This is a genomic window from Motilibacter rhizosphaerae (assembly GCF_004216915.1).
In the GTDB taxonomy this organism is placed as follows: domain Bacteria; phylum Actinomycetota; class Actinomycetes; order Motilibacterales; family Motilibacteraceae; genus Motilibacter; species Motilibacter rhizosphaerae.
The window spans coordinates 738,409-793,620 of record NZ_SGXD01000002.1 but is presented as its reverse complement, the minus strand read 5'-3'; the positions used below and the strand labels follow the sequence as shown (position 1 = coordinate 793,620).

Annotated in this window: 57 protein-coding genes and 1 other RNA gene (2 of these 58 cut by a window edge); 34 read left to right on the top strand and 24 right to left on the bottom strand. The window is 74.0% G+C overall.

What is annotated here, in order from left to right; all coding sequences use genetic code 11:
• Positions 1–147, bottom strand: partial view of an AraC family transcriptional regulator gene (locus tag EV189_RS09200; protein WP_130492593.1) — the beginning only. 786 nt of this gene lie to the left of the window's left edge; only the first 147 of its 933 coding nucleotides appear in the window; the start codon lies at positions 145–147; its stop codon lies off the left edge, out of view.
• An 80-nt stretch (positions 148–227) separates the two neighbouring features.
• On the opposite strand from EV189_RS09200, the gene EV189_RS09195 reads away from it, so the two are divergent.
• Both EV189_RS09195 and EV189_RS09190 read left to right on the top strand, forming a co-directional pair.
• Positions 228–1,055 carry a Rossmann-fold NAD(P)-binding domain-containing protein gene (locus EV189_RS09195; RefSeq protein WP_130492592.1) on the top strand — a complete coding sequence of 276 codons (828 nt, stop codon included), beginning with the start codon at positions 228–230 and terminating at the stop codon, positions 1,053–1,055.
• The gene (locus tag EV189_RS09190; protein WP_231116217.1) at positions 1,052–1,564 is read left to right on the top strand and encodes an anthrone oxygenase family protein; all 513 of its coding nucleotides are present in this window, start codon (positions 1,052–1,054) and stop codon (positions 1,562–1,564) included. Before EV189_RS09195 ends, EV189_RS09190 begins: the two co-directional genes overlap by 4 nt.
• On the opposite strand, the gene EV189_RS09185 is transcribed toward EV189_RS09190, so the two are convergent.
• From EV189_RS09185 to EV189_RS09175, 3 genes are read right to left on the bottom strand one after another with little or no spacing between them, the layout of a single operon-like run.
• Positions 1,533–2,276 carry an AIM24 family protein gene (locus EV189_RS09185; protein WP_130492591.1) on the bottom strand — a complete coding sequence of 248 codons (744 nt, stop codon included), beginning with the start codon at positions 2,274–2,276 and terminating at the stop codon, positions 1,533–1,535. The two genes, EV189_RS09190 and EV189_RS09185, sit on opposite strands and share 32 nt — an antisense overlap.
• A 10-nt stretch (positions 2,277–2,286) precedes the next feature.
• On the bottom strand, positions 2,287–2,982 hold the full coding sequence (locus EV189_RS09180) for an AIM24 family protein (RefSeq protein ID WP_130492590.1): 696 nt from the start codon (positions 2,980–2,982) through the stop codon (positions 2,287–2,289).
• A gap of 3 nt (positions 2,983–2,985) precedes the next feature.
• The gene (locus EV189_RS09175) at positions 2,986–3,591 is read right to left on the bottom strand and encodes an AIM24 family protein (RefSeq protein ID WP_130492971.1); all 606 of its coding nucleotides are present in this window, start codon (positions 3,589–3,591) and stop codon (positions 2,986–2,988) included.
• Between the two features lie 191 nt (positions 3,592–3,782).
• Between EV189_RS09175 and EV189_RS09170 the strand changes: the two genes are divergently transcribed.
• Genes EV189_RS09170 through EV189_RS09160 form a run of 3 tightly spaced genes read left to right on the top strand, consistent with a single transcriptional unit; the run spans position 3,783 to position 7,204 of the window.
• Positions 3,783–4,043: a ubiquitin carboxyl-terminal hydrolase 14 gene (locus EV189_RS09170; protein ID WP_130492589.1), complete on the top strand. Its 261-nt coding sequence runs from the start codon at positions 3,783–3,785 to the stop codon at positions 4,041–4,043.
• Positions 4,044–5,726, top strand: coding sequence for an FAD-dependent oxidoreductase (locus EV189_RS09165; RefSeq protein ID WP_231116215.1), 1,683 nt, complete (start codon positions 4,044–4,046; stop codon positions 5,724–5,726). It begins immediately after the preceding gene.
• A gap of 8 nt (positions 5,727–5,734) precedes the next feature.
• Entirely contained in the window at positions 5,735–7,204 is a 1,470-nt protein-coding gene (locus EV189_RS09160) for an ATP-binding protein (RefSeq protein WP_130492588.1), read from the top strand.
• A gap of 18 nt (positions 7,205–7,222) precedes the next feature.
• Here EV189_RS09160 and EV189_RS09155 read toward each other — a convergent pair whose 3' ends face one another.
• A complete protein-coding gene (locus EV189_RS09155; RefSeq protein ID WP_130492587.1) occupies positions 7,223–8,053 on the bottom strand; it encodes a sulfurtransferase in 831 nt (276 codons plus the stop codon).
• 62 nt (positions 8,054–8,115) lie between these two features.
• Here EV189_RS09155 and EV189_RS09150 point away from each other — a divergent pair, with 62 nt between their 5' ends.
• On the top strand, positions 8,116–8,841 hold the full coding sequence (locus EV189_RS09150; RefSeq protein ID WP_130492586.1) for a YqjF family protein: 726 nt from the start codon (positions 8,116–8,118) through the stop codon (positions 8,839–8,841).
• A 616-nt stretch (positions 8,842–9,457) separates the two neighbouring features.
• The gene (locus tag EV189_RS09145; RefSeq protein ID WP_165400215.1) at positions 9,458–10,822 is read left to right on the top strand and encodes a DUF222 domain-containing protein; all 1,365 of its coding nucleotides are present in this window, start codon (positions 9,458–9,460) and stop codon (positions 10,820–10,822) included.
• Between the two features lie 76 nt (positions 10,823–10,898).
• On the opposite strand, the gene EV189_RS09140 is transcribed toward EV189_RS09145, so the two are convergent.
• The 3 genes from EV189_RS09140 to EV189_RS09130 form a co-directional block, all read right to left on the bottom strand.
• Positions 10,899–11,600, bottom strand: coding sequence for an HNH endonuclease family protein (locus EV189_RS09140; RefSeq protein WP_231116214.1), 702 nt, complete (start codon positions 11,598–11,600; stop codon positions 10,899–10,901).
• A gap of 48 nt (positions 11,601–11,648) precedes the next feature.
• Complete coding sequence (locus EV189_RS09135; RefSeq protein ID WP_130492584.1) at positions 11,649–13,730, bottom strand: CARDB domain-containing protein; 2,082 nt, start codon at positions 13,728–13,730, stop codon at positions 11,649–11,651.
• Positions 13,731–13,831: 101 nt separating this feature from the next.
• A complete protein-coding gene (locus EV189_RS09130; protein WP_231116213.1) occupies positions 13,832–14,455 on the bottom strand; it encodes an HAD-IA family hydrolase in 624 nt (207 codons plus the stop codon).
• A gap of 155 nt (positions 14,456–14,610) precedes the next feature.
• On the opposite strand from EV189_RS09130, the gene EV189_RS09125 reads away from it, so the two are divergent.
• The 8 genes from EV189_RS09125 to EV189_RS09095 are packed head-to-tail and all read left to right on the top strand — an operon-like array spanning position 14,611 to position 20,229.
• Complete coding sequence (locus EV189_RS09125; protein WP_130492583.1) at positions 14,611–15,834, top strand: CpaF family protein; 1,224 nt, start codon at positions 14,611–14,613, stop codon at positions 15,832–15,834.
• A 2-nt stretch (positions 15,835–15,836) separates the two neighbouring features.
• Positions 15,837–16,697: a type II secretion system F family protein gene (locus EV189_RS09120; RefSeq protein ID WP_130492582.1), complete on the top strand. Its 861-nt coding sequence runs from the start codon at positions 15,837–15,839 to the stop codon at positions 16,695–16,697.
• On the top strand, positions 16,694–17,629 hold the full coding sequence (locus tag EV189_RS09115) for a type II secretion system F family protein (protein ID WP_231116212.1): 936 nt from the start codon (positions 16,694–16,696) through the stop codon (positions 17,627–17,629). Before EV189_RS09120 ends, EV189_RS09115 begins: the two co-directional genes overlap by 4 nt.
• 36 nt (positions 17,630–17,665) lie before the next feature.
• The gene (locus EV189_RS20170) at positions 17,666–17,878 is read left to right on the top strand and encodes a hypothetical protein (protein WP_165400151.1); all 213 of its coding nucleotides are present in this window, start codon (positions 17,666–17,668) and stop codon (positions 17,876–17,878) included.
• Between the two features lie 2 nt (positions 17,879–17,880).
• Positions 17,881–18,264 (top strand): TadE/TadG family type IV pilus assembly protein, encoded by a 384-nt coding sequence (locus EV189_RS09110; protein ID WP_165400214.1) that lies wholly within the window; start codon positions 17,881–17,883, stop codon positions 18,262–18,264.
• Positions 18,261–18,665, top strand: a complete 405-nt coding sequence (locus EV189_RS09105; protein ID WP_130492580.1) for a hypothetical protein — start codon at positions 18,261–18,263, stop codon at positions 18,663–18,665. The genes EV189_RS09110 and EV189_RS09105 overlap by 4 nt, the downstream gene beginning before the upstream one ends.
• On the top strand, positions 18,662–19,102 hold the full coding sequence (locus EV189_RS09100) for a pilus assembly protein TadG-related protein (protein WP_130492579.1): 441 nt from the start codon (positions 18,662–18,664) through the stop codon (positions 19,100–19,102). Before EV189_RS09105 ends, EV189_RS09100 begins: the two co-directional genes overlap by 4 nt.
• Positions 19,103–19,140: 38 nt before the next feature.
• Positions 19,141–20,229: a GGDEF domain-containing protein gene (locus EV189_RS09095; RefSeq protein WP_165400213.1), complete on the top strand. Its 1,089-nt coding sequence runs from the start codon at positions 19,141–19,143 to the stop codon at positions 20,227–20,229.
• Here the strand turns inward: EV189_RS09095 and EV189_RS09090 are convergent.
• Positions 20,140–20,949, bottom strand: a complete 810-nt coding sequence (locus EV189_RS09090) for a class I SAM-dependent methyltransferase (RefSeq protein ID WP_130492577.1) — start codon at positions 20,947–20,949, stop codon at positions 20,140–20,142. The genes EV189_RS09095 and EV189_RS09090 overlap by 90 nt on opposite strands.
• 204 nt (positions 20,950–21,153) lie before the next feature.
• Between EV189_RS09090 and chvE the strand changes: the two genes are divergently transcribed.
• The 5 genes from chvE to prfB all read left to right on the top strand — a co-directional run bounded on the left by chvE (position 21,154) and on the right by prfB (position 26,423).
• Positions 21,154–22,218: a multiple monosaccharide ABC transporter substrate-binding protein gene (gene chvE / locus EV189_RS09085; protein WP_407938126.1), complete on the top strand. Its 1,065-nt coding sequence runs from the start codon at positions 21,154–21,156 to the stop codon at positions 22,216–22,218.
• A 19-nt stretch (positions 22,219–22,237) separates the two neighbouring features.
• Entirely contained in the window at positions 22,238–23,851 is a 1,614-nt protein-coding gene (locus EV189_RS09080) for a methyl-accepting chemotaxis protein (RefSeq protein ID WP_130492575.1), read from the top strand.
• A gap of 78 nt (positions 23,852–23,929) precedes the next feature.
• Positions 23,930–24,739 (top strand): SDR family oxidoreductase, encoded by an 810-nt coding sequence (locus tag EV189_RS09075; protein ID WP_130492574.1) that lies wholly within the window; start codon positions 23,930–23,932, stop codon positions 24,737–24,739.
• Positions 24,740–24,756: 17 nt separating this feature from the next.
• Positions 24,757–25,278 carry a flavin reductase family protein gene (locus EV189_RS09070; RefSeq protein ID WP_130492573.1) on the top strand — a complete coding sequence of 174 codons (522 nt, stop codon included), beginning with the start codon at positions 24,757–24,759 and terminating at the stop codon, positions 25,276–25,278.
• A 41-nt stretch (positions 25,279–25,319) separates the two neighbouring features.
• Positions 25,320–26,423 carry a peptide chain release factor 2 gene (prfB, locus tag EV189_RS09065; protein WP_130492572.1) on the top strand — a complete coding sequence of 368 codons (1,104 nt, stop codon included), beginning with the start codon at positions 25,320–25,322 and terminating at the stop codon, positions 26,421–26,423.
• Here the strand turns inward: prfB and EV189_RS09060 are convergent.
• Entirely contained in the window at positions 26,383–28,155 is a 1,773-nt protein-coding gene (locus EV189_RS09060) for a 2-isopropylmalate synthase (RefSeq protein WP_231116210.1), read from the bottom strand. The two genes, prfB and EV189_RS09060, sit on opposite strands and share 41 nt — an antisense overlap.
• A 78-nt stretch (positions 28,156–28,233) precedes the next feature.
• On the opposite strand from EV189_RS09060, the gene EV189_RS09055 reads away from it, so the two are divergent.
• Positions 28,234–28,914 carry a FadR/GntR family transcriptional regulator gene (locus EV189_RS09055; protein ID WP_130492571.1) on the top strand — a complete coding sequence of 227 codons (681 nt, stop codon included), beginning with the start codon at positions 28,234–28,236 and terminating at the stop codon, positions 28,912–28,914.
• 26 nt (positions 28,915–28,940) lie between these two features.
• Here EV189_RS09055 and EV189_RS09050 read toward each other — a convergent pair whose 3' ends face one another.
• On the bottom strand, positions 28,941–29,132 hold the full coding sequence (locus EV189_RS09050) for a hypothetical protein (protein ID WP_130492570.1): 192 nt from the start codon (positions 29,130–29,132) through the stop codon (positions 28,941–28,943).
• A gap of 206 nt (positions 29,133–29,338) precedes the next feature.
• Here EV189_RS09050 and ftsE point away from each other — a divergent pair, with 206 nt between their 5' ends.
• The 5 genes from ftsE to EV189_RS09025 all read left to right on the top strand — a co-directional run bounded on the left by ftsE (position 29,339) and on the right by EV189_RS09025 (position 34,514).
• Positions 29,339–30,022, top strand: coding sequence for a cell division ATP-binding protein FtsE (gene ftsE, locus EV189_RS09045; RefSeq protein ID WP_130492569.1), 684 nt, complete (start codon positions 29,339–29,341; stop codon positions 30,020–30,022).
• 22 nt (positions 30,023–30,044) lie between these two features.
• The gene (ftsX, locus tag EV189_RS09040) at positions 30,045–30,950 is read left to right on the top strand and encodes a permease-like cell division protein FtsX (protein WP_130492568.1); all 906 of its coding nucleotides are present in this window, start codon (positions 30,045–30,047) and stop codon (positions 30,948–30,950) included.
• A 126-nt stretch (positions 30,951–31,076) separates the two neighbouring features.
• Entirely contained in the window at positions 31,077–32,441 is a 1,365-nt protein-coding gene (locus EV189_RS09035; protein ID WP_130492567.1) for a M23 family metallopeptidase, read from the top strand.
• A gap of 58 nt (positions 32,442–32,499) precedes the next feature.
• A complete protein-coding gene (locus tag EV189_RS09030; RefSeq protein WP_130492566.1) occupies positions 32,500–33,636 on the top strand; it encodes a S41 family peptidase in 1,137 nt (378 codons plus the stop codon).
• Complete coding sequence (locus tag EV189_RS09025) at positions 33,633–34,514, top strand: DUF72 domain-containing protein (protein WP_231116209.1); 882 nt, start codon at positions 33,633–33,635, stop codon at positions 34,512–34,514. Before EV189_RS09030 ends, EV189_RS09025 begins: the two co-directional genes overlap by 4 nt.
• Here the strand turns inward: EV189_RS09025 and EV189_RS09020 are convergent.
• Positions 34,503–34,847, bottom strand: a complete 345-nt coding sequence (locus EV189_RS09020) for a nuclear transport factor 2 family protein (protein ID WP_130492565.1) — start codon at positions 34,845–34,847, stop codon at positions 34,503–34,505. The two genes, EV189_RS09025 and EV189_RS09020, sit on opposite strands and share 12 nt — an antisense overlap.
• A gap of 71 nt (positions 34,848–34,918) precedes the next feature.
• Here EV189_RS09020 and EV189_RS09015 point away from each other — a divergent pair, with 71 nt between their 5' ends.
• The 3 genes from EV189_RS09015 (at position 34,919) to EV189_RS09005 (ending at position 37,510) form a co-directional block, all read left to right on the top strand.
• Positions 34,919–35,839, top strand: coding sequence for a LysR family transcriptional regulator (locus tag EV189_RS09015; protein ID WP_130492564.1), 921 nt, complete (start codon positions 34,919–34,921; stop codon positions 35,837–35,839).
• A gap of 14 nt (positions 35,840–35,853) precedes the next feature.
• Complete coding sequence (gene smpB, locus EV189_RS09010) at positions 35,854–36,342, top strand: SsrA-binding protein SmpB (RefSeq protein ID WP_130492563.1); 489 nt, start codon at positions 35,854–35,856, stop codon at positions 36,340–36,342.
• A 61-nt stretch (positions 36,343–36,403) separates the two neighbouring features.
• A complete protein-coding gene (locus tag EV189_RS09005) occupies positions 36,404–37,510 on the top strand; it encodes a spore photoproduct lyase family protein (RefSeq protein WP_231116208.1) in 1,107 nt (368 codons plus the stop codon).
• A 3-nt stretch (positions 37,511–37,513) separates the two neighbouring features.
• Here the strand turns inward: EV189_RS09005 and EV189_RS09000 are convergent, their stop codons facing one another.
• Positions 37,514–39,382 (bottom strand): hypothetical protein, encoded by a 1,869-nt coding sequence (locus tag EV189_RS09000; RefSeq protein WP_130492561.1) that lies wholly within the window; start codon positions 39,380–39,382, stop codon positions 37,514–37,516.
• Positions 39,383–39,627: 245 nt separating this feature from the next.
• Between EV189_RS09000 and ssrA the strand changes: the two genes are divergently transcribed.
• Positions 39,628–40,005: a transfer-messenger RNA gene (gene ssrA / locus EV189_RS08995) on the top strand.
• A gap of 74 nt (positions 40,006–40,079) precedes the next feature.
• Here the strand turns inward: ssrA and EV189_RS08990 are convergent.
• The 4 genes from EV189_RS08990 to EV189_RS08975 are packed head-to-tail and all read right to left on the bottom strand — an operon-like array spanning position 40,080 to position 43,967.
• Positions 40,080–40,838 (bottom strand): GntR family transcriptional regulator, encoded by a 759-nt coding sequence (locus EV189_RS08990; RefSeq protein ID WP_130492560.1) that lies wholly within the window; start codon positions 40,836–40,838, stop codon positions 40,080–40,082.
• Positions 40,835–41,623 (bottom strand): 3-oxoacyl-ACP reductase FabG, encoded by a 789-nt coding sequence (gene fabG / locus EV189_RS08985; RefSeq protein WP_130492559.1) that lies wholly within the window; start codon positions 41,621–41,623, stop codon positions 40,835–40,837. Before fabG ends, EV189_RS08990 begins: the two co-directional genes overlap by 4 nt.
• Positions 41,624–41,655: 32 nt before the next feature.
• Positions 41,656–42,651 (bottom strand): phosphotransferase enzyme family protein, encoded by a 996-nt coding sequence (locus EV189_RS08980; protein ID WP_231116207.1) that lies wholly within the window; start codon positions 42,649–42,651, stop codon positions 41,656–41,658.
• Positions 42,648–43,967, bottom strand: a complete 1,320-nt coding sequence (locus tag EV189_RS08975) for a class-III pyridoxal-phosphate-dependent aminotransferase (RefSeq protein ID WP_130492558.1) — start codon at positions 43,965–43,967, stop codon at positions 42,648–42,650. Before EV189_RS08975 ends, EV189_RS08980 begins: the two co-directional genes overlap by 4 nt.
• A 138-nt stretch (positions 43,968–44,105) precedes the next feature.
• Between EV189_RS08975 and EV189_RS08970 the strand changes: the two genes are divergently transcribed.
• From EV189_RS08970 to EV189_RS08955, 4 genes are read left to right on the top strand one after another with little or no spacing between them, the layout of a single operon-like run.
• The gene (locus EV189_RS08970) at positions 44,106–45,710 is read left to right on the top strand and encodes an APC family permease (RefSeq protein WP_130492557.1); all 1,605 of its coding nucleotides are present in this window, start codon (positions 44,106–44,108) and stop codon (positions 45,708–45,710) included.
• A 5-nt stretch (positions 45,711–45,715) separates the two neighbouring features.
• Positions 45,716–46,720 (top strand): acetamidase/formamidase family protein, encoded by a 1,005-nt coding sequence (locus tag EV189_RS08965; RefSeq protein ID WP_130492556.1) that lies wholly within the window; start codon positions 45,716–45,718, stop codon positions 46,718–46,720.
• Positions 46,717–48,108, top strand: a complete 1,392-nt coding sequence (gene eutB, locus EV189_RS08960; protein WP_130492555.1) for an ethanolamine ammonia-lyase subunit EutB — start codon at positions 46,717–46,719, stop codon at positions 48,106–48,108. The genes EV189_RS08965 and eutB overlap by 4 nt, the downstream gene beginning before the upstream one ends.
• Positions 48,105–48,884 (top strand): ethanolamine ammonia-lyase subunit EutC, encoded by a 780-nt coding sequence (locus tag EV189_RS08955; RefSeq protein WP_130492554.1) that lies wholly within the window; start codon positions 48,105–48,107, stop codon positions 48,882–48,884. The genes eutB and EV189_RS08955 overlap by 4 nt, the downstream gene beginning before the upstream one ends.
• On the opposite strand, the gene EV189_RS08950 is transcribed toward EV189_RS08955, so the two are convergent.
• From EV189_RS08950 to EV189_RS08920, 7 genes are all read right to left on the bottom strand, one after another.
• Entirely contained in the window at positions 48,881–49,126 is a 246-nt protein-coding gene (locus tag EV189_RS08950) for a hypothetical protein (RefSeq protein ID WP_130492553.1), read from the bottom strand. The two genes, EV189_RS08955 and EV189_RS08950, sit on opposite strands and share 4 nt — an antisense overlap.
• Positions 49,123–50,130, bottom strand: a complete 1,008-nt coding sequence (locus EV189_RS08945) for an N-acetylglucosamine kinase (protein ID WP_130492552.1) — start codon at positions 50,128–50,130, stop codon at positions 49,123–49,125. Before EV189_RS08945 ends, EV189_RS08950 begins: the two co-directional genes overlap by 4 nt.
• A complete protein-coding gene (locus tag EV189_RS08940) occupies positions 50,115–51,380 on the bottom strand; it encodes a 6-phospho-beta-glucosidase (RefSeq protein WP_130492551.1) in 1,266 nt (421 codons plus the stop codon). The genes EV189_RS08945 and EV189_RS08940 overlap by 16 nt, the downstream gene beginning before the upstream one ends.
• Entirely contained in the window at positions 51,377–52,267 is an 891-nt protein-coding gene (locus EV189_RS08935) for a carbohydrate ABC transporter permease (RefSeq protein ID WP_130492550.1), read from the bottom strand. Before EV189_RS08935 ends, EV189_RS08940 begins: the two co-directional genes overlap by 4 nt.
• Before the next feature lie 3 nt (positions 52,268–52,270).
• Entirely contained in the window at positions 52,271–53,167 is an 897-nt protein-coding gene (locus tag EV189_RS08930; protein ID WP_130492963.1) for a carbohydrate ABC transporter permease, read from the bottom strand.
• 69 nt (positions 53,168–53,236) lie between these two features.
• Positions 53,237–54,607 carry an ABC transporter substrate-binding protein gene (locus EV189_RS08925; protein ID WP_130492549.1) on the bottom strand — a complete coding sequence of 457 codons (1,371 nt, stop codon included), beginning with the start codon at positions 54,605–54,607 and terminating at the stop codon, positions 53,237–53,239.
• A gap of 27 nt (positions 54,608–54,634) precedes the next feature.
• Positions 54,635–55,212 carry the 3' portion of an ROK family protein gene (locus EV189_RS08920; RefSeq protein WP_130492548.1) on the bottom strand. The gene runs 595 nt beyond the window's last position, so 578 of the gene's 1,173 nt are visible here — the last part of the coding sequence; its start codon lies beyond the right edge, outside the window; its stop codon occupies positions 54,635–54,637.

Sequence of the window (55,212 nt, the reverse complement as noted above, 5' to 3'; positions counted from 1 at the left end):
CACGACCGCGCCGCCCGTCACCACGGTGACGAGGGTGAGCGGCGCCTCGTCCTCGATCCGCATGGACCACGGCGGCTCCAGCCGCGAGCGCAGGAGGAACGCGCCGCGGGCGCGCGGACCGTCCAGCAGGCTGGCGACGGCGTCCATCGCGCCACCGTAGACGCTCGCGCATGTCCGTGCGACGCTCGGCGATTCCGCGTCAGCCCGTGACGGACTGGAATGCCTGCATGGCAACCGACATCACCGTCATCGGCGGCACCGGCAAGACCGGTCGCCGCGTCGTCTCCCGGCTCCGCGAGCACGGACTCGCCCCGCGCGTCGCCTCGCGCACCTCGCCCGTCCGCTTCGACTGGGACGACGCGGGCACCTGGGTTCCCGCGCTCCGCGGCGCGTCGGCCGCGTACGTCGCCTACGCCCCCGACCTCGCCGTGCCCGGCGCCGACGAGCAGGTGGCCCGGCTCGCCGCCCTCGCCACCGAGGAGGGGCTGGATCGCCTCGTGCTGCTCAGCGGGCGGGGCGAGCCGGAGGCGCAGCGGGCAGAAGCGGCTGCTGCTGCGGAGTTCCCCGGCATCACGGTCGTGCGGGCGAGCTGGTTCATGCAGGACTTCACCGAGGCGTTCCTCGCCGACGGCGTACGCGGTGGTGAGCTCGTCCTCCCCGTCGATCCCTCAGTGCGCGAGCCGTTCGTCGACGCCGACGACATCGCCGATGTCGCAGTGCGCGCACTGACCGAGGACGGGCTGCAGGGCAGGGTGTTCGAGGTCACCGGTCCCGAGGCGCTGACGATGGGCGAGGCGTGCGGGCTGCTGGAGGCCGCCCTCGGGTCGGAGGTCCGCTTCGTGAGCGTCCCGTGGGCGGCGTACGCGGTGGAGCTGCGCGCGCTCGGCGTGAGCGACGCCGAGGTCGAGCTCGTCGGCTACCTGCTGACCGAGGTGCTCGACGGGCGCAACGAGCGGACGGCCGACGGCGTGGAGCAGGCGCTCGGCCGCCCACCGCGCGACTTCCCGTCCTTCGCGGCTGCTGCTGCTGCCGCTGCTGCTGCGGTGCTGTCGTGAGCGGGCGGCGGACGACCTTGACCGCCGCGGTCGGGGCTGGCCTCAACGGCGGGGTCTTCTTCGCCTTCAGCGCCTTCGTCATGCCGGCGCTCGACCGGCTTCCCGACGCGGCGGCGACGGAGGCGATGCGGTCGATCAACGTCACGGCCGTGACGGCGCCCTTCATGACCGCGCTGTTCGGGACCGCGGCCCTCACGCTGGTCACGGCGTGGCAGGGCTTCCGTGCGCGCGGCACCCGCGCGGGGCGGCTGCTGCTGGGCGGGTCCGGCGCGTACCTCGTCGGCGTCATCGGCACGACGATGGTCGCGAACGTGCCGATGAACGACCGGCTCGCCGCCGGCACGCTCGACTGGGCGGACTACAGCGGCCCGTGGACCGCGTGCAACACCGTGCGGGCGGCGACCGGCATCGCCGCGGCCGCGCTGCTGTGCGCGGCCGCGGTGGCCGACAGGGTCCCGCGCGAGGCGTGCGCTCCGGCTACTGCTCCGCGCCCAGCCGTTGCTGGATGACGGACTGGATCCGCTGCAGCCCGGACACGGGGAGGCCCGAGACCTGCGTCTCCAGCTGGCGGACGTAGGCCGGGTCGAGCCGGGGCTTCTCGCTCGACTGCAGCAGGACCGTGCCCTCGCCGGTGAAGTCGAACTGGCGCTCCTCGCCGGTCTGCACGCCGAGCACCGTGTGCGCCATCGAGGCGAGGAAGCCGGACATCCAGCCGGTGTCGTAGTGGTGGCAGGGGGAGGGGCAGTCCGCCCAGCCGAGCAGCGCCTCGGGGTCGACGCGCATCGGCGGCTCGGCGAAGATGACCGGTCCGTTGGACGAGGCGAGGAACTTCCCCGTGCCGATCAGCGTGAGGAACCCCGGCACGATGGACTGCTTGAGCTCCAGGCTGGTCTCGAAGCCCAGCAGGTTGGCGGCGCGGATGGTGAGGTTGCCGGCGTCGAGGTCGTAGGAGTTGATGTCGTAGCCGCGGTCGCCGATGAGCAGCTTGCCCTGGCCCTGCGTCACCACCCACTCCTGGGCGTAGAGCGGGCTCGAGAACTGCCTGGCCACCAGGGAGCTCAGCGAGGTCTGGGCCAGGCCGTCGAAGCGGATCTGGCCGTAGTACGCGATCATCGCGCCCTTGCGCAGGAACCACGGCTGCTGCACCAGGTCGATGCTGAAGGAGTACGGGTTGACGTTGTCGTCGACCGGCAGCGTCATCGGGTTGAGCACGGTGGACATGTGCGGCTCCTCAGGGCTTCTGCTCGGACGCCTGGACGTAGACCGTGCCGTGCCCGGTCACCTGCAGCTGGATCGCCTCGCCGGACCCGCGGCCCACGGCGTCGCGCCAGCCGACCTTGGCCCCGACGGTGACGCTGAGCTGTCCGAGCGCGGCGATGTAGGACTGCGGGTCGACGGCGACGTGGCGCGACGGGTCGACCTCGATGGCGAAGGTGCCGCCGTGCGAGACCACGGCGACCGAGCCGTGGCCGGACAGCTGCGTGGTGAACAGGCCCTGGCCCGACGCCATCCCGGAGATCGCGCCGCGCACGCCGCCCTGTCCGACCTGGACGGTGGAGGACTGCAGCCCGCTGTCGTGCACGAGCAGGCGGTCGGCCTCGACCTGGAGCTGTTGGCCGGTCAGCTCGAGCACGGTGACGTGCTGGCCGCGGAAGCCGTACCAGACCTCGCCCTGGCCGACCGCCTCCATCATCGAGACGTGCTCGCCGGCTGCGCGCTGCAGCAGCTGCCCGGCCATGCCGCCGAAGCCGCCGCCCCCGTGGCCCGCCATGCCGGCCATGCCCGCCATGCCGCCCATCCCGCCGGGCATGCCGTGCGGGACGAAGGTGACCTCGCCCTTGTACGCGAGCATCGCGCCCTTGCGGGCGACGACGGGCGCGCCGAGCTGGACCTTGACGACCTTGCTGTTGATCTTCTCGTAGGCCATCGCTCAGCGCTCCGCGGGCTGGATGTAGACGATGCCGGACCCGTTGAAGGACAGGCTGTAGTTCTCGCCGCTGCCCTCGCCGAACGCCGTCTTCCAGGAGACGTCGGTGACGAAGGACTGCTGGAGCTGGCCGCGGTGGGCGATGAAGCAGTCGGGGTCGACGACGAGGGGGTACTGCGGGGAGACCTCGAGGGCGATCATCGGCCCGTCGGAGAGGACCGCGCAGGTGCCGGCCCCGCTCACCGTCGTGGTGAACAGGCCCTGGCCGCTCGAAGCCCCGCGCAGGCCGGCGAACGCGACGTCCGTGCGCAGGGTGCTCTCGATGGCGAGCAGCGCGCTCGACTCGACGTGCAGGGTGTCGCCCTGCAGCTGGACGAGCTCCACCTCGGTCGCGTTGGAGGCGAGGTAGACCACGCCCTGCCCGGACACCTCCATGAGCTCGAGCGACTCACCGGTCACCTTGCGCTTCAGCGCGGCCTTGAGGCCGCCACCCCCGCCCATGCCGGCGTTCTTGAACGTCACGGTGCCCTCGTAGGCGACCATCGAGCCCGTCAGGGCGCGTACGGCGTCCCCCGCGAGCTGCACCTCGAGCACCCGTGAGCCGTTCATCCGGAACTGCGCCACAGCACCTCCCCGCCTGCGGGCCGGCGGTCCCGGACCCCGCGCGCAGTCTGCCGCACCACCCCCCGCCAGGCCCAGGACCCGCGCCGAGCACTGCCCTCAGCGAACGCCGGCTGCGCAGCCGGCGGGCAGCGGGTTACGGTTCGGGAGCGAGCGCCGGTCGAGCGGAGGGACCCCCCATGAGCACCACTTGCGAGCACGTCGCGGGGCTGACGCCCGTCGAGCCGTCCACCACGGAGGGCTGCGAGGACTGCCTGCGCGAGGGGACCTCCTGGGTCCACCTGCGGCTCTGCCTGTCCTGCGGGCACGTCGGCTGCTGCGACTCCTCGCCGCAGCGCCACGCCACCAAGCACTTCCAGGCCGTCGGCCACCCCGTCATGCGCTCGTTCGAGCCGGGCGAGGACTGGCGCTGGTGCTTCGTCGACGAGGCGGTCGTCTAGGTGGCGGAGGCGCCCGGGCCCGAGGGTCCCCGCCCCATCCTGCTCACCGTCGACGACGACCCGGCGGTCTCCCGGGCCATCGCGCGCGACCTGCGGCGCCGCTACGCCGAGGGGTTCCGCATCCTGCGGGCCTCGTCCGGCGCGGAGGCGCTCGAGGCGCTGCGCGAGGTCAAGCTGCGCGGCGAGCGGGTCGCGGCCGTCCTCTCGGACTACCGCATGCCGCAGATGAACGGCATCGAGTTCCTCGAGCAGGCCATGGACCTGTTCCCGGGCGCGCGGCGCGCGCTCGTCACCGCGTACGCCGACACCGAGGCCGCGATCCAGGCGATCAACGTCGTCGACGTCGACCACTACCTGCTCAAGCCGTGGGACCCGCCGGAGGACAAGCTCTACCCGGTCGTGGACTCGCTCATCGAGACGTGGCGCGCGCTGGGGGAGACGACCGTCGCGGAGACGAAGGTCGTCGGCCACCGGTGGTCGGCGCCGTCCCACGCCGTACGCGACTTCCTCGCCCGCAACTCCGTGCCCTACCGCTGGTTCACCAGCGACTCCCCGGAGGGGCGGCGGCTGCTGGAGGCCGCGGGCGCCGGGGACGACGACGTCCCGCTCGTCGTGCCCCCGTCCGGCACCCCGCTGAAGTCCCCGGGCCTCGCCGAGCTGGCGCAGGCGGTCGGGCTGAGCACCGAGCCGAGCGGCGAGTTCTACGACCTCGTCATCGTCGGCGGCGGCCCCGCCGGGCTGGGCGCGGCGGTCTACGGCGCGTCGGAGGGGCTGCGCACCCTGCTCGCCGAGCGCAAGGCGACCGGCGGGCAGGCGGGGACCTCCTCGCGGATCGAGAACTACCTCGGCTTCCCCGACGGCGTCAGCGGCAGCCAGCTGACCGAGCGCGCGCGCCGGCAGGCGACGAAGTTCGGCGCCGAGCTGCTCACCACGCGCGACGTGGTGGCGCTGCGGGCCGAGGGCTCAGCCCGGGTCGTGGAGTTCAGCGACGGGTCGCGGATCTCGGCGCACTCGGTCGTCGTGGCGACGGGCGTGTCCTACCGGCGGCTCGCGGCGCCCGGCGTCGAGGAGCTGACCGGGCGCGGGGTGTTCTACGGCTCGGCGGCCACCGAGGGTCCGTCGTGCGCCGGCAGCGACGTCTACATCGTCGGCGGCGCCAACTCGGCGGGGCAGGCCGCCGTCTTCTTCTCCCGCTTCGCCGACCGCGTCGTCATCCTCGTGCGGGGCAGCGGGCTCGAGGCCTCGATGTCGCACTACCTCGTCGAGCAGCTCGCCGGGATCCCCAACGTCGAGGTGCGCACGTGCACCGAGGTCGTCGCGGCGCACGGGGAGGACCACCTGGAGCGCCTGTCGCTGCGGGACAGCGCGACCGGCGAGGTGACGGAGGTGCCGGCGTCGTACTGCTTCGTGTTCATCGGGGCGGCCCCCATGACCGAGTGGCTCGACGGGCTGGTCCTGCGCGACGCGGCGGGCTTCGTGCTCACCGGTCCCGACCTGCTCGTCGACGGCCGGCGGCCCGCGGGATGGAACGAGGACCGGGACCCGTTCCACCTGGAGGCGAGCGTCCCCGGGGTGTTCGTCGCCGGCGACGTCCGCTCCGCCTCCGTGAAGCGGGTGGCGTCCGCCGTCGGCGAGGGCGCCATGGCCGTCTCGCTCGTGCACCGCTACCTCGACCGGTCCTAGGAGCCCCCGTGAGCGCAGACCTCCGCACCGACACCGGCCGGCGGCTGCCGGCCGAGGAGCTGCGCAGCCTGGTGCTGTTCGAGTCCCTCCACGCAGACCAGCTCGAGTGGATCGCCGGGCACCACTTCGTCGTCGACGTCGCCGCAGGGGGCGACGTCTACACCGAGGGCGAGCCCGCGGTCGCCTTCGTCGTCCTGCTGTCGGGCTCGATCGCGCTGACCCGTCGGGTCCAGCGCGACGAGGTCGAGATCACCCGCAGCGACTACCGCGGGGCCTACGGCGGAGCGACCCAGGCCTACGTCGTCAGCAGCGACGGCGGCACCCGTCCGTACAACAACAGCATGCGCGCGGTCACGGACACCACCGTGCTCGTGATCCCCGCCGAGGAGTTCGCGGAGGCCGTCCGCACGTGGTTCCCGATGGCGATCCACCTGCTGGAGGGGCTCTTCGTCGGGCTGCAGGCGAGCAACACGCTCGTCGGTCAGCGCGAGCGGCTCATCGCCCTCGGCTCCCTCTCGGCGGGGCTGACCCACGAGCTCAACAACCCGGCCGCCGCTGCCGCGCGAGCGGCCTCGCTGCTGCGCGAGCGGCTGGGCATCGTCCGGCACAAGCTCGCGATGCTCGCCTCCGGCGACCTCGACGGCGAGCAGCTGGCCAAGCTCGCGGCGGCGCAGGAGGAGGCGGTCAACGGCATCGGCGCGGCCGAGGAGCTGTCCGTGCTCGAGACGAGCCAGCGCGAGGACGAGGTCGCGGACTGGCTGGAGGACCACGGGATCGAGGGCGGCTACGACATCGCGCCCACCATCGTCGCCGCGGGGCTCGACGTCGGCTGGCTCGACCGGATCCAGACCCAGACCTCAGCGGAGTTCCTCGAGGGCGCGGTGCGCTGGCTGGCCTCGGCGCTCGAGACCGAGCTGCTGCTCGACGAGCTCGCCGACGCGACGACCCGGATCTCGACCCTCGTCGGCGCGGCGAAGCAGTACTCCCAGCTCGACCGCGCGCCCTACCAGGACGTCGACCTCCACGAGGGGCTCAAGGCGACGCTGGTCATGCTGAGCCGGCGGATCGGCCCGGACGTCCAGCTGGTCAAGGACTTCGACCGCACGCTGCCGAAGGTCCCGGCGTACGCCGCGGAGCTCAACCAGGTCTGGACCAACCTCATCGACAACGCGCTCGCCGCGATGGGCGGGCGCGGCACGCTGACGGTGCGCACCGCGCGCGACGGCGAGTGCGCGCTCGTCGAGATCGGCGACACCGGTCCCGGCATCCCGGCCGACCTGCGCGAGCGCATCTTCGAGCCGTTCTTCACCACGAAGCCGGTGGGGGAGGGGACGGGGCTCGGGCTCGACATCTCCTGGCGCATCGTCGTGACGAAGCACGGCGGCGACATCCGCGTGCTGTCCGAGCCGGGGGACACGCGGTTCCAGGTACGGCTCCCGCTGGTCGCGCCGGTGACGCCCGTACCCGCCGGGGACTAGGCCGGCCGTTCCGGTCGGCTAGGGCTGCTCGCCGGTCGCGCCGGGCCGGGCCGGGTCCGCGCTCCACTGCGACCAGGAGCCGACGTAGAGCCGGCCCGTCCCCAGCCCGGCGTGCTCGAGGGCCAGCAGCGTGTGGCACGCCGTGACGCCGGAGCCGCACGACGAGACGACGTCGCCGGTGCCGTCGACCCCGACCGCGGCGAAGCGGGCGCGGAGCTGCTCGACCGGGAGGAAGCGGCCGCTGGGGTCGAGGTTCTCCCGGCACGGCAGGCTGCGCGCGCCGGGGATGTGGCCGGCGCGCGGGTCGACGGTCTCGACCTCGCCGCGGTAGCGCTCGGCCTGCCGCGCGTCGAGGAGCACGGTGCCGGCCCCGAGGCGGGCGACCTCGTCGAGCTCGGCCAGCGCCTCCGGCGGCCACGGGCGGACGGGGACGTCGACCGGCGTACGCGGCTGCTCGTCGCGCTCCAGCGGACCGGTGTACGCCGTGAGGCCGCCGTCGAGCAGGGCCGCGGGCTCGCCGAGCACCCGCAGCATCCAGACGAGGCGCGCCGCCATGACACCGCCGGCGTCGTCGTACGCCACGACCACCGTCCCCGGGGCGATGCCGAGCTGGGCCAGGCCCTCCGCGAAGACCGCGGGGTCGGGCAGCGGGTGCCGACCCTCCTCCGGGCTCGCCGGCCCCGCGAGCCAGCGCTCGAGGTCGACGAACACCGCACCGGGCAGGTGGGCGGTGTCGAACGCGGCGCGCGCGTCGCGCCCGTCGAGGTAGTGGCGCACGTCGGCGAGGACGCTGGCCTGCCCGTCGGGCAGCGCCTGCAGCCACGCGAGGTCGACGACCGGGGGGATCATCCCGCCATCCCACCACGGCGCTCTCGCGTGCGCGTGCCGTTCGCCCCTGCGAGGCTGGGCGGGTGGCTGCCCTCCCCGTCGGCTTCCCGGTCGCCGCGCCGCCGCTCGGCGGCCCCGCGGTGCTGGGTCAGCAGTGGCGCGACCTGGCGTTCCTCCACTGGCGCGTGGACTCCGCGGCGGTGGCGCCGTTCTTCCCCCGGGGCAGCCGCCCTGACGAGCACGACGGCAGCACGTGGGTCGGGCTCGTGCCGTTCTCGATGGTCGGGGCCGGGCTGGGACGGCGGTTCCCGGTGCCGTGGCTCGGCACCTTCCTCGAGACCAACGTCCGGCTCTACTCCGTCGACGACGAGGGCCGGCACGGCGTCGTCTTCCGCAGCCTCGACGCCGACCGGCTGCTGCCCGTCCTCGGAGCGCAGGCGGTGTACGGGCTGCCGTACCGGTGGGCGCGGATGACGGCGGCGGTCGACGGCGACGAGCGGTCGTGGTCGTCCGTCCGGCGCCGCGGCGGTGGTTCGCTCGACCTCAGGCTGCGCGTGGGACAGGAGGTCGAGCCCGACGACCTCGACGTCTTCCTCACCGCGCGCTGGGGCCTGCACGCCGCGCACCTGGGGCGTACCTGGTGGGTGCCCAACGAGCACGGCCCCTGGCCCCTGCGCTCGGCCGAGGTGCTGGAGCTGCGCGACTCGCTGTGCGCGGAGGCGGGGGTCGAGGTCGCGGGACTGCCCGAGCGGGTGCGGTTCACGAGCGGCGTGCGGACGGTGTTCGGGGTGCCGCAGCTGGTCCGGTAGGGCTTCGGACGCTGCCCCGCTCTCCTCGTGATCATGCAGGTCTTGGGCCCGGACGTCGGCGTGGGCGTCGACGTGGGCGTGGGCGTGGGCGTGGGGCGCGCCCCATCTCCCCGCGATCATGCACTTCTTGGCGCGGAGGCTTGGGGGCCGTGGGTGCTGCCTGGTGGCCCCGTGCTCATGCACGTCACGGGCGCCCTCTGCGGTGGTGGGCGTCGTGCCCCCTCCTTCCTCCGTGATCAAGCACTTCTGGGCGCGAGTCCCGCCCGGCGTGATCATGCGCATCGTGGGGCCGCTCGCGCTGCGACTGCACGCGGCCCCGGTCATCACTGACCCACTGAGCCGACGCCGCCCTTCGACGAGCAGCACGGGGGAGAGCGCCGGGGCGTCGGCAGGCTTCGCACTCCGGACACCGACGTGACCGATCTGGTCGTGCGGTCGGGTGCTGGGTCGCGGAAGGGGAGTTGGCTCGGTCGCCGCCCTTGTCCGCGGTGCCGTGCTGAGATAATATTCGAACATGCGTTCGAGTGATGGTCCTGAGCGGGGTGACGGGTTGCCCGTCCGCCCGGTGCCCGGGGTCGTCGCGCTGCCTGGACCGGGGTTGCCGTTCGCAAGGGCCGTGGAGCAGGTGGCTGCGGGGCCGATGCTGCTGTCGCTGGTGCAGCAGCTGAGTCGCGACGAAGGCCTGCTGCGGGCGTGGGCACTGGCGGGTGAGGGTGCTGCATCGTCCCGGCCGGAGTCCGTGGTGCTCGCGGATGCCCGGCTGGCGCTGGTGCAGGCCTGCGCGCGGGTGGAGGCGGTGGCGGCCGCGGTGAAGGCGGAGCTCGTCGCCTCGGCCTACGGGCAGATCACGACGGCGACCGCGGAGGCAGTGCCGGACGCGGCGCGGGGCGGCGGGGCAGAAGCCTCAGCGCGGGCGGAGATGGCGCTCGCGCTGCGCATGACCGAGCGCGGGACCGCCGCGATGGTCGACGGCGCACTGCTACTGACGACACGCCACCCCGGTACGCGGTGGCTGCTCACCGAGGGTCACCTGTCCCCCGCGCACGCCCGCGTGATCGTGGACGAGGCGTCCGTCCTCGCCGACGAGGACGTCCCGGCGCTGGAGGCGGCGGTGCTGCGCCGCGCGCCGGAGCGGACGGTCAGCGAGCTGCGCCGCGACGTGCGCCGCGCGGTGGCGAAGCTCGACCCGCGCGGGGCGGCGGAGCGGCACGCCGCCGCCGTCCAGCAGCGGAGCGTGCGGGTCACCCCGCTGCCCGATGGGATGGCCGAGATCCGCGCGCTGCTCACGGCGGACGAGGCGCAGGTCGTGTGCGGCGCGCTCGACCGGATCGCCCGCGACCTGCCCACCGCCGACCGCGGGTTCGGGGCGAGGGCCGGGTCACGCGCCGACGCGCTCGTCGCGGTGTGCTCCGTGCTGCTCGACCCGACCGCGGACGGCGACTTCCTCCCTGCGCTGACGAGGACGGCCGCGCCGGTGGCGGTGCAGGTGCAGATCTCCGCCGCCACGCTCCTCGGCCTCGCCGAGGACCCCGCGCACCTCGTGGGCCACGGCCCGATCCCCGCCGACCTCGGCCGCCTGCTCGCGAGCGACGGGACCTGGCAGCTCGCGATCACCGACCCCGAGGGCCGGCTGTTGGACCTCCACCGCCTGCGCTACCAACCCACCGCAGCCCAGCGCGCACGGGTGACGGCGCTGTGGCTGCACTGCGGGCACCCGACGTGCTCGGTCCCCGCGAGCCGCTGCGACGTCGACCACACCGTGCCCTTCAACCACGAAGCTCCAGGCACTGGCGATCCCGACGACCCGGGCGGCGGCCACACCACCTGCCGCAACCTCTGCCCCCGGTGCCGGCTGCATCACAACCTCAAGACCTGGTGGGGCTGGACCACCACCCTGCTCCCCGACGGGACCATCGCCCACCGCACACCCCTTGGCCGGGTCTACGAAGCACGACCAGAACCCCAACCCTGCGCCGCCTGACCCGACCGGCACCCACCTCCAGCACGAGCAGAGCACGAGCGCCCCGCCGGCAGCAGCTGGCGGGGCCAGCGGCGTGTCAGCGCACCGCGGACGAACGCGCACTCGGCAGTCGCTGGCCCGGGCACGTGCCCAGCACGCGGAGCATCGCGGAGCGCTCGCTCGGGCGTACCGCCAGGCCGTAGGCCGTCTTCACGGCCACTTGCCGCGCGACGTAGGCGCAGCGGGCGGAGGGGAGCGGGGGCAGCCACTGGGCAGCGTCGCCGTCGCCCTTGTCCTGGTTGACCTCGCCGTCCACCGCGAGGAGCTCGAGCGGGTCGTTCGCGAAGCGCTCACGACGCGCCGCTGACCACCCCGCGGCCCCCGTGCGCCAGGCGTCGGCGAGGGCGACGACGTGGTCGACCTGCACGTCGGCGCTCGTGCGCGGGCCGCGCTGGAACACCACCACCCGCCCGGTGTACGGGTCGGCGAGGCGCCCGCTGTCCACCGTGCACAGGCCGGACAGCCGGACGCCGGTCAGGTCCCGGCGCAGCACCTCCTGCCGGGTGCTGCAGCCGTCACCGTCGAGGTCGAGCCACCCGTCCCCGAAGGCCGCCCGGCGGTAGCCCGTGGCGACCCGGCTCGCGACCGGCAGCCGCTGCAGCGCGTCCACCGCACTGCCGGCAGCGCCGGGGGAGCCGGACGACGCCGGGGTCGACGACCAGCACCCCGAGAGCAGGACGGCCAGGCAGAGGAGCAGCAGCACGTGCAGGCGCCGGGCAGCCGGGTGGTCGAGGAGCACCCGGGCATCCTCGACCACCCCACCGACAGCACCCCCGACGAGAGCCCGTCAGCCGCGCGGCACCGTCAGCGTCACCCGCAGCGTGTCGTCGTCCGTGCTCACCTCGCGCACCGCGCGGTCGTCGTTGACGGTCGCCTTGACCCGGAAGTCACCGGCCTTCGGCACCGACCAGGTCCCGGTCGCGCTCAGCGTCGCGCTTCCCCCGGGGGCGATGCTCGGGGTGGGACCCGCGTACGCGCCGACCGGCGACCCGTTGACGAGGAACTGCACGTGCAGCGGCGCTCCGGCCACGGTCGCGGCGTCGCCGGTGTTGCGCACGGTCGCGGTGAAGCGGACCGTGCTGCCGGGCTGCGGCACGCTCGGCGTCCACGAGACGGCGGAGACCGAGAGGTCGGGCAGCGGCGCCACCACGGAGACGCGCACGCGCAGCGCGTTGTCGGACTCGTCGGACTCGGTCACCCGGCCGTCGTCGTCCGCGACCGCCTTGAGGCCGTACGTGCCGGCGGCGGTCGGCGTCCACGTCCCGCCGCCCGGGCCCGCGGTGGCGGTCACGGTCGTGCTGGCGCCAGGAGCGAGCGGACCGGGAACGCCGTCGTACCAGGCGACGGGCGAGCCGGCGAGCAGGAAGGCGACCCGCAGCGACTGCCCGGCGGGCAGCGCGGCAGTCCCGGCGTTGCGCAGCGTCGCGGACAGGTGGACGGCGCTGCCGGCGAGCACGGTGGTCGGGCTGGTGGTGACGGCGTCGACCACGAGGTCGGGCGCGCTGCCACCGACCTGCACCTGCACCCGGCCCGAGCCGAGCGCCGTGATCGAGACGTCGCCGGCCGGGTCGGTGAAGGTGCTGCCCGGCTGCAGCGGGGCGTCGTAGAAGTCGGTGTAGTCGCCGGGCTGGTTCGCGTGCGGCGTCGTGTCGAGCGCGAAGGCAGCGGTGTCGGTGCTGCCGGTGTCGCGGACGGCGATGTGCACGCCCGAGACCGAGGCGGGGAAGCCGGCCATGAACGCGTCCTGGCCGATCGGCTGCCGGTACTCGACGTAGTAGCGGCGCGCCCCGGACGACAGCACGAGCACGCGGGCGCCGGTCGCGTCCGACTGCTCGAGCGGGGCCAGGGCGTACTGGCCGCTGGCCGTGACGTCGCGGACGGCGTCCGAGGGCAGCCACCCGAGGGCGAGCAGCTGCGGCGCGCTGAACTCCGCCACCGCGTCGGACACGTCGCCGGGCCAGTTGTTGCCCATGGCGTCCCAGGCGTTGCCGTACTCCTCGTTGCTCGTCGTCGCCGACGCGGCCTCGCACTCCGCGGAGTCGGTGAGCGAGCCGCACTCGAGGCCGTGGGAGTGGAAGAGACCGAGCGCGTGCGCGATCTCGTGGGTGGCGACGAGCCGGCCGTAGCCGCTGGAGAGGTCCCACAGCCCGTCCTGCACCCAGGTGCGCCGGCCGCCGACCTCGCCGTAGCCGGCGGAGGGGCAGTGCAGGGCGGGGGCGTTGATGATGATCGCGCTGTATGCGGAGGGGTCGTACCCCGCGGCGACCGCGGCGGCCTGCGCGCGGTCGCTCAGCGCGTACAGGTCGCAGGTCCCGGGGTCGGTGACGCTCAGCTGGGGCGTCTCCGCGCCGGTCCAGGAGAGCCGTCCGGCGGAGACGTCGGCGTACCAGCTCTGCACGGAGCGGTCGTCCGGCCCGAAGAGGAACGCGTCCTCCAGCGCGGGCGTCTCGTGCAGCGTGCCGCCCGGCCAGGAGACGTTGATCGCGAGCAGCGAGCGGACGCCGGTCGCGGTGGCCTTGACGGGGGCGGCTCCCAGCTGGCGCAGCGTGCCGCCGGTGACGCCGACGTCGAGCGAGGCGCCCTCGACCCGTCCACGCACCTGGACGGGCGCTCCGGACGGGAGGGACTCCGCGTCGACCCCGTCGAGCTCGAGGACGCGGTCCCCGACCTGGACCGCGGCGCGGACGTCCTCGGGCTCGTGGCTGCCGGGGGGCGGCGGCGCGCCGTGGACCTGGAGGACGGTGCCGGTGAGCGTCGTGAGCGCGGGCTGCGCGGCTGCGTCGACGGCCGGGACGAGGGCGCCGCCGGCGAGGACGGGGACGACGAGGAGACGCGTTAGCAGGCGCAGCGAGCGAGGGGAACGGGACATAGGGGGAAGCACTCCATCCGGTTCTGTGACCGGAAGTCACCGTAGGCGCACGCTGCGCATCTGTCCGGAGAACAGGGCCATTGGTCCCAGGACCCTGCGCCCTAACGGGTGACGTGCGGCAGCAGGTCCAGCAGGCTCGTCAGCGCGAGGTCCGCCTCGACGCCCTTGAGCCCGGCGACCGTCGCGCCGGCGGCCCGCCCGGCCCGTACGCCGCCGGGGGAGTCCTCGACGACCAGGCACTCGCGCGGGTCGACGCCGAGCTCGCGCGCGGCGAGCAGGTAGCCCTCCGGGTCGGGCTTGCCGTGCACCACGCCGTCCACCGTCACGTCATCCACGGTGACGAGCAGCGGCGCCACGATCCCCGCGGCGCCGAGCCGGTTCGCGGCGAGCCGGTCGTCCGCACTGGTCACGACCGCCCACGGGATCCCGGCGGCCTCGACCGCCGCCAGCAGTTCGTGGGCGCCCGGGCAGGCGACGACGTCCACGAGGTCGTCGTACTGCAGCTCGAGCTGGCGCAGCGAGGCCACCCGCGCGTCCGCAGCCGAGAGGTCGGGGCGTACGCGCGCGACCGTCGCGTCGGAGGGCACCCCGTGGGCGACGGCGAGGACGACCTCGGGGTCCACGGCGTACTCGGCGGCCCAGCGGGTCCACGCCCGCTCCACGGCCGCGTCGGAGTCGACGAGCGTGCCGTCCATGTCGAAGAGGAAGGCGCGCACGGAGTCCACGGTCGCGGAGCATAGCGGCTGCGTCCCGTCACCCACCGTGTCGATCTTCCGCCCCGCGAGGGGAAACCCTGTGGATAGCGCATGAGGGACCGCGCGCGTCCCGCACTCTGGCTCCCACGCGACCGGCTGGCGGGCGCAGAGCGGGGGAGGGCAGCGTGCGCGCCGTCACGGTGGTGGAGGACGAGGTCCGCGAGCTCGTCCGCCGGCGCGGCATCGACCCCGTCACCGACCCGGGCGCGGTCCGCCGCCTCGTCGACGACGTCATCGCCGAGTACGACGACCGCAGCCTCGACGGGCGCCTCCCCGTCCTCGACGACGCCGACGTCGTCGCCCGCGACGTGTTCGACGCGGTCGCAGGATTCGGTCCGCTGCAGCGGTTCCTCGACGACCCGACGGTCGAGGAGATCTGGGTCAACGAGCCCAGCAAGGTGTTCGTCGCCCGCCACGGGGTCGCCGAGCTGACGACGACGGTGCTGAGTGCCCAGGAGGTCCGCGACCTCGTCGAGCGGATGCTGAAGAGCTCCGGGCGCCGGGTCGACGTGAGCTCGCCGTTCGTCGACGCCTCGCTGCCCGACGGCAGCCGCGTGCACGTCGTCATCCCCGACATCACCCGGCACAGCTGGTCCGTCAACATCAGGAAGTTCGTGGCCCGGGCGACGCACCTCGACGACCTCGTGGCGCTCGGTACGCTGACGCCCCAGGCCGCCCGCTTCCTCGACGCGGCCGTCGCGGCCGGGCTCAACATCCTCGTCGCCGGCGGCACGCAGGCGGGCAAGACGACCCTGCTGAACTGCCTGCTGGCAGCGGTTCCTGCCCGCGAGCGCGTCATCACCTGCGAGGAGACCTTCGAGCTCAAGGCGCCCCTCAGCGACTGCGTCGCGCTGCAGTGCCGGCAGCCGAGCCTCGAGGGTACGGGCGAGATCCGGCTGCGCCGCCTCGTCAAGGAGGCCCTGCGCATGCGGCCCTCCCGCATCGTCGTCGGCGAGGTGCGGCAGGAGGAGAGCCTGGACCTGCTGATCGCCTTGAACTCCGGACTGCCCGGCATGTGCACCATCCACGCGAACAGCGCCCGTGAGGCCGTCGCCAAGCTGTGCACGCTCCCCTTGCTGGCAGGGGAGAACGTCTCCTACCAGTTCGTCGTGCCGACCGTTGCCTCCTGCATCGACGTCGTCGTCCACGCGGCGACGGACCTCGACGGCAAGCGGCGGGTCCGCGAGATCCTCGCCGTACCAGGGCGTGTCGAGGGCGGCGTCGTCGAGACCGCCGACCTGTTCGTGACGCGCGACGGCGCGCTCGTGCGCGCCGACGGCTGGCCGCCGCACCAGGACCGCTTCGCGGCCGCGGGCCTCGACCTCGTCCGCCTGCTCGGGGGCAGCTGACCGTGGGTGCCCTCCTCGGACTCCTGCTGGGGGCAGGAGCCCTGCTGCTGCTGCAGTCCGTCGGCCCGGTCCGCGAGGCGCGGCCGAAGGCGCGTCCCGGCTGGCGTGCCGCGACCGCGGAGATGCTCGCCCAGGCCGGGATCACGGGGGTGACGCCGAACGCGCTGGTCCTCAGCTGCTTCGGCACAGGCGTCGTCGTGCTGCTCGCCATGCTCGCGCTCTCCGGATCTCCCGTCGTCGCGGCCGCCTTCGGGGTGCTCGCCGCCTCCGCGCCGGTGACGCTCGTGCGCCACCGCCGCCAGCGACGGCGTACGGACCTGCGTGAGCTGTGGCCCGAGGTCGTCGACAACCTCGCCAGCGGCGTACGCGCCGGGCTCTCCCTGCCCGAGGCGCTCACGCAGGTCGGCGTGCGAGGCCCCGAGCAGCTGCGCGAGCCCTTCGCCCGCTTCGGCGAGGACTACCGCGCCACCGGGCGGTTCGACGCCTGCCTCGACCGGCTCAAGGAGCGGCTGGCCGACCCGGTGGGAGACCGCATCGTCGAGTCGCTGCGCATCGCCCGCGAGGTCGGCGGCTCGGACCTCGGGCGGCTGCTGCGTACCCTCTCGTCGTTCCTCCGCGAGGACGCCCGCTCGCGTGCGGAGCTGCACGCCCGGCAGAGCTGGACGGTCAACGGCGCCCGCCTCGCGGTGGCCGCACCCTGGATCGTCCTCGCGATGCTCGCGACCAACCCGGAGGGCGTGCGCGCCTACGACTCCGCGGCGGGCGCGCTCGTCCTGCTCGTCGGTGGCGGGATCTGCCTGCTGGCGTACCGGATCATGGTCGCGGTCGGCCGGCTGCCCGAGGACGAGCGGGTGCTGCGGTGAACCCGGCCCTCGCCGGCGCGCTCGTCGGCCTGCTGGGCGGTGGCGGCCTCGCCCTCGTCGTCCTGCGGATGCCGGTGCTGCGCCGACCGACGCTGGACGACCGGCTGGCGCCGTACCTCCGCGACACCCCGCGCGTCTCCCGTCTGCTCGCCGACGCGCACGTGCTCACGCCGTTCCCGACGCTGGAGCGCATCGCCGGCCCGCTGATCCGCGACGCCGCCCACCGGCTGGAGCGGCTGCTCGGCGGCACGGCCTCCGTGCGCCGCCGGCTCGACCAGCTCGGCGACGGCACGACCGTCGAGCAGTTCCGCGCGCAGCAGGTGCTGTGGGGGAGCGGAGGACTCGCCGGCGCCCTCGCGCTGTCCCTGGTCCTGCTGAGCGACGGGCGAGGATCGCCTGCGCCGCTGCTGGTCCTCTGCGGCCTCGCGACCGTCGGCGGCGTCCTCGCCCGCGACTACGCCCTGGGCGCCGCCGTCCGCCGCCGCGAGCAGCGGATGGTCGCGGAGTTCCCGACGATCGCCGAGCTCCTCGCCCTGTCCGTCAGCGCGGGCGAGGGTGCGAGCGGAGCGCTCGAGCGCGTCTGCGCGCTCGGCGGCGGTGAGCTCTCCCGCGAGCTCGGCCGGGCGCTCGCCGACGCCCGCGCCGGAGCGTCGCTGGTCGTCGCGCTCGAGGGCATCGCCGAGCGGACGAGCCTCGCGGCCCTCGCGCGCTTCGCCGACGGTGTCGCCGTCGCCGTCGACCGGGGGACGCCGCTGGCCGACGTGCTCCGCGCCCAGGCCACGGACGTCCGGGAGATGGGCCGCCGCGCGCTGCTGGAAGCCGGTGGCCGCAAGGAGATCGCCATGATGGTCCCGGTCGTCTTCCTCGTGCTGCCCGTGACCGTGGCGTTCGCGCTGTTCCCCGGGCTCATCACCCTCCACCTCGCCGGCTAGCAGACCCCCTTGATGTCCCACCACCAGGAGAAGACCGTGTCGTCCACCATGTCCCCGTCCCTCGCCGCCACCCGCTGCGCCCTGCGCGTCCAGGGCGCGGTCGCCCGCCGCCTCGCCGACGACCGCGGCGACATCCCCGCCTGGGTGATGATCACCGTCATGACGGCCGGCATCGTCGTCGTCCTGTGGGGCGTGGCGAAGACCGCCCTCGACACCATGCTCACCAACGCCCTGGCCTCGGTGAAGTAGCCGTGCTGCAGCGCGTCCGCTCGGACGACGGCTCCACGCTGGTGGAGTTCGTCGTCTCGACGACGGCGCTGGCGGCGATGCTCCTCGCCCTCGTCCAGGTCGGTGTGGTCCTCCACGTCCGGACCACGCTGCGGGCGGAGGCGGCCGAGGGCGCGCGCGTGGCGGCGGCCGCCGACCGTACGCCGTCCGACGGCGCCGACCACGCCCGCTCGCTGGCCCGCGGCTCCTTCCCCCGGCTGCGGCCGACCGCCGCCTCCGGGCGCGAGCGCGTCGAGGGCGTCCCCACCGTCTGGGTCGAGCTGCACGCCGGCGTCCCCCTCGTGGGCTGGTTCGCCGGCACCGCGCACCTCAGCGTCCGCGCGCACGCCCTCGAGGAGGGCCGGTGAGCTCCGACGACGGGTCGGCGACGATCGAGGTCTTCGGGCTCGCCCTGCTGCTGCTCGTGCCGCTCGTCTGGGTGCTGGTGGCGGCGAGCACCGTCCAGTCCACCGCGTACGCCGTGGCCGCAGCCGCTCGCGACGCCAGCCGCGCGTACGTGACGACGCCGGGCGGGGCCCCGTCGGAGGCCGAGGCCCGGGCCCGAGCAGCGGCAGCGGTCGCCCTCGGCGACTTCGGGGTGGACCCGGACGACGTGGAGGTCACTGCGGACGGCACGCTCGACCCCGGCGCGTACGTCACGGTGCGGCTGCAGACCACGGTGCGCCTGCCGTTCCTGCCCCGCTCCCTCTCCCGGCGCGCGGTCCGCCTCAGCGGCACCGGCACCTCCGTCGTGGACGACTACCGGTGAGCCGGCTACGCAGCGACGAGACCGGGACCGTCGTCCCCCTGGTGCTCGGGGTCGCCGCCGTCGTCGTCGGGCTCCTCGTCGTCCTCGCTGACGCCTCGAGCGCGTTCCTCGCGCGGGAGGCGCTGTCCGCCGCCGCGGACGGGGCCGCGCTGAGCGCGGCGGGCGCCGTCGACCAGGACCAGGTCTACGCCGGCGGGCTCACCGCGCTGCCCGTCGACCAGGCTCGGGCGGGGGAGCGGGCCGCGGCGTACCTCGAGCGGACACCGGTCGGCCGCCGCTACGCCGTCCGGCTCGTCGCGGTGCGGGTCAGCCCGACCGGCACGTCGGTCACCGTCACGCTGACCGGGCACGCGACCCTGCCGCTGGCGTCCCGGCTGCTCGCGCACGGCGGCGTGACCCTCACGGCGACGGCGAGCGCCGACTCCCCGCTGCGCTGAGGGCTCATTCGGAGCGCGGTCCTGCCGATCGGGTCCGCGTGAGCTGGCAGGAGCGGGTGGCCCCGCGCGAGCCGCGCGTGGCCTTCCGGACGGCCGTCGCGCTGTCGGCGGCTGCCTCGCTCGTGACGCTCGTCGTCGCGCGGCCGTCCTCGCTCGCGCAGGGCATCGCCATCGACACCGTCGCCCCGCTGTTCCTCCTGCTCAGCGCCGTGCTGGCGCGCCACCCGGAGCGGCTGCCCGAGGCCACCTGCTGCGCGTACGCGCTGGCGGGCGTCGGTGCCGTCTACGCGCTCGACGTCATCACCTCGGACGCGACGTTCGGCGGCCAGGTGGTGCTCTACTACCCCACGCTGTACGCCGCGTCGACCCTGCGCCCGACCGCCGCGTGGCTCGTCACGGCGGCGGCCTGCGGCGCCGACCTGGCGCTCAGCCTCCAGCTCTCGACGCCGGCGCACGCCGTGGCCGACGTCGGCTACTTCCTCGTCACCGCGCTCGCGTTCACGTCGCTGCTGGTCCGCTCCGGCGCCCGGCAGGACGCGCTGGTCGCGGTGCTGCGACGGCAGGCCGCCTCCGACGTGCTGACCGGGCTCGCGAACCGCCGCGTGCTCGACGAGGCCGCCGAGTGCGCGCTGTCCGGCACGGACGACGGCACGGTCCTCGTCATCGTCGACCTCGACCGCTTCAAGGCCGTCAACGACCGGCACGGCCACCCCGTCGGCGACGCGGTCCTGCGCCACGTCGCCGACGTGCTGTCGTCCTCCGCCCGGGCCGGCGACGTCGCCTCCCGCCTGGGTGGCGACGAGTTCGCCCTGCTGCTGCCCGGCTGCTCGCCCGAGGTCGGCCTGCGCCGCGCCGACGACATCGTCGCCGCGGTGGCGTCGTCGCCGGTCGAGCTGCCGGACGGCACGCTCCTGCCGGTCAGCGTGAGCGCAGGCTGCGCGCACGCGCCGACGCACGCCCGCGACCTCCGGGCGCTGTACGCCGCGGCCGACGCCGCCCTCTACGAGGCGAAGCGCGCCGGGCGCGGGCGCGCCGCCCTACTCCCTGGGCACCCGGGCGAGGATCTCGCCGTGGGGCACGAGCAGCCACCCGTCGGGGTCGTCGGCCCAGCGGCGCCACGCGGCTGAGACCGCCGCCAGCTCCTCCGCGTCGGCCAGCCCCTCGCGCAGGAGCTGCTCGGCGAGCGCCGACTCCACGACCCGCTTCTCCCACATGCCGCCCCAGAAGTCCCGGTCCTCGGGCGTCGCGTAGCACCAGGAGCTCCCGCCGGCAGTGACGTCCTCCAGCCCGGCCGCGTGCGCCCAGGCCAGCAGCCGCCGCCCGGCGTCCGGCTCGCCGCCGTTGGCGCGGGCCGCGCGCTGGTAGAGCTCCAGCCAGCGGTCCAGCTCCGGCAGCTCCGGGTACCACGTGAAGCCCGCGTAGTCCCCGTCGCGCACGGCGATGAAGCCGCCGGGCTTGGTCACCCGGCGCATCTCGCGCAGCGCCTGTACCGGGTCCGCCACGTGCTGCAGCACCTGGTGGGCGTGCACGACGCAGAAGGTGGCGTCGGGGAAGTCGAGGGCGTGGACGTCGCCGACCGCGTACGACACGTTGGGCAGCCCGCGCCGCTCGACCTCGGCCCGCGTCAGCGCCATGGCCTCCTCGCTGATCTCCAGGGCGGTGACGCTGCCCTGCGGGACCCGCTCGGCGAGGTCGGCGGTGATCGTCCCGGGGCCCGACCCGATGTCCAGGACCGCCATGTGAGGGAGGAGGTGCGGCAGGAGGTACGCCGCGGAGTTCTCCGCCGTCCGCCACCGGTGGGAGCGCAGGACGCTGTCGTGGTGCCCGTGCGTGTATCGGCCGCTCATCAGGATGCCTTCCCTGGTCGGGGTTCCTTCGTGATGAGGACGCTAGCGCCGTTGTCCGCGATCTGAGAAGCACGTCTCACCATGTGAACCAGGTGATGTTCCTCTCAAGTCGTCACCCGGTCAGCCGACATGAGGGTGAACGCCGCCAACCGGTTGGCATCCGAGGAGGAACTCGTGCGACGTCTCTTCCCGCGCCTGGCCGTCGTGGCCGTCGCGAGCTCGGCGCTGCTCAGCGCCTGCGCCGGCAGCGGGTCGACCGCTGTCGGCTCGGGCGCCGACACCGACGCCGGCACGATCGGGCTGCCCATGCCCACGACCGCGCAGGCCCGGTGGGTGCAGGACGGGCAGAACATGCAGAAGCAGTTCCAGGCCCTGGGCTACAAGACCGACCTGCAGTACGCCGGCGACGACGCGCAGAAGCAGAACGCGCAGATCGACGAGATGATCCAGCACCACGTGCGGGCGCTCATCATCGGCTCGGTCGACGGCACGGCCCTCAAGGCCGAGCTCGACAAGGCGAAGGCCGCGGGCATCCCGGTCATCGCCTACGACCGCCTCATCCGCGGCAGCGGCAACATCGACTACTACGCCACCTTCGACAACTTCAAGGTCGGCGTGCTCCAGGCGAACTCGCTGGTCGACGCCCTCGGGCTGAAGACCGCGGCGGCGCCGAAGACCATCGAGCTGTTCGCCGGGTCCCCCGACGACAACAACGCGACGTTCTTCTTCAACGGCGCGATGAGCGTGCTGCAGCCGTACATCACCTCCGGCAAGCTCGTCGTGCCGTCGGGGCAGACCGACTTCAAGACCGTCGCGACGCCCAAGTGGGACGGCAAGACCGCTGCCGCGCGCATGGACACGCTGCTCGCCGGCCCCGACGCCGCGGTCACCCTCGACGCGGTCCTCGCGCCGAACGACGGCATCGCCCGCGGCGTCATCGGCTCGCTGCAGGCCCACGGCTACGGCAAGGGCAAGAAGCTCCCGGTCGTGGACGGGCAGGACGCCGAGCTCGACTCGGTCAAGCTCGTCAACACCGGAGTGCAGTACTCCACGATCTACAAGGACACCCGCGAGCTCGCGAAGGTCGCCGTCGAGATGACGGACAAGATCCTCAACGGCCAGACGCCGGACATCAACGACACCAAGACCTACGACAACGGGGTCAAGGTCGTCCCGACGTTCCTGCTCCAGCCCGTCCTCGTGACGAAGGCGAACCTCCAGACCGTCCTCATCGATGGCGGCTACTACAAGTCCAGCGACCTCGGCTGAGACGGGAGCGACGACAACCATGACCACCCAGGCACTCCGCACCAGCGGCGTCCAGCACCGCGCTCTGCGCGTGGTCGCTGACCGTCCCGTCGGCGTCAAGCTGATCGCCCTCGCCGGCGTCAGTCTGCTCGCCCTGCTGACCTGCATCGGCGTGAGCGCGCGGACCAGCGCGACCGCGTCGGCCAACGCCACCAAGCTCACGCACCTCAACGCCGCGAGCGCCGAGGTCCTCCAGCTCGACCGCCTCGCCAGCGAGCTCAAGAACAACGGCCTGCAGGCGATCGCCCGCACCAAGCCCTCCGACCAGCTCCCGCTGCTCCAGCAGCAGGTCGACGAGAGCACGAAGCTCCTGCAGCAGCTGCAGTCCCAGCACCTGCCGAAGGCGCAGGAGAAGAGCCTGGACAACCTCAACGCGGTCTACTCCGACTACGTGAAGACCATCACGACGTTCATCACGAACGCCGGTGCCGACCCGGCGACCGCCCGGCTCGGGTGGGAGCAGATCGGCGTGGACAACTACCTCGTCAGCGCGGTGCTCCGCAACGAGCGCACGGAGTTCGCGAAGGTCATCGCCGGCGCCAACGCCTCCGCCGCGTCCGAGCGTGCCAACGCCACCCACCTGCTGTACGGCGTGGCCGGCATCTGCGCCCTCATCGTGGTCCTGCTGTCCTTCATCGTGGTCAGCTCGATCAAGAAGCCCCTGCAGCGCGTGGTCAAGGCGCTCGACGCCATGGCCAAGGGCGACCTGACCGTGTCCGCCGACGTCACCTCCAAGGACGAGGTCGGCCAGATGGCCACCGCGCTCGACAAGGCGCTGCACGGCGTCCGCGAGGTCGTCCGCTCGGTGACCGCGTCCGCCACGGCCGTGGCCGCCGCCGCCGAGGAGATGTCCTCGAACTCCGTCTCGATGACCGGCTCGGTCGAGGACTCCTCGCGCCAGGCCGAGCTCGTCGCCCAGTCCGCGCAGCAGGTGTCGGTCAACGTGCAGACCGTCGCCACCGGCGCGGAGGAGATGGGCCTGTCCATCAGCGAGATCGCCCACAACGCCAACGAGGCCGCCCGCGTCGCCGGTCGTGCCGTCACCATCGCCGAGTCCACGACGGCGCAGGTCGGCAAGCTCGGCGAGTCCTCCACGGAGATCGCCGAGGTCGTCAAGGTCATCACCTCGATCGCCGAGCAGACCAACCTGCTCGCGCTCAACGCCACCATCGAGGCGGCGCGCGCCGGGGAGTCCGGCAAGGGCTTCGCGGTCGTCGCCAACGAGGTCAAGGAGCTCGCTCAGGAGACCGCGCGGGCGACCGAGGACATCAGCAAGCGCGTGCTGGCCATCCAGGCCGACACCGAGGGCGCCGTGTCCGCGATCAGCGAGATCAGCTCGGTCATCTCGCAGATCAACGACTTCCAGACCACGATCGCCACGGCGGTCGAGGAGCAGACGGCGACCACCAACGAGATGAACCGCAGCGTCGCGGCGGCGGCGGAGGGCGCGGGCGGCATCGCCGGCACCATCGCCCAGCTCGCCGAGTCCTCGCGAGTGACCAGCGTCGGTGTCTCGCAGTCGAAGGACGCCGTCGCCGAGCTCAGCCTCATGGCGCACGAGCTCCAGGCCCTGGTGGCGCACTTCCGCGCCTGACCGACCTGCCCCCAGCGGGCCCGGACGCCCCACGGCGTCCGGGCCCGCTGTCGTCGTGCGCTGTGGTCGGATGTCGCCATGCACCTGCTCGTGATCGGCGGCTCGGGCCTGGTGGGCCGCGAGCTCGTCGCGCAGGCCCTCGCCGCGGGCGACCGGGTCAGCGCCACGGCGTGCGCGGCTGGTCCAGGCGACCCCTCCGTCGACTGGCACCGGCTCGACGTCCGCGAGCGTGCCGGTGTCGCCTCCCTGGTCGCCGAGGTGGACCCGGACGCGGTGGTGAGCACGGCGTACCGGGTGGACGACTGGGCGACGACGGCTGACGGCGCCGCGCACGTCGCCCTCGCGGTCGGGAGCCGCCCGCTCGTCCACGTCTCCAGCGACGTGGTGTTCTCCGGTGCCGCGGTGACGTACGCCGAGGACGCGCTGCCCGACCCCGTCTCGCCGTACGGTGCGGCGAAGGCCGCCGCCGAGACCGCGGTCCGCGCGATCGCGCCACGCGCCGTGGTGGCGCGCACCTCGCTCGTGCTCGGCGGCTCGCCGTTCGAGGGCTTCGTCCGCCGCCTGGCCACCGGCGCCGCGACCGGGGCGCTGTTCACCGACGAGGTCCGCTGCCCCGTGCACGTCGCCGACCTCGCGGCCGCCCTCCTCGAGCTGGCCCGCGAGCCGAGGAGCGGCGTCGCGCACCTCGCCGGCCCGGACGCGGTCAGCCGGGCCGAGCTCGGCCGGCTGCTCGCAGTCCGCGACGGGCTCGACCCCGGGCTGCTGCCGGTCCGCGCCCGTACCGCCGCCGACCGCCCCGGCCCGCTCGACGTGCGGCTCGACGCGACGCGCACCGCGGCCGCGCTGCGCACCCCGCTGCGGGGCGTGCGCTCGCTCCTCGCGCCCTGAGGAGGCAGGATCGGGGGGTGGAGCAGCAGGAGATCGCGCTGGGACCGGCCACCCCCGAGGACTTCCGGGCGGCGTTCCGCCGCCACCCGGCGGGCGTCGTCGTCGTCACCGCCGACGCGGGCGCCGGGCCGGCCGGCCTGACGGCGACCTCGCTCGTCTCCGTGAGCCTCGACCCGCCGATGGTCTCGCTGGCCATCGCCGAGAGCGCGTCCGCGTGGCCCGCGCTCTCCCGGGCCGGCAGCTTCGTCGTCAACCTGCTCGGCCAGGACCACCCCGAGCTCGCCCAGCACTTCGCGACCCGCGGGATCGACCGGTTCGCGCCCCCGACCCGGTGGGTGCGGCTGACGACGGGGGAGCCCGCGCTGCTCGACGCGGCCTCGTGGCTTCGCTGCGCGACGGACGAGCGGGTGCGCGTCGGCGACCACTGGCTGGTCCTCGGTCGGGTGACCGCCGCGCGGGTCGACCCGGAGGCTGCGCCGCTCGTCTACCACGACCGCCGCTACCACGGGCTGGGCGAGCACACCGCGCTGGAGGTCTAGCCGGACGTGCGGGGCCCGCGCGCGCCGTACCCTTGTCCCTCGTGGCCGGTCCCGACTTCTCCGACGAGCTCAAGTCCCTCGACACGACGCTGACCAGCGTCGAGACGGTCCTCGACCTGCCGGCGCTGCGCGCGCAGGTCAAGGACCTCGAGGACCAGTCGGGCGCCCCCGACCTGTGGAACGACCCGGACGAGGCGCAGAAGGTGACCTCGAAGCTCGCCCACCTGCAGGGCAGCCTGCGCAAGGTGGAGGGCTACCGCTCCCGCCTCGACGACCTCGCCGTGCTCTGGGAGCTCGCCGAGGGCGAGGACGACGAGGGCACCCGCGAGGAGGCGCAGGCCGAGCTCGCCCGCCTCCAGGGCGACATCGAGGCCCTCGAGGTGCAGACCCTGCTCAACGGCGAGTACGACTCGCGCGAGGCGCTCGTGACGGTGCGCGCGGAGGCCGGCGGGGTCGACGCCGCGGACTTCGCCGAGATGCTCATGCGGATGTACCTCCGCTGGGCCGAGCGCCACGACTTCAAGGTCGATGTGCTCGACACCTCCTACGCGGAGGAGGCCGGCATCAAGTCGGCGACGTTCCGCGTGGGGGCGCCGTACGCCTACGGCACGCTGAGCGTCGAGCAGGGCACCCACCGGCTCGTGCGCATCTCGCCGTTCGACAACCAGGGCCGCCGCCAGACCAGCTTCGCCGGCGTCGAGGTGCTGCCGCAGGTCGAGACCGACGACCACATCGAGATCCCCGACGACGACATCCGCGTCGACGTCTTCCGCTCGAGCGGGCCCGGTGGCCAGGGCGTCAACACGACCGACAGCGCCGTGCGGCTCACCCACCTGCCGACCGGCATCGTCGTGAGCTGCCAGAACGAGCGCTCGCAGATCCAGAACCGCGCCTCGGCCATGGCGGTCCTGCAGGCCAAGCTGCTCGAGCGCCGCCGGCAGGAGGAGCAGGCCCGGATGGACGCGCTCAAGGGCGACTCGTCCGGCTCGTGGGGCAACCAGATGCGCTCCTACGTGCTGCACCCGTACCAGATGGTGAAGGACCTGCGCACGGAGTACGAGACGGGCAACACCCAGTCCGTCCTCGACGGCGACATCGACGGTCTCATCGAAGCCGGGATCCGCTGGCGCAAGTCGCAGGGCTAGCTGCCCGCCCGAGCACGAGCCGTCGGGCTGCCGACACCACGGCGGCGAGGTTCGCGCCCGTCGTCGAGGAGTCCAGCCCGAGCGCCCAGCCCGCGGTCCCGGCCGCGGCGTACTCCAGGAAGCTCACGGCGCGGGCGGCGCTGCCGGCGCCCAGCGACTGCTGCGCCAGCGAGCGCACCTCCAGCGCGACACCCCGCTCTGCGAGGGCGAGCACGAGCGCCTCGACCGGCCCGGCGCCGGGGAACGCCCGCGTACGCCGCTCCCCCTCGACCGCGAGGTCGACCGTCACGCTCGCCGCCCCGTCGAGCGGGTGCTCGTCGTGCCAGCCGTGGAGCACGACGCCGCCGCCCTCGGGGGCGTACACCTCGTGGAGCAGGCGGGCGAGCCGCTCGCCGTCCACCTCGCCGCCCTCGTCGTCCGCGAGCCGCTGGACGTGGCGGGCGTAGTCGACCTGCATGGCGCGCGGCAGCTCGATGCCCGTCGCCCCGCGCAGGAGGTAGGCCGCGCCGCCCTTGCCCGACTGGCTGTTCACGCGCACGACGGCGTCGTACGAGCGGCCCAGGTCGGCCGGGTCGACCGGGAGGTACGGCACCTCCCACGCCAGCTCGCGCGGGTCGACGCCGGCGGCGCGCGCCTCCTCGCGCAGCGCCGCGAACCCCTTGGCGATGGCGTCCTGGTGGGTCCCGGAGAACGCCGAGTGCACGAGCGAGCCGACGTACGGGTGCCGCTCGTGCACCGCGATGCCCGTGCACTCCTCGACCGTCCGGCGGACGGCGTCGATGTCGGAGAAGTCGACGCGCGGGTCCACGCCCTGGGCGTGGAGGTTCAGCGCCAGGGTCGCGAGGTCGACGTTGCCGGTCCGCTCGCCGTTGCCGAACACGCAGCCCTCGACGCGCTGGGCCCCGGCGAGCAGGGCGAGCTCCGCGCACGCGACACCGGTCCCGCGGTCGTTGTGCGGGTGGACGGAGAGGATGACCGCCTCGCGCCGCGCGAGTGAGCGGTGCATCCACTCGATCTGGTCGGCGTAGACGTTGGGCGTCGCCGCCTCCACCGTCACCGGCAGGTTGAGCACCACCGGGCGGTCGGTGCTCGCCTCCCACAGCGCGGTCACCCGGTCGCAGACCTCGAGCGCGAACTCGGGCTCGGTGAGGTTGAAGACCTCCGGGGAGAACTGGAACCGCGCGCGCGGCAGGTCGCCGGCGAGCTCGAGGACGTCGCGCGCCCCGGCCAGCACCAGCTCGAGGACCTCCTGGCGCGAGCGGCGCAGCACCAGCCGCCGCCACAGCGGGGCGGTCGCGACGTAGAGGTGGATGAGGACGTCGCCCCGCAGCCCGCGCACGGACTCGACCGTCCGCTCGACCAGGTCGCGCCGCGCGGCGGTGAAGACGGAGACCGTGACGTCGGGCGGCGCCAGCTCGCTCCCGGCCAGCAGGCGGACGAAGTCGAAGTCGGTCTGCGAGGCGCTCGGGTAGCCGACCTCGACCTCCTTGTAGCCCATGGCGACCAGCAGCTCGAACATCCGCCGCTTGCGCTCCGGGTCCATCGGCTCGGGCAGCGCCTGGTTGCCGTCGCGCAGGTCCACCGGCACCCAGAGCGGAGCCGCGGTCAGCCGGGCGTCCGGCCAGCTGCGGGGCCCGGACGGGAGCGCGACCCGGTCGTGGACGGCGCGGTAGCGGTGCGAGGGCATCCCGGACGGGAGCTGGCGGTCCCACCAGGGGGCGGTCGTCGTCATGGCTGGGACGCTAGCGACACATCAGGTTGTCTGACAAGTGGAGTTGTCCGACGAGCGGGAGGTCGCCAGGATGGACGCATGCCCCTCCAGCGCGCTCCCCTCGCCGAGCAGGCCGCCGCCGCCGTCGCGGACGGCATCCGCGCGGGGCGCTGGGCGGTGGGCGACAGGCTGCCGGGTGAGGCGCAGCTCGCCGAGGAGCTCGGCGTCGGGCGCTCGACCGTCCGGGAGGCCGTCCGCGTGCTCGCCGGCGCCGGGATGGTCGAGTCGCGGCAGGGCGCGGGCACGTACGTCCGGGCAGCGGCCCGCTCCGGCTGGGGCGAGGCGCTGCGGCGCGCGGAGGTCGTCGAGGTCGTCGAGGCGCGGGAGGCGCTCGAGGTCGAGGGCGCCCGGCTCGCCGCCGAGCGGCGCACGGAGGAGGACCTCGCCGCGCTCGACGCGGCGCTGGCCGAGCGGGCGGCGGCGGTCGGCGGACCGGCCGAGGCGTACGTCGACGCCGACCTCGCGTTCCACCGGGCGGTCGTGGCGGCCGCGGGCAACCCGCTGCTCCTCGAGCTCGTCGACCTGCTGCGCGAGCGCGTGCGCACGGCGATGCTCGACTACCTGCGCCTGCAGGGGGAGGCCGACCCGCCCGCCGAGCACGACCTGCACGCCCGCATCGTCGAGCGCGTGCGGCAGGGGGACGCGGAGGGGGCGGCCCGCGCGGCGCGCGGGCACCTGGTGGCGCTCGCCAGGAGGGCCGGCGGCGTCCCCGCGGCGTGAGCGGCCCGTGGGCGCGTCGTGAGCGGCTAGTGCGCGAGGAGCAGCAGACCGACCCAGGTCACGAGCAGGGCGGCGGCGAGGGCGAGCAGCGCGGGTCCGCGGCCGTGGTCCTCCGGCGGCCGGTTGCGGAACGGCCGGCACGTGGAGCAGCGCCCCTCGTCCGCAGGACCTCCACAGGCCGCGCACACCGGGCGCGCCCGGCCGTCGAACTGCGCCACCGCGACCCCTCCTCGACCCTGTCGGCACTGCTCTGTCGCTGCCCTATCGACCAGACCAACGTCCCGCTGAAGCCCAGCGTGCCCGCATCCGGGGTGTCCTGCACCTCAGTCGGCTCCCCGCCCGGCGTCCAGCCCGACATCCAGGGAACGTGCAGGGAGCCCACCTAGACTGGCGCGCGCCCCGTCCCCGAGCCCCTGGTCGGTCCGTGATCCGCTTCGACGCCGTCACCATGTCCTACCCGCGTACGAACCGCCCGGCCCTGGGCGCGGTCGACGTGGAGATCGGCAAGGGCGAGTTCGTCTTCCTCGTCGGCCCCTCGGGGTCGGGCAAGTCGACGTTCCTGCGCCTGGTGCTGAAGGAGGAGAGGGCGACGGCCGGCGCGGTCTACGTCGCCGGCCGCGACGTCAGCCGCCTGCCGGCCTGGAAGGTCCCCGCGCTGCGCCGGCAGATCGGCGTGGTGTTCCAGGACTTCCGCCTGCTGCCGGGCAAGACCGTCTCGCAGAACGTCGCGTTCGCCCTCGAGGTGATCGGGAAGCCGCGCTCGGTCGTGCGCGCCGTCGTGCCCGAGGTGCTGGAGCTGGTCGGGCTGCAGGGCAAGGGCGACCGCATGCCCGACGAGCTCTCGGGCGGCGAGCAGCAGCGCGTCGCGATCGCCCGGGCGTTCGTCAACCGCCCGACGATCCTGCTGGCGGACGAGCCGACGGGCAACCTCGACCCGAGCACGAGCGTCGGCATCATGCGGCTGCTCGACCGGATCAACCGCACGGGCACGACGGTGGTCATGGCCACGCACGACAACGACATCGTCGACCAGATGCGCAAGCGGGTCGTGGAGCTCGACGAGGGGCAGGTCGTGCGCGACCAGTCCCGCGGCGTCTACGGCTACTGAGAGCAAGAGGAGACCTCCCCCCGTGCGCTTGCGCGTCATCGCCTCCGACGTCCTGCTCGGCCTGCGTCGCAACTTCACCATGACCGTCTCGGTCGTCATCACGACCTGGGTCGCCCTCGGCTTCTTCGCCGCCGGGCTGCTGTTCAGCCAGCAGGTCAGCACGATGAAGGGCTACTGGTACGACAAGGTCGAGGTCTCGATCTACCTGTGCACCAAGGACGACTCGGCCGCGGGCTGCGCGCAGGGGGAGGTCACCCCGGCGCAGCGCGACGCGATCTCGGCCGAGCTGAAGGCGATGCCCGAGGTGAAGGCCGTCTACTTCGAGGACCGGGGCGCGGCGTACAAGCGCTTCAAGGCGATGTTCAAGGACAACCCCATCAGCGAGAACACCGACCCGGAGGCGCTGCCCGAGTCGTTCCGCGTCAAGCTCGTCGACCCCGAGCAGCTCGACGTCATCCAGTCGAAGTTCGCGGGCTCGCCGGGGATCGAGGAGGTGAGCGACAGCAGGGCGGTCTTCCAGAAGCTGTTCGACATCCTCGGCCGGCTGCAGGCGGGGGCGTTCCTCGTGGCCGGCGCGACCGTGCTCTCCGCGGCGCTGCTCATCTCCAACACCATCCGCGTCGCGGCGTACAACCGCCGGCGGGAGACCGCGATCATGCGGCTCGTCGGCGCGTCGAACTTCTACATCCAGCTGCCGTTCCTCCTCGAGGCGGCGCTGGCGGGCCTGCTCGGTGCCGCGCTCACCGTCGGCTCCGTCGTGGCGTTCGAGAAGTTCATCGTGCTCGACCAGGCGGCGCGCAAGATCCAGGTGGTGCCCTTCATCGGCTGGGCGGACGTCTGGTCCGTCGTGCCCTGGGTCGTCGTGGTCGGGGTGGCCCTGTCCGCGTTCGCCGCGCTCGTGACGCTGCGGCGGCACCTGCGCGTCTGAGGCGCCGACTCACAGCCCGGCGTACGGCGTGGCGGCCTGGCGCGGCGCGGCGGCCCTGGTGCAATGGCGGGGAAGTGCCCGCCCCGGCCCGCTCAGGTCCGGCCACACCGTCGGAGTGCCCCCTTCGTGCGCCTGCGTCCGCTCCTCGCCGCTGTGACGGCGCTCGTCGTCGCCTCGAGCGCGCTCGCCTCCGCCGAAGCCGCGGACGACCTGGGGTCGCAGAAGCGCGCCTCGGACGCTGCGGCCGACCGGCTGCGCGGCGACCTCGCGGACACGGCCGCGGACCTGGCGAAGGCCGTCGTCGCCAACCAGCAGGCGCAGGCGGCGCTCGTCGCGGCGCGGCAGCGGGAGAGCGCGGCCGAGGACGCGCTCGCCTCGGCGCAGCGGAAGGAGGCGCAGCTCACCGCGCGGCTGGCCGCCGCCCAGGACGACCAGGACGCGGCCGAGTCCGACGTGAGCAGCGCCCAGGACCAGCTCGCGGCCGGCCAGCGCGACGTCGACGAGCTCGTCCGGCAGGCCTACCGCCAGGGCTCCTCCGGCTCGTCGCTCGACCTGTTCCTCGACTCCTCGAGCCCGAGCGAGCTGGCCGACCGGATGGCCCTCGTCCGCGGCGCGCTGCGCTCCCAGGGCGGGGCGGTCCGCCAGCTGCAGGTGCTGCGCGCGGACCTCGCCGCGAAGCAGGCGGCCGTGCGGCAGAAGCGGCAGATCATCGCCGGGCTGCAGGAGCAGGCCGCGGCCGAGGTCGTCACCCTCGACGCCGCGGAGTCCGCCGCCTCCGACGCGCGCAGCGCGGCCCAGGGCGCCGCGGCGCAGGCCGCCTCCACCGAGCAGTCGCTGTCCAGCCGCAAGGCGCAGGAGGCCCAGCGCCTCGCCGCCCAGGAGGCGGTCTCCGCCCACCTCTCGGCCCAGCTGCGCGCACTGGCGGCCAAGCGGGCCGCCGCGGCGCGTGCCGCAGCGCGCCGGCGGGCGCTGGAGACGCCGCCCGGCGGGTCCTCCGGCGGCGGCTCGGGCGGGTCGGGCGGGTCGGGTGGTGGCTCCGACAGCGGGTCCAGCGGCGGCTCGAGCGGCGGTGGCTCCGCGCCGGTGCAGGGCGCCGGCTACTTCTCGCCGCCGGTCAACGGCCCGGTCACCTCGCCGTTCGGCATGCGGTTCCACCCCGTGCTCCACGTGTGGAAGCTGCACGACGGCACGGACTTCGGCGCCGCCTGCGGCACCCCCATCCACGCCTCGGCCGACGGCACCGTCATCTGGGCGCAGAACCTCACGGGCTACGGCAACCAGCTCGCGATCGACCACGGCGTCGTCAACGGGGTGTCGCTGACGACGAGCTACAGCCACCAGGAGCGGTTCGCGGTGTCGGTCGGGCAGCACGTCAGCCGCGGCCAGGTCATCGGCTACACCGGCCAGACCGGCTACGCCACCGGCTGCCACGTCCACTTCATGGTCTACGTCAACGGCAAGGCCGTGGACCCGCAGTCGGGCTGGCTCTGACGCCACCGCCGCCGTGACCCCGGCGGCCGGGCGGGACCACGGCCTAGACTCCTTCCCCATGGCGTCGACGCGCCGCCTCGTCCTCGCGCTCGCCGCGGGCGCGGGGCTGCTCACCGCGTACGCCGCCGGCCTGGCGACGCCGCGCGGCGGGAGCGCCGACCCCGTGCGCCCCGACTCCAGCCTCGCCGCGGCGGCCGCCCGGATCAGCGCGAGCGCGGCGGAGCCGGTGACGGCGGAGGAGCTGCAGCAGGCCGCCGTCACGGGGATGCTCTCCGCGCTCCACGACCGCTGGGCGCGCTACTACCCGCCGGCCGACGCGCAGGCGCAGGCCGCGGCCGTCGAGGGGCGGTTCACGAGCGTCGGGCTGTGGCTGCGCGAGTCCAGCCGCCACCTGGTGGTCGCGAGCGTGACCGGCGGTTCCCCCGCGGCGCGGGCGGGTGTGCGCCCGGGGGACGTCGTCGCCTCGGTCGCGGGAGCTGTCCCCGTCTCGGTGCCGCAGGCCGCGGACCTCCTGCGCGGGGCGGCCGGGACCTCGGTCGACGTGCGGCTGCGCCGCGGCGGCCGCGCGCTGCACCTCTCGCTCGAGCGCGTCGAGGTGGGGGAGCGCCCGGTGAGCAGCCGGCGGCTGGCCGGCGGAGCCCTGCTGGTCCGGGTCGAGTCCTTCACGCGCGGCACGGGGCGCGAGGTGCGCGCGGTGCTCGCCGCCGAGCCGCACGCGCAGGGCGTCGTGCTCGACCTGCGCGGCAACCCTGGGGGCCTGCTCGACGAGGGCGTGGAGGTCGCCTCGATCTTCCTGCACGGCGGCGCGGTCGTGAGCTATGACCGGCGCGACCAGCCGGCGCAGACCCTCACGGCGGTGGGGACGCCGGACACGACCACGCCGCTCGTCGTGCTCGTCGACGGGGGCACGGCGTCGGCGGCGGAGGTCGTCGTCGGCGCCCTGCAGGACCGGGGGCGCGGCGTGGTGGTGGGCAGCCGCACCTACGGCAAGGGCTCGGTGCAGGAGACCTTCCCGCTGCCCGACGGCGCCGCCGTCGAGCTGACGGTCGGGCACTACCGCACGCCGCTCGGCCGCGACCTCGACGGCGTCGGCATCGCCCCCGACGTCCAGGTGGCGGCGGACGCGCCGGCCACGGTCGCGGAGCGGCGGGCGGCGACGGTGCTGCTCGGGCTGCGGGCCTCGCTGCCCCGGTGAGCGCGTACGGCGGGGCACGGGTCGGCATCAGCGGCTGGACCTACGCGCCGTGGCGCGGCGTGTTCTACCCGCCGCAGATGCCCCACCGCCTCGAGCTGCCCTTCGCGGCCTCGCGGCTGAGCTCGATCGAGATCAACGGCTCGTTCTACTCGCTGCAGACGCCGTCGTCGTACGCCGCCTGGCGCGCCGCGACGCCCGAGGACTTCGTCTTCAGCGTCAAGGGCCCGCGGTTCATCACCCACATGAAGAAGCTCGCGGGCGTCGAGGAGCCGCTGGCCAACTTCTTCGCCTCCGGCGTGCTCGCGCTGCAGGAGAAGCTCGGGCCGGTGCTCTGGCAGCTGCCGCCCACGCTGGGCTACGACGCGGGTCGCCTCGCGGCGTTCTTCGACCTGCTGCCGCGCACCACCGTTCAGGCGGCGGCCCTCGCGGAGCGGCACGGCGAGCGGCTGACGGACCGCGCCCTCACCGTGGCCGATGCCGACCGGCCGCTGCGCCACGCGCTCGAGGTGCGCCACGCGTCCTTCACGACGCCGGAGCTGCCGCGCCTGCTGCGCGACCACGACATCGGCCTGGTCGTGGCCGACACGGCAGGGAAGTGGCCGTACCTCCTCGAGGTGACGAGCGGGTTCGTCTACTGCCGGCTGCACGGCTCCGAGGAGCTCTACGTCAGCGGCTACGACGCGCCCGCGCTCGACGCGTGGGCGGAGCGGATCAGCGCGTGGCGCGCGGCCGGGCTCGACACCTACGCGTACTTCGACAACGACGTCAAGGTGCGCGCCCCCTTCGACGCGCTGGGCCTGGCCCAGCGGCTCGGGATCGCCTGGGAGCACGAACCGCCCGCGTGGACGCCGCGCCCGCGGAGGGCCTCAGCCGAGTAGCGGGCGCGGGTCGAAGGCGACGCGGATGCGCGTGATCGCGCCGTCCTCCACGTGCGACCAGTTGGTGACCGGCAGCGGGTCGGCGCCGGCGCGGTGGAACTCGAACCACGTCAGCACGTCCGGCCCGTCGACCCAGCGGTGCACGACCTCGATGGAGTCGACGATCCCGCGGACGCCGAGCAGGCCGCGCACGCACTCCTCGGGCCCGTGCGCCGTCCCCATCGGGCCGGTGAACTCGACGTCGTCGGCGAACAGCGGGGCCAGGCCCTCGGCGTCGCGACCCTGCCAGTGCTCGAAGTACGCCGTCGCGACCTGGGTCGGTGTGGTGTCCATGCCTCGATCGTGGCAGCGGACAGAGTCAGCAGTCCAACACCTGGCTGTGCTCGCTGCCATAAGGTGGAGTGATGGAACGTCGTCAGCTGGAGTACGTCGTGGCCGTCGCCGACGACGCCAGCTTCACCCGGGCCGCGCGGCGCCTGCACGTCGCTCAGCCCGGCATCAGCGCGCAGGTGGCCCTGCTCGAGAAGGAGCTGGGGGAGCGCATCTTCGACCGCGACGCCCGGGGCGTCGCGTTGACCCCGGTGGGCGAGCTCGTCGTCGAGCGGGCCCGAGGTGTGCTGCAGGCCTTCGACGACGTCCGCACTGCCGGCGCGGAAGCCCGCGGGCTCGTGCGCGGTGCTGTGACGATCGGGACCGTGCGCGGCGTCCCGCTCGGGAGCCTGGCCGCCAGCATCGCGGCCTTCCGCTCACGCCACCCGGGCATCGACGTCCGCCTCGTCGAGGACGAGTCCGCCCCGCTGCTGGCCGGGCTCGCCGACGGTGGCGTCGACCTGGCGCTCGTCGCGCTGGCGGGCGACCCCCCGGCCGCAGTCGTGGTCCGTACGCAGCTCGACGACCGGCTCGCGGTCGCGGTCCCCCCGGACGACCCGTGGGCCCGCCGTAGGCGGGTGCGGCTGGAGGAGCTCGCCGAGCGGTCGCTGGTCGGCTTCCCGCCCGGAGCCGGCGCCCGCGACGCGCTCGACGCGGCGGCCGGACGCGCCGGCGTACGGCTGCGGGTCGCCTTCGAGGCGGGCACCGTCGCGAGCGTGGTCGAGCTCGCCCGCGCCGGTCTCGGGCCCGCCGTCGTCCCCGAGACCGTCGTGCGGACCCCGCTCGGCGAGGGGCTGCACGGGCTGTCGCTCGCCCCGGCCGTCCGGTCGCGGCTGGCGCTGGCATGGCGGGACCCGCGACGGCGTACGCCCTCGCCCGCGGCGCGCGCCCTGCTGGCCGCGGTGCTGCGTCCCGCGGCCGCGCACGGTGAGCGGGACCGGCGCCCGGCGCAGTAGAGTCGGCGATCGTCATGGTCAAGGAGCAAGGGCGCAAGCTCATCGCGCAGAACAAGAAGGCGCGGCACGACTACGCCCTCGAGGACACCTTCGAGGCGGGTCTCGTCCTGACCGGGACCGAGGTCAAGGCGCTGCGCGCCGGCCGGGCGTCGCTCGTGGACGGCTTCGCGGAGATCCGCGACGGCGAGGCCTGGCTGCTCAACGTGCACATCCCGGAGTACTCCCAGGGCACCTGGACCAACCACGCGCCCCGCCGCCCGCGCAAGCTGCTCCTGCACAAGCTCGAGATCGTCAAGCTCATCGGCAAGACCAAGGAGTCCGGCATCACGATCGTGCCGCTCTCGCTGTACTTCAAGGACGGCAAGGCCAAGGTCGAGATCGCGCTCGCCCGCGGCAAGCGTGCCTACGACAAGCGCCAGACCCTCATGGAGAAGCAGAGCAAGCGCGAGGCCGACCGGGCCGTCTCGGCGGCGCGCCGGCGCCAGCGCTCGGTCGAGGGCTGACCCGCCCGCGGGCATGCCCGGGGGCCGGGAGGCGTTGACCAGGGTGATGCCTGAGCCGACGATGACCCAGCTGACCCTCGGCGCGCCCGAGCCCGCACCCGTGCGGCACACGACCTCCCTGCTCGACGTCCGCCGCATCTACGCCGAGCCCGCGGCAGCCGCGTCCGAGCGCGGCCGCCAGGTGCTGAGCCGCTGGCCAGACGCCGAGGTCGTCGAGGTGGCCAGCCACTGGCAGATCCCCGAGCTCCACGGCGACGAGGCCAACGTCGCGCGCTGGGTGCGGATCAAGACCGAGGCGCTCGTCCTCGGCGTCAAGAAGTCGTTGACGGCGCGGCCGAACGGCCGCAGCAGCGACTTCATCGCGCCGTCGACGGCCAACGGCTGCGCCATGGCGTGCGCCTACTGCTACGTCCCGCGGCGCAAGGGCTACAGCAACCCCATCACGGTCTTCACCAACATCGAGCAGATCTGCGGCTACCTCACCCGCCACGTGGGGCGGCAGGGCCTCAAGGCCGAGCCCAGCCAGACCGACCCGCACGCCTGGGTCTACGACATCGGCGAGAGCTCCGACTGCTCGCTCGACGCGACGGTGAGCGACAACGTGCGCGACCTGGTCGACACGTTCCGCGCCCTGCCGACGGCGAAGGCGAGCTTCGCGACGAAGTACGTCAACCGCGACCTGCTCGGCTGGGAGCCGCAGGGGCGTACGCGCATCCGCTTCTCGCTCATGCCCGAGGACGTGAGCCGCGTCGTGGACATCCGCACCAGCAAGGTGTCCGAGCGCATCGCCGCCATCGACGACTTCGTGGCCGCGGGCTACGAGGTCCATGTCAACCTCAGCCCGGTCATCGTCAAGGACGCCTGGCTCGACGAGTGGCGCACCCTGCTGCGCCAGCTCGCCGACGGCACCTCGGCGGCGAGCCAGGCGCAGCTCGCGGCGGAGGTCATCTTCCTGACCCACAACGACCGGCTGCACGAGGTCAACCTCGGCTGGCACCCGAAGGCCGAGGAGCTGCTCTGGCGCCCCGACCTCCAGCAGCCCAAGCGCTCGGAGAGCGGCGGGCTCAACGTCCGCTACCGCACCGGCGAGAAGGGCCGCTACGTCGCGCAGCTGCTCGAGCTCATCGAGCAGGAGACGCCGTGGCTGCGCGTCCGCTACGCGTTCTGAGGCTCAGCGCGCGCTGAGGGCGAGCTGGGCGATCGGCTGCGCGGCGACCGTGACGGCGTAGCCGCTGCCCGAGCGCGGCGCCGTGAGCACGAAGCGGCCGGCGGCGTCGGTGCGGGTCGTGGCGACCGCGCGGCCGTGCTGGACCAGCGCGACCCGCGTGCCCTTGGCGGCCGGGCGGACCGCGCCCTTGACCGTCAGCCCGCTGGCCGAGACCTGGACCTTGGGCGTCACCGTCACGGTGAGCGCCGCGCTGGTCGTCGTCCCCGCCGCCAGCCGGTACGCGGTGGTGGCCACCGGCGCGACGGTCAGCGAGACCGTGCCCTGGGCGCTGGTGCGCGCCCAGCCGAGGGTCGTCCAGCCCGTGCCCTGCTTGCGCTGCAGCGCGACCCGGGTCCCGGCCGCCGGCGCGGTGCCGGTCGTGGCCGTGCCGGTCAGCACCACGCGGGTGCCGGCGACGGTCTTCGGCGTCACGGTCGTCAGGCCGAGGGCCAGCGTCGCCACCGGGGTGGTGGCGGGAGCGGTCGGGGCGACGCTCGGGCCGGGGTTCGCGGTCGCGCCGGGCGTCGGCGTGGGGGCCGCGCTCGACGCCGGGGCCGGGGTGCCGGACGCGGACGCCGCGGTGGAGGCCTGCGCCGTACGCCCGTCCTGCTGGGTGAGCGTCGCGGTCACGGTGCCGCCGGAGGGGCAGCTCACCGCCAGCCGCGCACCGCCGGGCGAGGTCGTCGTGGCCGTCGCCGGCGTGCAGCCCGGCGCGGTCCAGTCGACGCGCCAGCCCTGGCCGCTCGGCACGCTCGGCGCGAGCACCGCGGCGCTGCCGTCGTAGGACAGCGTGGCGGTGGGCGCGGGCGGGTCGAAGAGGAACGACGAGTTCGCGGCGTTCCAGTTCGTGGCGAGCGCGCTGCCCGGGGCGGGGTTGGTGTTGAAGTAGTCGTCGCCGCCGCAGTCGAGCAGCTTCTCGTGCGTGGTCGGGCACGACTGGGTCATGACGACGCCCGAGCCGTCGACGTAGCACATGACGTCGGACTCGTCGGTGCAGTGGCCGTTCGCCGTCGCGTGCGGGGCGAAGCTCAGCACCGCGCCGAGGGTGTGGGTCAGCTCGTGCGCCTCGACGCTGTGGTCCTGGGGCGCCCAGCAGGGGGCGTCCACCCGAGCGTACTGCGCGTAGCCGCCGTTGTTGGCGTTGCTCTGCAGCGGGCTCGTGTCGGTGAAGACGTTCGCCACGCCGCAGAGGACGGCGGCGTCGGTGTAGAGCAGGTACTTGCGGTCGCCGCGGTCGTAGCCCTTGGCCACCAGCGCGCTGCGCTCGGCGCCGAACGACGCCACGTCCGAGGGGTTCAGCACCACGTGGTCGACGACGACCTGGCAGCTGCTGTCGTGCACCCAGCGGATCTGGCGGCGCCCGCCGTGCTCCATCGCGCTCGCGAGGTAGACCCCGTCGACGCCCGCGGTGTAGGCGCGCAGGGCCCCGACGACCGCGTCGTAGCGGTCGTTCTGGCCGGCGACGCCGACGTAGACCGCCTGGACGCGGTTGCCGCTGGTGCCGTCGCCCGAGCAGCCGATGCCCGTGCGCGTCCCGCTCGTCCCGGTCGCCGCCGGGTCCTGCACGCTGTCCGCCGCCTCGACGAGCTGCGCGGTGGAGACCTCCTGGTGCACGTCCACGCCCGCGGGGGCCTCGTCGCCCTCGTAGCCCTCCTTGTTGACGCCGTGGGCCGCGACGGCGACCTCGGTCGAGGCGCGCAGGGCGCCGAGGCTCGCGGTGCCGGTGGTCGCGCCGAGCGCGGAGGGGACGCCCGTGAGGGTCACCGCGAGCGCGACGGCACCGGTCAGGCCAGTGGCAGCGGCGGCTGCGGCACGGCGGGCGATGCTGCTCAACTGGACTCCCGGACGAGGTGGCTCCCTGCGAGCCCCGGCGGTCTCTCATCCGGCGCTCATGGAAGGTCTCGGTCCGGCTCTCATCGTCTTCTCAGACCCGACCGGGTGACGGGCCCGCCGGCCGCTGCGCCGCCCGGGGTACGCGCTGGGCCGCCCGGGGGAGGAGGTGCCGCGGGAGGGAATCGCCCGCTAGACTCGGGCGTTGCACGACCGTGGGGCTCGCCCCACTGCTTGACAACTGCACAGGGGGTGAACGGTCTCGACTTCGTACGTCGAGTCAGGGGAAGCGGGTCGAGGAAGCCGTGATGATCTCGTTAACCATCCACGGCAACCAATAGGTGCCAATACAAACAGCACCCAGGCTCAGCTCGCTCTCGCTGCCTAAGCAGAGCAGTTGACCTTGTGAGCCCGGAGATGCTCTCGCTCCGGTGCCTCGCATCATCTAGAGGGCTCACCGTCAGGTCCGGTCGCGGGATCTGACGGGACATCTCACAGCGGCTGGGCCCGTCGGCAGGTGTGCTCGTGCACCGGCCGGGGCCGAGAAAATCGCTCCACGAGATGCACCCGGAGAAGCCCTGGCACCACGGCGAAGGACGCGGGTTCGATTCCCGCCACCTCCACCCCGCAGCACGACCACAGGACCCGCTGGACGACCCGTCCAGCGGGTCCTGTGCGTCTGTGCCAGCTCAGACCGACGTCAGACCGCCGTCAGCGTCGCCCGCTCCGCGGGCGTCGCGACGAGCAGCTCGACCCGGTCGCCCCGGAACAGGTCGTGCGCGTGCTCGAACGGCACGCCGTCGGCGTCGACCGTGGTCCGCGTGACGGCCAGCAGCGGGCTCCCGACCTCGACCTGCAGGGCCGCCGCGTCGTGCGGGGACGCCGCGACCGCGGTGATCCGCTCGGTCGCGGCACCCAGCCGCAGCCCGTACGCCTCGGCCAGCAGGGCGTACACCGACCCGTCGAGCCGGCGCTCCGCGAGGCCGGGGAACCGCGCGGCCGGGAGCTCGGCCCGCTCGACCGACAGCGGCACCCCGTCCGCGGCGCGCAGCCGGAGGACCTCGGTCACGAGGGAGCCGGGCGGGAGGCCCAGCTCCTCGCAGGTCCGCAGCGGTCCGGGCACGAGGCGGACGCCGAGGACCGTCGTCGTGGCCGCGAAGCCCTGCTCCGCCAGCATCGCCGGCACGCCCCGCAGGCGGGCGAGGTCGCGCTGCACCCGGGGGGCGGCGACGAACGTCCCGCCCCGGCGACCGGGGACGCGGCGGACGACGCCCTCGTCCTCGAGCGCGGCCAGCGCGTCGCGCAGCGTCGAGCGGCTGCAGGCGAGCCGGACGGCGAGCTCCCGCTCCCCACCGAGCCGGGCGCCGGGGCCGCCCTGCGGTCCCGCCGCGAGCGCCAGCAGGTGGCGGCGCACGTCCTCGGCCGTGGCGCCGAGCCGGGGGCGCGGGACGTCGGTCACGCGACCGCGGCGGGGGACTCGGGGAGGACCTGGCCGCCGTCGACGACCAGCGCCTGCCCCGTCACGTACGCCGCCTCCCGCGAGGCGAAGAAGAGAGCCGCGGAGCCGATGTCCTCGACCGAGCCGAGCCGGTGCACGGGGATGACGGCCTCCGTAGCGGCGATGTAGTCGGGACCCATCGCGGCGAGCCCCTCGGTCGCGATGTTGCCGGGCAGCACGGCGTTCACGGTGATGCCCTGGGGCGCGAGCTCCACGGCGGCCGTGCGCATCCAGCCCAGCTGCGCCGCCTTGCTCGCGCCGTAGTGCGCCCATCCGGGGAACCCGGTGATCGGCCCGGTGATCGAGGAGGTGAGCACGATCCGGCCGCGCCTGCTGGCGGCGAGCGCGGGGAGGCAGGCGCGGACGGCGAGCATGGTGCCCTTGACGTTGGTCGCCCAGACCAGGTCCATGTCGGCCTCGGTCATCGTGGCGAGCGGTGCCTCGGGGAAGATCCCCGCGTTGGCGCAGAGGACGTCGATGCCGCCGTGCAGCTCCACCGCCCGCTCGGCCACCTCCTCCGCGGCGCCGGCCGACACGACGTCGGCCTCCACGAACGCGACGGACCCGCCGCGCCCCGCCTGCTCCGCCAGGGCCGAGAGGTCCTCGGCGGCGAGCTTGCCGCGCTCGGCGTCGCGGCCCGTCACGAGCACCTGCGCCCCGCCCCGGGCGAAGACCGCCGCGATGCCGCGGCCGATGCCGCGGGTCCCTCCCGTGACCACCACCGAGATGCCGGTGACGTCGAACATGCCGCCCTCCTCGTGGGTCGTCGGGGTCCCGCTCACCGCCACGGCGTCCGCCCGGCGGTGGCGAGGTAGCGCTCGGCCAGCGTGCAGCTGTCCGCGGTGAAGGCCGTCCCCATCGCCGCCGCCTGCTCCGTCTCCCGGTGCGAGCCGATCCACGCGACGAGCAGGATCCGGCGCAGCACGACCAGGGAGGGCAGCAGCCGCTCCTCCTCCGCGCTCAGCGGCGCCTCCGTGCGGTAGCCCTGGACCCACGCGTCGACCAGGGCCGGTGCCTCGGGCAGGTGCTCGATGAAGGACAGCGAGGCGGCGAGGTCGTAGAGGTACCAGCTGAAGCCGCAGTCGTCGAAGTCGATGACGGTGACCTCACCGTCGTCGACGAGCAGGTTGGCGAGGCGCATGTCGGCGTGCACGAGGCCGAAGGTGCCTGCGGCGTCGCCGAACCTGCGCAGCCGGTCGCTCGCCAGGTCGGCCGCTGCACCCAGGACCTCCGCCTCCGCCTCCCCGACGCCGAGGCCGTCCTGCCAGCGGCCCCAGTGCCCGTCCGGGCCGAGCGACGTCCGCTCGTCCCAGCGGAACCGCTCGAACCCCGCAGGGCGCTGCCACCGCCGGGCGTGCTCGTGGAGCCGTGCGGTGAGGGCACCGAGCCCCGGGAACGCCGGGAGCAGCGCGGACTCGTCGGGGTGGCTGCCGCGCACGTGCGCGAAGAGGACCGCGTGCTGCCCGGGACGCCCCGGCAGCGCAGCGACCAGGCTGCCGTCGACGGTCGGCACGACCGGCGGCGTACGCACGACGCCCTCCCGCCGCAGCGACGAGACCCAGGCCAGCTCGCTCTCGATGGCGGCGCGGCTGTGGTAGCCGGGGCGGTTCAGTCGCAGCACCAGCGGTTCCGCGCCGGGTGGGCGGACCAGCCAGGTCGCGTTCTCCGAGATGCTGATGAGCTCGACCGCGCTGCCCGCCAGCCCGTACGCGTCGAGCGCCTCGACCGCCGCTGCCGCGTCGAGCCCCACGGGTCCGGCGAGCCCGGCGCTCACGACGCCGCTCCCCGGGCGGCTGCTGCCGTGGTCGCGACGGCGGCCACCAGCCGGTCGAGGACCTCGTGCGCGGTGGCGTCGTCCAGCAGCAGCCCCGGCTTCCACTGGAGCACCCGGGGGTCGAGGGAGGAGAAGATCGCCCAGACGCCGTGCTCGTAGAGCTCGCGCATCACCGGCTTCGCGCCCTCGGGCGTGGCGAAGACGAGCCCCATGACGAGCCCGTCCTGGCGCACCTCGACGAGCCAGTCCGGGTGGGCCTCCTGCAGCAGCGCGAGCCGGTCGGCGAACAGCCGGGTCAGCGCCGCCACCCGGTCGGACGTGCTGGGGCGCAGCGTCATCTCGAGGGTCCGGAGAGCGACCACGCAGCCGAGCTCGGCGCCGCCGAAGGTCGAGATGTGCGCGAAGCCGTCCTCCTCCAGCCAGCCCCCGGCGCGTTCACCGAGCAGCACGGCCGAGACGGGGTACAGTCCGCCCGACAGCCCCTTCGCGGTCACCAGCACGTCGGGCACGACGCCGTGCTTCGCGATGGCCCACAGCTCGCCGGTGCGCATCAGCCCCGTCTGGACCTCGTCGGCGATGTAGAGGGTCCCGTGCTGCTCGCAGAGCTCCTTGACGGCAGCGAGGTATCCCGGCATCGGCATGGGGAACCCGTACGTCGCCGGGATCGTCTCGAGGATCACGGCCGCCACGTCGCCTCCGGCCAGCGCCGTCCCCATGGCCTCGAGGTCGTTGAAGGGCACCTGCACGAACTCGTCCGGTCGGTCGGCGAGGAAGATCTCGGCGTAGCGGGCGTCCCCCGTGGCGACGGCGAGACCGGTGTGCCCGTGGTAGCCCTTGACCACGGAGACGATCTTCCGGCGGCCGGTCGCGTAGCGCGCGCTCTTGAGCGCGATGTCGATGGCCTCGCCGCCGCCGCTGCCGTACGCCACGTGGCGCAGGCCGGGCGGCGCGGTGGCGACCAGCGCCTCGGCCAGGGCGGCGCGGGCCACCGACGCGAAGTGGTGGTTGCCGATGTCGAAGCGCCCCAGCGCCTCCACGAGCGTCGCGACGAGCTCGGGGTTGCGGTGGCCCAGGTTGTAGGTGCCGCCGTTGAGGTGCATGTCGACGAGCTGGTGGCCGTCCATGTCCGTGAGCAGGTAGCCGGCGCGCTCCCCGATCACGAGCGGCACCCCGGACTCGGTCCAGAACCGCGTCTTGCCCGGGTTCCAGTACCTCTCGGAGAGCTCGAGCACCTCGGCCTTGCCCGTGGGCAGGGCCGGCAGTCCCGGTGCGCCGCCGGGCTGGGGCTGCCGCGGCAGGCTGGTGTCGGTCGTCATGGTGCCACTCCAGGAGCGCCGTGTTTCCGGTTCGGGCGGCGGATGTAAAAGGCGTGAAAAGGCTGGGCCGGACTCCTTGTGGCATCCGCTCGCGCTTGCCAGCATCCCCTGCAACGCAACAGGAAGGAGGCTGCCGGCATGACCGCGCAGACCCAGACCTCCACCGCTGCCGGGGTCATCCCGCCGCAGCGCGAGGGAGTCCAGCGACTGAAGCCCGGCGCGGTCGGGCTCGTCGGCGTGCTCTTCATGGCGCTCGCCAACGCGGCGCCCATCACCGCGATGACCGGCAACCTGCCGATCGCCGTGGGCTACGGCAACGGGGTGGGCGCTCCCGCCGGCTTCTTCTTCGCCACCGTCGTCCTCACCGTCTTCTCCGTCGGGTACGTCGCGATGGCCCGCCACATCACCGCGACCGGCGCGTTCTACGGCTTCATCTCCCACGGCCTCGGCCAGGCGTGGGGCATGGCCTCCGGGTTCCTCGCCACCATGGCGTACGTCGTGTTCGAGGCCTCGCTCGTCGGCATCTTCTCCTCGTTCGCCAAGACGACCGTGGAGGGGTTCGACGGGCCGACGATCAGCTGGATCGTCTACGCCCTCGGATGCATCGTCGTCATCGCCGCCCTCGGCTACTTCGACATCAGCCTGTCCGGCGTCGTCCTCGCGGTCTTCCTCATCACGGAGGTCGCGCTGCTCGCCGTGCTGGCGGTGCGCATCGTCTTCCACGGCGGCGGTCCTGACGGCTTCCTCCCCAGCGCCATCAACCCGGTCAAGGCCTTCGGCTCCGCACCCACGAGCGCCGACGGTGCCATCGTCGGAACTGCCGGCCTGGGGCTGTTCTTCGCCTTCTGGTCCTGGGTCGGCTTCGAGACGACCGCGGTCTACGGCGAGGAGTCCCGCAACCCCAAGAAGATCGTCCCGCGCGCGACGCTGCTGGCGGTCATCGGCCTGGGCCTGTTCTACACCTTCGTCTCGTGGATGGTCCTCGCCGCCAACGGCTCGGCGAAGTCCATCGACGTCTCGCGGGGCTCCACCGGCAACGCCTTCGACCTGTTCTTCGTGCCCACCAAGGCCCTCCTCGGCTCGGGCGCGCTCGACATCTACAAGGTCCTCACGGTCACCGGGTCCTTCGCCTGCGCCCTGGCGTTCCACAACGCCGCCTCCCGCTACCTGTACGCCCTGGCCCGCGAGGGCCACAGCGCCGGTCTCGCCCGCACTCTCGGGTCCACGCACGCCGAGCACGGCTCGCCGCACATCGCCTCGGCCGTCCAGTCGGTCGTCACGCTCGCCATCACCCTCGGCTTCTTCTGGCTGCAGAAGCCGACGAAGGCCGCGCCCGACGTGGCCTACGTGCACCTCTACGGCCTCATGGCGATCCTCGGCACGATGGCGATCATGATCGTGCAGGGCATCTGCTCGATCGCCGTCGTCTGGTACTTCCACGTCCGCAAGGAGCACCCGGAGACCGCCTCCTGGTGGCGCACGCTGCTCTGCCCGCTCGTCGGCGCTGCGGCGATGGGCTACGTCGTGGTCCTGCTGTTCCAGAACCTCGAGTTCGCCGCGGGTGCGGCGTCGGGAAGCCCGGTGTTCAAGGCGACGCCGTGGATCGTCCTCGGCACCTTCCTGCTCGGCCTCGGCTGCGCGCTGCTCATCCGCTCGCGCAACCGCGAGGGGTACGCCCGCATCGGGCGCACGGTGATGGAGCACGAGACGCCCGAGCACCTCTCCGACCGCGTGGCGGTCTGATCCCCTTGCTGCGTTGGGAACCCGACCCCGGGGCCGACCCCGCCGACCTGGTCTACACCTTCGGCGGGGTCGGTCCCGTGGCCACCCTGCGTCCCGGTGAGCTGCTCTCCACGTGGTCGCTCGACTGCTTCGGCGGACGGGTGACGGAGGTCGGCCACCTCGCGAGCGAGCGCTGCGACCCGCGCTTCCTCAACCCCCAGAGCGGTCCCTTCCACATCGAGGGGGCCGCCCCCGGGGACGCGGTCGCGGTGCACTTCGTCAGCATCACCCCCCGCTACGGCCGCGGCGTGAGCACCACGGTGCCGTTCTTCGGTGCCCTCACCTCCACACCGCGCACGGCGTCCCTCCAGCCCGCGCTGCCGGAGCGCACCTGGGTCTACGAGCTCGACGTCCCAGCGGGCGTCGTCCGCTACGACGCGCTGGACAGCCGGTTCACGGTGGACCTGCCGCTCGACCCGATGCACGGCACCGTCGGGGTGGCACCACCGCTGGGGGAGGTCCGCTCGTCGCTGACCCCGGGCTCGTGGGGCGGCAACATGGACACGCCGGAGATGCGGGCGGGGACGACGTGCTACCTCAGGGCCAACGTGCCGGGGGCGCTGCTGAGCCTGGGGGACGGGCACGCGCGGCAGGGCGAGGGGGAGACCTGCGGCGTGGCCGTCGAGTGCGCCATGGACACCGTGCTCGCCGTGGACCTGCTGCCCGGCATGGGGCCCGCGTGGCCGCGGCTGGAGGACGACACGCACCTCATGGTGGTGGGCTCCGCCCGCCCGCTCGAGGACGCGTTCCGCATCGCGCACGCCGAGCTCGTCGCGTGGGTCGCGGAGCTGACGGGGCTGTCGCTGCTGGACGCGTACCAGCTGGTGTCCCAGGCGGCGCTCACCCCCATCGCGAACGTCGTCGACACCGACTACTCGGTCGTCGCGAAGATCCGCAAGGACCTGCTCGGGAGCGCCGCCGTCATGGGCGGCGCGCACGAGCGGCTGAAGTCCCTGGGAGCACGGGCATGACCTACACGGCCGCCGTACGCGGCGAGTCCTTCCGCTTCGCCGACCTGCGCGAGCTGCTGGCCAAGGCCAACGAGGAGAAGTCCGGGGACCAGCTCGCGGGTGTCGCGGCCGGCAGCAGGCGGGAGCGGGTCGCCGCGAAGACCGCTCTCGCGGACGTGCGCCTCGCCGACCTCGTCGCGCAGCCGGTCGTCGAGGACAGCACGTCCGAGGCACTCCTCGCGGCGCACGACACCGGGGCGTTCGCGGAGATCGCGTCGCTCACCGTGGGGGAGCTCCGGGAGCTGGTGCTGCAGCCGTCCTTCGCCGCGGTCTGGCCCCGACTGGCGCCGGCGATCACGCCGGAAGTTGCTGCTGCCACGGCAAAGCTGATGAGCAACCTCGACCTGGTCGCCGCCGCACGCCCGCTGCGGGTGGTGACCACCTGTCGCACCACCATGGGCGAGGAGGGCGTGCTCGGCTGCCGCACCCAGCCCAACCACCCGGCGGACGACGTCCGCGGCATCCTGCTCTCGGCGCTCGACGGCCTGCTGCTCGGGTGCGGGGACGCCCTCATCGGCGTGAACCCGGCGACCGACTCGGTCGACGCGTGCGCCGCGGTGCTCGAGGGGCTCGGCGCCTTCATCGACCGGCTCCAGCTGCCCACGCAGGCCTGCGTCCTGGCGCACGTGACGACCCAGCTCGCCGCGCTCGAGCGGGGCGCCCCCGTCGACCTGCTCTTCCAGTCGGTGGCGGGCACCACGGCGGCCAACGCCAGCTTCGGGATCGACCTGGCGATGCTGGCCGAGGGCCGGGAGGCGGTGCTGGAGTCCCACCGTGGCAGGGACTACCGGGGCATGCAGGTGACCTACTTCGAGACCGGCCAGGGGAGTGCCCTGTCCGCCGAGGCCCACGCGGGCGCGGACCAGCTCGTCTGCGAGGCGCGCGCCCAGGGCGTGGCACGTCTGTTCGACCCCTTCCTCGTGAACTCCGTGGTCGGCTTCATCGGGCCGGAGTACCTCGCCGATGCCCGGCAGATCACCCGGGCCGGTCTCGAGGACCACTTCGTCGGCAAGCTCATGGGGCTGCCGATGGGCTGCGACGTCTGCTACACGAACCACGTCGACGCCGACCAGGACACCAACGACGACCTGCTGCTCCTGCTCGCCAGCGCGGGGTGCACGTTCGTCATGGGCGTCCCCGCCGCGGACGACGTGATGCTGCACTACCAGTCCACGAGCTACCACGACGTCGCCACCGCGCGCCGGGTGCTCGGGCTCCGGCCGGGACCGGAGCTCGAGGCGTGGCTCGAGCGGGTCGGGCTGTGGGCCGACGGGACGCTGCTCGAGGCCGGCTCGCCGCGCATCCCGGACCCGCGGCTCGGCGGCATGCTCGCGGAGCTGACGGCGTGACCGCGCTCGAGCCGGTGCCGGGGGAGCGGCACCCCCTCGACGCGGACGCCGCCACCGCCGAGCTGCGGGCCCGGGTCGCGGAGGTGACGCCGGCCCGGCTGCTCGTCGGCCGCGCCGGCACGTCCTACCCGACGCGGACGCTGCTCGCCCTGCGCGCCGACCACGCGGTCGCGCGCGACGCGGTGACCGCGCCCCTGGACCTCGCCGACGGCCCGCTCGCCGAGGTCGTGCGCGCGACGGGAGCCCTCGTCGTCTCCTCGCGGGCCCGTACGCTGCCCGAGCACCTGCGCCGCCCCGACCTCGGGCGGCTCCTCGCCGAGGTGGACCGCGACCGCGTGGCCGCCGAGTGCCAGCACGGCGCCGACCTCCAGGTGCTCGTGGGCGACGGGCTGTCGGCGGCGGCCGTGGCCGCGCACGTCCCCGTCGTGCTGCCGCGGCTGCTCGAGCTCGCCCGGGCCCGCGGCTGGTCCGTCGGCCGCCCGCTGCTCGTGCAGCGCTGCCGGGTGGGGATCCTCAACGACGTGGGCGCGCTGCTGCGACCGCGGGCGGCGGTGCTGCTCGTGGGAGAACGACCCGGCCTCGCGTACGCCGAGAGCCTCTCGGCGTACCTCGCCTGGGCGCCGCAGCCGGGGCAGACCGACGCCGACCGGGTCGTGCTCTCGGGCATCAGTGCCGCGCACCGCCAGGGGCTCCCCGCCGGACGCGCGGCCGAGGCGGTCCTCGACGCCGTCGCCGCACGCCCCGTCCAGCAGACCGGGCAGGAGCAGCTCCGCTAGCGGCCGGCGCGCACCGAGAGCCGCCGGGCCGCCTCGGCGACGGCCATCGCGGCGAGGATGAGCCAGAGCGAGACGTTCATGGCGAAGAACAGCCCGACCGCCATGACGACGAGCCCGACGTAGCCGAGCAGGACCGCCCGGTCGCCCTCGCGCGCCCTCGCCCGGCCCGCCCGCGCGAGGACCACGCCGACGAAGACGAGGACGAGGGCGGTCCCGCCGACGGCCGCATCCATCGCGCTCACCCCGGCAGTCTCCCAGACACGGCCGTCCGCAGCCGCCCCTCCGCCGCCGGCAGCTCGTGCGCCGCGAGCCTGCCAGAGGCCACGAGCGCGTCGAGCCCGAGCAGGGCCGCGCCGAGCACCGGGGGGTCGCTGACGACGCGCGCCGTCGCGTACGGCGCGACCTCCTTGAGCTCGCGCACGACCGCGTCCTCGAGCAGCGGCTCGCGCGCCGCGAGGACCCCGCCGCCGAGGACGACGGGTGCGGGCTCGTCCAGCAGCCCGAGCCGGCCGAGCGCGACCCGCGCCATCGTCGCGATCTCCGCCGCCTGCCGGGCGAGCAGGTCGAGCGCGACGTCGTCTCCCGCGCGTGCGGCGCGGAAGAGGACGGGGACGAGCTCGTGCAGCCGCTCGCGGTCGAGGCGGCCGAGGTGGACGTCCTGGGCGACGTCGAGCGCCGTCGCACGCCCGAAGTGCGCCGCGGTGAGCTCCGCCAGCAGCGTCGCGCGCCCCCGCCCGTCCTCGGCGCGCGTCGACCACCAGAGCACCTCCGCCGCGAGGCCGCCCCCGCCGCCCCAGTCGCCCGTCGAGGTGCCGAGCGCCGCGAAGCGCGCCTGCCGGCCGTCGGGGAGCAGTCCCGCGCAGTTGATCCCCGCGCCGCAGACCACCGCGACCCCCCGGGGCTCGCCGCAGCCGGCGCGCAGCACCGCGAAGGTGTCGTTCGCCACCGTCGACGTCCGCCCCCAGCCCGCCGCCTCGACCAGCGCGTGGACCTCCTCCTCCTCGACCGGGAGGTCCACGTTGGCGAGGTAGGCCGCCACGTGGTCCACGGGGTTGCCCACCTCGGCCAGCACCTGCGCGACGGCCGGCTCCAGCTCGCGCAGTGCCGCGGCCGCGCCGGCGCCGTGCGGGGCGAACCCCGCCGTCCGTGCCCGCGCGAGGACCTCGCCCGACCCGCTGACCGCCAGGACGTCGGTCTTGCTGTTGCCGCCGTCGACCGCGAGGACCGTCCTCACGCCCGTGCCCATGGCAGGTGCGCACCGTTGGCGGCGAGCAGCCGGTCGGTGAGCTGCTGCGCCAGGGCGTACTGGCCGACGAGCGGGTGCGCGAGCAGCGCGCGCTCGACCCGCTCGCGACCGCCGTGCACCGCCGCCTGCAGCGCGAGGTCCTCGTACGCCGTGACGTGCGCGACGAGACCGGCCATGAGCGGGTCCAGCGGCGAGGTGAGGGGAGACGGGTGCGCCCCCTTCGCGTCGACCACCGCCTGCACCTCGACCACCGCGTCGTCCGGCAGGAACGGCAGCGTGCCGTCGTTGCGGGCGTTGACGACCTGCTCGTCCCCTCCGTCGAGCAGGAGGCTGCGCACCAGCGCGACCGCGGCCTCGGAGTAGTACGCGCCGCCCCTCTTCTCCAGCAGCGCCGGCTTCTCCGTGAGCCCCGGGTCGGCGTACATCTCCAGCAGCTCGCGCTCCATCGCCGCGACCGTCTCGGCCCGCGAGGGGGAGTGGCGCAGCTCCTCCACGACCTCGTCGTGGGCGTAGTAGTAGCGCAGGTAGTAGCTCGGGACCGCCCCCACGAGCCGGATGGCGTCGAGCGGCAGCTCGAGCCGCTCGGCGAGCGCGGCGCCGTGCTCCTCGAGCAGCCGCGGCAGGGCCTCGGTGCCGTCCGCGAGGCGCACGCCCCGCTCCCAGGTGAGGTGGTTGAGGCCGACGTGGTCGAGGCGCACGCCGTCGGCCGGGACGCCGAGCAGCTGGGCGAAGGTCCGCTGCAGGCCGATCGCGACGTTGCACAGGCCCACCGCGCGGTGGCCCTCCTGCAGCAGCGAGCGGGTGACGATGCCGACCGGGTTGGTGAAGTCGACGATCCAGGCCTCGGGGCTGCGGCGGCGCACCTCCTCGGCGATGGAGCGGACGACCGGGACGGTCCGCAGTGCCTTGGCCAGTCCGCCGGCGCCCGTCGTCTCCTGCCCGACGCAGCCGCACTCCAGCGGCCACGTCTCGTCCTGGTGCCGGGCGGCCTGCCCGCCGACCCGCAGCTGCAGCAGGACGGCGTCCGCCCCGTCGACCGCTGCGGCCAGGTCGCTCGTCGCGGTGACCCGACCCGGGTGCCCCTGGGCCGCGAAGATGCGCCCCGCCAGCGCGGACACCGGCTCGAGCCGTTCGCCGGCCGGGTCCATCAGCACCAGCTCGTCGACCGGCAGGACCGTCTGGAGCCGCGCGAAGCCGTCCACCAGCTCGGGCGTGTAGGTCGAACCGCCTCCGATGACGGCGATCTTCATCCCTTGACTCCTGTCAGCGTGACGCCCTCGACGAAGGCCTTCTGGGCGAAGAAGAAGATGATGACGACGGGCGCCATCACGAGGATCGTGGCCGCCATCGCGAGGTTCCAGTTGGCGTGGTGCGCCCCTTTGAACGTCTCCAGGCCGTAGGAGAGCGTCCAGGCACTGGGGTTCTCGCTCGCGTAGATCTGCGGACCGAAGTAGTCGTTCCAGCAGTAGAAGAACTGGAACAGGCCGACGGCCACGACGGCCGGGCGGGCCATCGGGAGGACGACGCGCAGCAGGGTCCGCAGCTCGCCGCAGCCGTCGACGCGAGCGGCGTCGACGTACTCGGAGGGGATGGTGAGGAGGAACTGGCGCAGCAGGAAGATGCTGTACGCGTCGCCGAACGCCATCGGGATGATGAGCGGCCACAGCGTGCCGTCGAGGTGGAGCTGGCGCGCCCACACGAGGTACATCGGCACGATGACCACCTGCGGCGGCAGCATCATCGTCGCGATGACGACCGTGAGCGCGAGCCGGCGCAGCCGGAAGCGGAAGCGCGCCAGCGCGTACGCCACGGGGATGCTGCTCAGCAGCGTCAGCACGGTGCCGAGCACGGCGTACTCGAGGGAGTTCTTCCACCAGGTGAGGAAGCCGTCGGCCCGCAGCACGTCGACGTAGTTCTGCACCCGCCAGGTCCGCGGCCACAGGTCCGTGGTCAGCGCCTGGTGGTCGCTCATCAGCGAGGTGAGCAGCAGGAAGACGAAGGGCAGGACGAACAGCAGCGCCAGGCCCACGGCCAGGCTGTGCACCGCGATCCACTCCAGCCGTGCGCGTGGCGTGCGGTGCGGGCGCTCCAGAGCGGGGGCGTCGGCCACTGCCGGTGCGACGAGGGTGCTCCCCATGGCTCAGTCCTCCCCGAGCAGGCCCGCGCGGCGGCGGAGCAGCAGTGACGTGAAGGCCATGGCGAGGGCGAAGAGCACGAGGGCCACCACGCAGGCCGAGCCGGTGTCGAAGCGCTGGAAGCCCAGCGAGTAGACCAGCTGCGGCAGCGTCAGCGTCGAGCCGTGCGGGTAGCCCGGTTCGAAGCTCGTGCCCGGGGCGTCGACGATGCCGCTCGCGACCTTCCCGGCGACGACCGCTTGTGTGTAGTACTGCATGGTCTGGATGACGCCGGTGACGACGGCGAAGAGCACGATCGGTCGGATCATCGGCAGCGTCACCCACCGGAAGCGGCGGACCGCACCCGCACCGTCCAGCTCCGCGGCCTCGTAGAGCTCGCGCGGGACGTCGAGCAGCGCCGCCATGAAGATGACCATGAGGTCGCCCACGCCCCAGAGGGCGAGCAGGGTCAGGGCCGGCTTGGCCCAGTGCTCGTCGTTGAACCAGCCCGGTGTGGGGATCCCCACGGCCCCGAGGATCGTGTTGACCGCGCCGGTACCAGGGTTGAGCAGGAAGGCGAAGGCGATGGTCGCCGCTACCGGAGGCGCGAGGTAGGGCAGGTAGAACAGCGTGCGGAACGTCCTGGTCCCCGTCTTGACCTTGGTCACGAGCAGGCCGAGCCCGATGCCGAAGACCACCCGCGAGGTCACCATGGCGGCGACGAACCAGAGGGTGTTGCGCAGCGCCTGCCAGAACCCGTCGTACTCCGTCAGCACGTAGGTCCAGTTGCGCAGGCCCACCCACGTCGCCGGCGTGATCTGGTCGTAGTGCAGGAAGGAGAACCACACCGTCGACAGCAGCGGGTAGACGAAGAAGACCGTAGTGCCGATGAGCCAGGGCGACAGGAACGCCAGGATGACCATCCGCTCCCGGCCCCGCCGCGGCCGCCGGCGGGCGAGGGGCAGCGGCGCTGCGAGGGGCTGCGCCACGCGTCAGCCCGCCGCCTGGGCCGCGGCCCGGTCGATCTGGGAGTCGACCTGGCGCAGCCCGGCCGCGACGTCCTTGACCTTCCCGGCCTCGACGTCGTAGGCGAAGTCCTGGAACAGCACCTGGTACTGCCCGCCGTTCGGGCTGGCCGGCGTCGTGCTGGACTCGGGGTTGCGCGCGACGGAGAGGAAGGTCTGGAACGCCGGGTCCTTCGTCAGCGCGGGGGACTGGAGCGCCGCCTGCGTGGACGGCACGTTGTTGATGGCGTTGGCGAAGCCGACGAGCGAGGTGGTGTCGGTCGTGAGGAACCGCGTGAACTCCCACGCGGCCGCCTGCTGCTTCGAGGTCCGCGAGATGCCGACGATCGTGCCGGTGAGGTAGCCGCGGCCGTACGTGCTCGCCATGTCGTCGGGCACCGGGAACGGTGCCGTCGCGTAGTCGACGGCGGCCTTGTCCGAGGCGATGGACGCGACCCGCCACTCGCCGTCGAGCGCCATCGCGACCTTGCCGACCTCGAAGGGGTTCTGCGCCGAGAACTCGTCACCGAAGGTGCTGCGGTACTTCTCGAGCTTGGCGAAGCCTCCGAGCGCGGACACCAGACCCTGCTGGTAGGCCAGGAACTGAGCGACGTGCGGGTCCTTGCTGAGGTTCGACTTCCCGGACGCGTCCTGCCAGGTGACGCCGTACTGCGACATCCAGTGCGAGGGAGGGGTCTCGTACATGTGGTAGACCGGCATGAACCCGAGCTGGGAGTAGCCCGACGAGGTCTGCTTGGTGAGCTTCACCGCGTCAGCCTGCAGCTCGGAGAAGGTACGCGGTGGCCGCGAGATCCCTGCTGCGGCGAACATCTTCTTGTTGTAGTAGAGGCCGTACGCGTCACCGAGCAGCGGCAGGGCGCACTGCACGCCCTTGTACTGCGTGTACTGCACCATCGTCTTGACGAACGTCGTGTCCTTGTCGATGTGCGAGGCGGTGAGCATCGGGCCCAGGTCGACCAGGGCGGCCTTGCAGAACGCGCCGACGTTGTCGGTCGTGAATGACGACACCACGTCGGGGCCGTGGCCCGAGCGGATCCCTTGCAGGATCTTGTCGTCCGTGATGTTGCCCGTCGCCTTGACGGTGATGTTCGGGTGGGCCTTCTCGAAGGCCGCGATGGTCTGGTTGATCGCCGCCAGCTCGTGGGGCTGGCTCCACCCGTGCCAGAACGAGATCGTCACGTGCTGCTGGGGCGCGACCGACGTCTGCGTCGTCGCGGCACTGCCACTGCCGCTGCTGCTGCTCTGCGCCGGCTGGCCGGTGCACCCGGTGAGCACGAGGGGAGCCGCGGCGAGCGCGGTGATGGCGGTGGCGCGGACGCCGGAGCGGGACCACGGCACGGGGACCTCCTGGGAAGGGGAGCGGGGCTAGCGCGACGCGAAGACCGCGTCGCGCGCAGCGTCGAGAGCGGCGTGCTGCGCGCCGGTGAGCACGGGGTCCTCGACGACGAGGCCGGTGCGGACGAGGGGGACGGTCATGGCGAGGTCGCCGAGCTTGCGCTCGACGGACGTGCGGAGCGGTTCGCCGCCGGCGGCGAGGATGCTGCCCGACAGGACGACGGCCTGAGGGTCGAGGACGGCGATCACGGCAGCGAGCCCGGTGGCGAGGCGCTCGGCGAGCTCGTCGAGGAACTCTGCAGCAGCAGGCTCTGCTGCCGCCCTGGCGACGACGGCCGGTGCGGTCCGCCCGGGGATCCCGTGCTCCTCCGCCAGCTCGAGCACGGCGGGCGAGCCGGCGAGCTTGACGAAGCCGCCGGTGTTGCTCCGCGTCACGTGCCGCACGAGCGGGGCGCCGGGGACGGGCAGGAAGCTGACCTCGCCCGCGCCACCGCTCGCGCCCTGGTGGAGCCGGCCCCCGAGCACGACCGCTGCGCCGAAGCCGTCGTCGTTCCACAGCAGGAAGAAGTCCTCGACGTCGCGCCCGGCGCCCGCGCGCCGCTCGGCCA

What these genes read in the sequence shown, in the direction of transcription:
- EV189_RS09195 (WP_130492592.1), top strand. Translation starts at nt 228, where the DNA reads ATGGCAACCGACATCACCGTCATCGGCGGCACCGGCAAGACCGGTCGC.
- EV189_RS08935 (WP_130492550.1), bottom strand. Translation starts at nt 52,267, where the DNA reads ATGGGGAGCACCCTCGTCGCACCGGCAGTGGCCGACGCCCCCGCTCTG.
- EV189_RS09090 (WP_130492577.1), bottom strand. Translation starts at nt 20,949, where the DNA reads ATGAGCGGCCGATACACGCACGGGCACCACGACAGCGTCCTGCGCTCC.
- EV189_RS08940 (WP_130492551.1), bottom strand. Translation starts at nt 51,380, where the DNA reads ATGAAGATCGCCGTCATCGGAGGCGGTTCGACCTACACGCCCGAGCTG.
- EV189_RS09060 (WP_231116210.1), bottom strand. Translation starts at nt 28,155, where the DNA reads ATGACGACGACCGCCCCCTGGTGGGACCGCCAGCTCCCGTCCGGGATG.
- EV189_RS09185 (WP_130492591.1), bottom strand. Translation starts at nt 2,276, where the DNA reads ATGTCCACCGTGCTCAACCCGATGACGCTGCCGGTCGACGACAACGTC.
- eutB (WP_130492555.1), top strand. Translation starts at nt 46,717, where the DNA reads ATGACCTACACGGCCGCCGTACGCGGCGAGTCCTTCCGCTTCGCCGAC.
- EV189_RS09175 (WP_130492971.1), bottom strand. Translation starts at nt 3,591, where the DNA reads ATGAACGGCTCACGGGTGCTCGAGGTGCAGCTCGCGGGGGACGCCGTA.
- fabG (WP_130492559.1), bottom strand. Translation starts at nt 41,623, where the DNA reads ATGTTCGACGTCACCGGCATCTCGGTGGTGGTCACGGGAGGGACCCGC.
- EV189_RS09030 (WP_130492566.1), top strand. Translation starts at nt 32,500, where the DNA reads ATGGCGTCGACGCGCCGCCTCGTCCTCGCGCTCGCCGCGGGCGCGGGG.
- EV189_RS09005 (WP_231116208.1), top strand. Translation starts at nt 36,404, where the DNA reads ATGACCCAGCTGACCCTCGGCGCGCCCGAGCCCGCACCCGTGCGGCAC.
- EV189_RS08945 (WP_130492552.1), bottom strand. Translation starts at nt 50,130, where the DNA reads ATGGGCACGGGCGTGAGGACGGTCCTCGCGGTCGACGGCGGCAACAGC.
- smpB (WP_130492563.1), top strand. Translation starts at nt 35,854, where the DNA reads ATGGTCAAGGAGCAAGGGCGCAAGCTCATCGCGCAGAACAAGAAGGCG.
- EV189_RS09080 (WP_130492575.1), top strand. Translation starts at nt 22,238, where the DNA reads ATGACCACCCAGGCACTCCGCACCAGCGGCGTCCAGCACCGCGCTCTG.
- EV189_RS09075 (WP_130492574.1), top strand. Translation starts at nt 23,930, where the DNA reads ATGCACCTGCTCGTGATCGGCGGCTCGGGCCTGGTGGGCCGCGAGCTC.
- EV189_RS09170 (WP_130492589.1), top strand. Translation starts at nt 3,783, where the DNA reads ATGAGCACCACTTGCGAGCACGTCGCGGGGCTGACGCCCGTCGAGCCG.
- EV189_RS08970 (WP_130492557.1), top strand. Translation starts at nt 44,106, where the DNA reads ATGACCGCGCAGACCCAGACCTCCACCGCTGCCGGGGTCATCCCGCCG.
- EV189_RS08975 (WP_130492558.1), bottom strand. Translation starts at nt 43,967, where the DNA reads ATGACGACCGACACCAGCCTGCCGCGGCAGCCCCAGCCCGGCGGCGCA.
- EV189_RS09055 (WP_130492571.1), top strand. Translation starts at nt 28,234, where the DNA reads ATGCCCCTCCAGCGCGCTCCCCTCGCCGAGCAGGCCGCCGCCGCCGTC.
- EV189_RS09155 (WP_130492587.1), bottom strand. Translation starts at nt 8,053, where the DNA reads ATGATCCCCCCGGTCGTCGACCTCGCGTGGCTGCAGGCGCTGCCCGAC.
- EV189_RS09020 (WP_130492565.1), bottom strand. Translation starts at nt 34,847, where the DNA reads ATGGACACCACACCGACCCAGGTCGCGACGGCGTACTTCGAGCACTGG.
- EV189_RS09015 (WP_130492564.1), top strand. Translation starts at nt 34,919, where the DNA reads ATGGAACGTCGTCAGCTGGAGTACGTCGTGGCCGTCGCCGACGACGCC.
- EV189_RS09180 (WP_130492590.1), bottom strand. Translation starts at nt 2,982, where the DNA reads ATGGCCTACGAGAAGATCAACAGCAAGGTCGTCAAGGTCCAGCTCGGC.
- EV189_RS08930 (WP_130492963.1), bottom strand. Translation starts at nt 53,167, where the DNA reads ATGGTCATCCTGGCGTTCCTGTCGCCCTGGCTCATCGGCACTACGGTC.
- EV189_RS09135 (WP_130492584.1), bottom strand. Translation starts at nt 13,730, where the DNA reads ATGTCCCGTTCCCCTCGCTCGCTGCGCCTGCTAACGCGTCTCCTCGTC.